Source organism: Acinetobacter sp. ANC 4216, assembly GCF_004331195.1.
GTDB lineage: Bacteria > Pseudomonadota > Gammaproteobacteria > Pseudomonadales > Moraxellaceae > Acinetobacter > Acinetobacter kookii.
In genome coordinates this window covers 172,232-229,902 of the sequence record NZ_SJOC01000001.1, presented here as the reverse complement: position 1 = coordinate 229,902, position 57,671 = coordinate 172,232, and the positions used below count along the sequence as shown (strand labels likewise).

Sequence of the window (57,671 nt, the reverse complement as noted above, 5' to 3'; positions counted from 1 at the left end):
AGTTTGACTCATAATCAGCAAAATGCCGCCCATAAAAATAATGCAGACATAATTTGTAAACGGGTAGGCAATGCTGGGAAATTGGGTTGAAGCATTCATGGCTAGCATGTGTTTTTTGAACTTTAAATGCGTATATGAAATAACCACCCAGTTAATCACAATTGCAGCAACCACCAGCATCATCAGTAAATTAAAAGCTTTTTTGGGAAATAGGTAATTGATGAGTACGCAGATTAAAGTAAAAAAAGCAGAGACCATGACAGCATTGACCGGAATGCCACGGGGATTAATTTTACGCAAAAATCCAGGCGCATTGCCTTGTTGTGCCAGGCCCAACAACATGCGGCTGGTACAATAATTGGTGCTGTTATATACAGAAACAGCCGCAGTCAGAACCACAAAATTTAAAATCGTCGCCACTGTTTGACTGCCCAGGGAATCAAAAATAAGGACAAAAGGGCTGCCGCCTTGTGCCATTTGGTTCCAGGGATACAGCGACAAAATAATCACCAAACTCAGGATATAAAATAACAGAACCCGATAAACAATTTGGTTGATGGCTTTGGGTAAAGTCTTTTGCGGATTATCGGTTTCCGCAGCTGCAATACCGACCAATTCAATACCGCCAAATGCAAACATGATCATCGCCATGGCCATGACCAAACCCATGACACCATTCGGGAAAAAACCGCCCAATTCCCATAGGTTTTGCATGCTGGATTGTGTACCACCGCTGCCGCTTGCGAGTAAGTAACTCCCAAAGGCAATCATGGCGATGATGGCTAATACTTTAATAATGGCTAACCAGAATTCCATTTCACCAAATAATTTAACATGTAAAAGATTAATCACATTAATAAAAATAAAGAAGCCTAGGGCGGAAACCCAGGTCGGAATTTCAGGCCACCAATAATGAATATATAGACCAATTGCACTTAGTTCGGCCATACAGACCAAAATATTCAATACCCAGTAATTCCATCCCGACATAAAACCGGCAAATTTACCCCAGTATTTATAGGCAAAATGACTAAACGAGCCACTCACTGGCTCTTCTACAATCATTTCACCCAATTGGCGCATCATTAAAAAAGCGATCAGTCCGGCTATGGCATACCCTAAAATTACCGATGGACCCGCAAGCTTAATGGTTTGTGCAATACCGAGGAATAATCCGGTGCCAATGGAGCCACCCAGTGCAATCAGCTGGATATGACGGTTACTTAAACCTTTTTTCAGGTTTCCTTGTTCAATTTGCTGCATTTTCTATCTTCATCCATGCTGAGATAGTGCTCTATTGAGATGAATGCAATTATATTTAATTCTTGTTTTATTCAAGCATCAGAGCAGTATCAGAAATATTATTGAAATCATTTAATTGAGAGGTAAATCTACTATGTACACAGCCAGGTATGTACATAGAAAATCATCACAACTTTGATTAAAAGATTGAACTGAGATTAAGCTTTTGAAATATCCAGTACACCACGTTTAATCTGGTCACGCTCAATCGATTCAAACAAGGCCTTGAAGTTACCTTCACCAAAACCGTCATCATCTTTGCGTTGAATAAATTCAAAAAATACCGGACCCAGCATATTTTCAGAGAAGATTTGCAACAACAAACGCTTGTCATCATTTTGTGTATTGCCATCCAGCAGAATGCCACGCTTTTGCAGTTCATCGGTCGGTTCACCATGATTGGGTAAACGATCTTGCAGCATTTCGTAATAAGTGTTGGGTGGCGGCGTCATAAATTTGGCACCCAAAGCTTTTAATTTATCCCAAGTTGCAATCAGGTCATCGGTAATAAAAGCAATATGCTGAATACCTTCACCATTAAAATCACTTAAAAATTCGGCAATTTGACCGTTGCCTTTGTCAGAATCTTCATTCAGCGGGATACGGATTTTCCCATCAGGCGCGGTGAGCGCTTTAGAAGTCAAGCCGGTATATTCACCTTTAATATCGAAATAACGAATTTCCTGAAAATTAAAAATTCTTTCATAAAAATCTGACCAGTATTGCATACGGCCTTTATAGACATTATGGGTTAAATGATCGATTTCTTTTAATCCTGTTCCTACTGGATGTGAATTGACATCATTAAAAAAGATGAAATCGCTTTGGTAAATATCACGATCGACCAGGAAAATAGGCGAGCCACCAATCCCTTTAATGGCCGGAATGTTGAGTTCCATTGGACCAATTTTTGAATAAATAGGCTCTGCACCTAATTCAATTGCCTTATAAAAGGCTTTGGCGGCATCTAGGGTTTTAAAGCCCATTGCACATGCAGAAGGTCCGTGTTCTTTAAAGAAAAATGCTGCATAAGATTCTGGTTGATAATTGAGAATGATATTAATGTTGCCTTGACGCCATAAATACACATTTTTAGATTTATGCTTTGCAATTTTGCTAAAACCGAGCGTTTGAAAAATTCCATCTAGATCGCCATCTTTAGATACGAATTCAATAAACTCAAATCCACAAAGTTCTAAAGGGTTTGCTAGCTTATCCATACAACATCCTCATTTTCTTAAAGCAATCCTATTGCCTGTTTTTTAAGAGATTCACTTTTAAACAAACGAGAAAAATCATATTAATCATTTAAATTTTTATGACAAATCCGTTTGTCTCATCCTTTATTTATCGCTGTGGTTCCCAGGTGAAGTGCAAACCTTATACGATAAATTCGATTTATTTTCACATCATACGGCGGGCTTTTTATTATGCAATACATAAGTAAATTACGTATTACGTAATATTTTGACTTAATGGGTTTATCTTATAACATAAAGTAATGATATATATAAAATATTGTTTTGTATTTTTGGGTTCATTTCCTGGATCAATAATTGTTTTTTTTTGTAACTGTAATTATCACTTAAGCACTAAAATTGCTGTATCAGATTGTTATTTATAAAAATTAAATGTCTATTTTAGAAATGAAGAAATTGAATTTCGATCGAATAAAAATAATTTAGCCCATTGATGCGGTGAGAGCTAAAAAATAATGAGCAGAGGATTTACACGTTTTTTAAAACTGGTCCAACTGCACACCGTTTAAGGGCAGTTTTTACACCAGGTATAAACAAAAGTTTAATGATTGATGTCGTTTTATTTTAAATAAAAGTATTGTCAAATATGGCAATACAGCGTATTTTAATTTCAAGATACATACTTTTTTGAAGCAATAAAGATGTTAAAGCAACCTGTAGTCTCAAACGCAACTTATTACTTTTGGCAATTTAGATAATTGCCTGAACGCGTTCGGGCAAGAAAAGGTTGCCCACCCAGTTTATAACCTGATCGGCAACCCTGATCAGGTTTTTTTATGCTTTATTTTTCTTATACTTTTTGGAGCTTACTCATGAAAACATTAAATTATTCATACTTTAGCAACTTTTATTGGTTTTACTTTAGTCAATTGATGACTCTGCACACCCAATCCATTAGACCCATAACGCTCAAATAAAAGATTGGACTGAATAGTCCCCAGGAAAGACCAATGAATGCCTTAAATACTGCTTTACAACAAACTCAAACAACTGCAAAAGAAACCGCTTTAACTTTGCCTCATCAATTGAAGGCGCAATTGCCTTTATCAAACAAACTGGCGCAACAAATTGCTGAGCAGCGTCAAATCATTGAAAATATCTTGGCAGGCAAAGACCATCGCTTGATGGTGGTGACCGGTCCATGTTCGATTCACGATCCCGTTGCTGCACTTGAATATGCACAAAAATTACAACAATTACAAAGCCAGGTAGCAGACCAGATTTTTCTGGTGATGCGTGCCTATATTGAAAAACCCCGTACCACCATTGGCTGGAAAGGCTTCCTGTATGACCCAGATTTGGATGGCTCATCCAATATGCAGTTGGGCCTGGAAAAATCACGTGCCTTGTATTTACAAATTATTGAAATGGGTTTGCCAATTGCCGCTGAAATTTTAAGTCCAATGGCAACAGCCTATTTCGACGATTTACTGGCTTGGGGCGCCATTGGCGCGCGTACCAGTGAATCCCAGATTCACCGTGAAATTTCAAGCCATATGCCATACAGCATTGGTTTCAAGAATGGCACCGATGGTTCCATTCAAATTGCGCTGGATGCCATTCAGTCTGCATCGAATTCCCATCAATTCCTGGGTCTGGGCCAATCGGGATTACCTTGTATCCTGGAATCGAAAGGCAATCCGAAAGCACATCTGATTTTACGCGGTGCAAATTCGGGTCCTAATTACCAGCTGGCTGAAATTGAAAAGATCAGAGAAAAATGCAAAGGTGAATTGCCTGCTTTGGTCATTGATTGCAGTCATGGCAATAGCCACAAAGATCCGCTTTTACAGCCCCAAGTACTCAAGACGATTATTGAGGAACGTACACAAAGTCAGGTTCGTGGAGTAATGCTGGAAAGCTATCTGGTGGATGGTCAGCAGAAGATTTCCTGTGAGATGACCTATGGCCAATCGGTAACGGATGGCTGCCTGGGCTGGGACAAAACCCAGCAACTTTTGCTGGAGGTGGCAGATTCAGTGCGTCTATCTGAATTAAAACGTAGTGCCTAGTCAAGCTCCAGGACAAGATGAATTGTTGGATAAAACCCCTGGATGAAGGGGTTTTATTTTGCAATTTTTAGACATTTTGCTGAACGTGTAAATTTAGAACAATGCTTTTATGATGCAGTAGACAATATTTTCGAATTTTTATAACCACTTAAAATTTATAAATTTGAGTCATATCGACGATCTATGCACAATAGATAAAACCAATTTTGAAAAAAAATAATTGTTTAAAAATACTAATTTACAGTCAAAACATGATTGGTATGAAAAACAATTTAAAATGGGAAAGATATGTATAGTACGGAATTACTGGAAGAAGCACGCAAAATAATGTTCCACATGCTGACCAAGGTGGTGGAATATGGCGGCTCGGATTTATTTATTTCAGCAGATTTTCCACCGAGCATTAAACATCAGGGCTTAATGAAACCGATTGGCCAGCAGGCATTGACTGCCGACAAGACCAAACTGTTTGCCTATAGTTTAATGAATGAGAAACAGCGGCTTGAATTTGAAAGCGAGCTGGAATGTAATTTTGCCATTAGCGTTCCCAATGTTTCGCGTTTTCGTATCAATGTTTTTCAGCAACAATTACAAGTGGGGATGGTGATACGAACCATTACCGCAGAAATTCCAAATTTTGACCAGTTAAAGCTTCCCGAGTCATTAAAACATGTGATGATGGCAAAACGCGGTCTGGTACTTGTAGTCGGTGCAACTGGCTCGGGTAAATCGACTTCTTTAGCGGCCATGATTGATCATCGTAATGAAAATTCTGCCGGACATATTATTACCGTGGAAGATCCGGTGGAATATGTGCATAAACACAAGAAATCGATGATTACCCACCGTGAAGTCGGCGTAGACAGCCATTCATGGCACAATGCCTTGAAAAACACCCTGCGTCAGGCACCGGATGTCATTTTAATTGGTGAAATCCGGGATACCGAAACCATGGAGCATGCCATTGCCTTTGCCGAAACCGGACATTTATGTTTAGGTACTTTACATGCCAATAACGCCAACCAGGCGCTGGATCGCATCATTAACTTTTTCCCTGAGGAACGTCGCAATCAATTATTGATGGACTTATCTTCAAACATGAAAGCGATTATCTCCCAGCGTTTGGTGCGAACTCAGGATGGGCGTGGTCGTCGTGCAGCCATTGAAATTTTGCTGAATACGCCATTAATTGGCGATCTTATTCTGAAAGGCCATTTTCATGAACTCAAAGAAATCATGAAGAAATCCCGTGAATTGGGCATGCAAACATTCGATCAGGCTTTATACGATTTATACAATGAGGATGCAATCAGTTATGAAGAAGCGCTGCGTAATGCTGACTCCATGAATGAATTGCGCTTGCAGATTAAATTGAAAAGTAACAGACAGGATCAAACGGTTCCAGGCTCAGCGACATCCTTCAGTATGGTGCAAGATAAAGCTCCGGAAGAGAATCAAGCCCAAAGTGACCAGGACGCTTCTTAATTCGGATACTTCTTTTTATAAAATAGGCATTAACCCAAAGCGATTAATGCCTATTTTATTGATTTAAAGCTTTATTTTTGTATTATGCAGACTTGGGTTGATCGATAAAAAACTTATAGAAAACCAGACTCAGTGCGGTGATTGCTGCACAAAGCAGATAGGTAAAACTATAACCTTGATGGGCAATGACAATCCCTAACAAGATTGAACCAATAGCGATACCAATATCGTAAAAGGTAAAAAAGGTGGAGGTGGCATGTCCAATGCGGTCTTTGGGGGAGTGCTGAATGGAAATGGTTTGTAAGCAGGGTTGAGCTGAACCAAATCCCATACCGACAAAAACTGCAGCCAGCATTAATCCAGTCACTGTATTAACTTGGCTTAAAACCATCAGCCCAATAGCAAATAAGGCAATAGCGGGATAAACCACGTAATTTGCACCTTTTCGATCATAAATTTTACCAGTAATAGGACGTAAGCTCATCATCGAAATGGCAAAGATCACAAAGAATAAACTTGCATAAGCCAGTAAATTTTTTGACTCTGCAAAGGTCGAAATGAACGACATAATGCTGGCATAAGAAAAAGAGATGATCATGGCCATAATTGAAACTGGCAAGGCTTTCTTTTCCACAAAATCATGAATGGATAATTTACGCTTAATGGGTTCAGCCTGCATTTTTGGCATTGCTTGAATGGGGATCAGGAAACAAAAGATAAAGCCCAGACAAATAAGGGCAGCCAGAATCGCAGTAACGCTCGGATAAGAAAGTTGCTGAATAAGCGTCAAACCGATTAAAGGCCCCAACACAATCCCTAGATTAATAGACATGACAAAATATCCCATACCTTCACCTTTACGGTTTGCAGGAATAAAGTCATTGGCAATGGGGACGACTACCGTGGTTAAAATACTGAACCAGATCCCATGTAATAGCCGAATGGCCAAAAGTACGTTCAGGTTATCTGCAAAAATATAGGCAAATGAAAACAGACAGAATAGTGTTTCAGAAATATAAAGTGCTTTCTTGCGTCCGATTTTTTCAATAATCAAACCGCTAAAGGGACGAACCGCAATTGAGGATGCCATAAACAGGGTCATGGCTAGACCGGCTTGCGCCAAACTGCCATGCAAGTCTTTTAAAATATAAATAGGTAAGATGGTGGTTTGGGCAAAATAAAAGATAAACAAAAATAAATTGTTAGCCAGACATAGAATAAAGGATTTATTCCATAAATTTTCAGCATTTACAGCAGAGGACATAATTTACCTAGATAATCATCAGTGTTAGACGACGCAGCAGACTTAAGGTAAGAATGAGGGTGACTCAGTTTTTATAGTTATAAAGATAAGGGAGCTGGTCGAATGAATGCTCGAATTTTAGCTAATTTTAATGGAAAAGTATATCTATGTAAGAATTAATCGATAAAAAATATTTATTTTTAAATTTATTTTGTTTTTAATCTCATATTGTGATTTTTTCTCTTTTTATGAGAAATCTATATCTTAAAAGCCATCATTTAAAATAAAAAAATCAGCCACCAAGGCTGATTTTTCTTATTTAAGGCAGTGTTATAAACCTGCTTCGTATTCACTGCTTGAAAGTAATTTTTCAACGTCTGCCATATTATCTGGCTTAATTTTATAAATCCAGCCCTTGCCATAAGGGTCATCATTAACAAAATCAGGATCATCTTCAAGCGCTGAATTCACCTCAACCACTTCCCCTGAAACAGGCGCATGAATATCAGACGCGGTTTTAACCGACTCAACTACACCAGCCTGTTCACCGGCAGTGATTTGCTGACCCACTTCTGGGGCTTCTACATAAACTAGGTCGCCCAATGCATCCTGTGCATGGTCCGAAATACCGGTAATAACCAGATCACCTTCAATTTTGACCCATTCGTGCGTACTGGCGAACTTTAATTCTGAAGGGTGATTCATGGATGACTCCTTTAAAATATTCAAATCATTTTTGCCATGTTTTATACATGTTTTTTGATGAAAACAAAAGTTTATAGATAAGGATCTTTACGCCAGTTGCTTGGGCTGCGACCACTCCAACGCTTAAAGGCCCGGCTGAAATTGGCAACATCGCTATAGCCAATTTCATCGGCAATCTGCTCCAGGGTGTAATCGGTACGTGAAAGCAGGGACGTTGCATGCCGATAACGCACTTCATCCACCAAAGTGGAAAAGGAGGTGCCTTCGGCTGCCAGTTGGCGTTTCAGGGTGCGATCTGACATATGCAGCCGATCCGCCACATTTTCAATACTTAAATAGTGCTGTTCAGAATTGGTCAGAATGTCACGCACCCGCATGGCCAGACGGCGACGTTCACCCAGTGCAGAAAGTTCAGCTTCACACTGGTTAATCGCAATCTGGCTGGCAATCGGGTCTGCATTGACCATCTTTAGGCCCAGATATTTTTTATCAAAACTGGACAACAAATGTGGCTGTTCAAAACGGAACTGATGCGACGGGAATTTTGCCATGTAACGTTCAAAACCGGCAGGTTTGGGAAAATCAAAATCAATTTCCCCGGACAGATCTTCACAACCGGTCAGGGCTTTGGCCATGGTGATAATACCAAAGGTCAGGGCAATGGCAATTTCAGTCCGTAAAGGTTCAATGTCGAAGTCACATTGCAACTGTAAGGTTGCTTTTTCGCCAAAGGTGGAAAAATAAAGCTGTAAAAAGGGCAAACGCAGCTGGATAAACCGGTTCGCCAGAATCAGGGCATCGGTAATATCACGTGCCGTCATAATGGCATAACCAATAAAGCCATGAATCGAGATACGCATCTGGGTGCCCAAATGGAAACCCAGTGTCGGCTCACCGGTTAAACGTAGTGCATGTTTGACCAGTTCATTGGCAACGGGTGTGGGAATACGAAAGTTGGGGTCTGCCAGCTGTTCACTGTTTAAATGAAACGGGGTAAAGAGCGCTTCAGCCGTATAGCCCCAGCGGGAAACTACATCTAAAAGCAGCAGTCCATAAACACCCGGTATGCCTTGATCCTGTCTTGGAGAAATCGTTTTCATGCGCCATCCATTGCATTCATTCGTTTTTCTAGTTGTAAGTGCCATATTGGCACGAATGGGAAGACTATCCTGTTAAAATTGTTGGACAATATTTTTAAAGCCTGAAAATTATTCAGGCTGAACGTCTTTTTTAAAGACCACAATTTTAGTGGTGGAAATAAGTAACATATCATGATTCTGATTGAATGCCTGGGTCACATAACTGACTATAGCGCGGTCATTTTTACTTTTTGATGGCGTAATTGCCACAATTTCGACCTCGACATGAATCTTATCGCCAGGACGGGTCGGACGCGGCCAGCGCAGACTGGACTCTGAACCAATCAGGCCGTAAGCGACCGGAAAACACTCAGTCCATAAACGCATGGTGACTGCACAGGTGTGCCAGCCACTGGCAGCAATGCCCTGAAAAACAGGATGTGTCTGGGCTTCATGTTCATCGGTATGAAAAACTTGAGGATCATAAGCATGTGCAAACTGTTTAATTTCTTCTAAGGTCATTTCATATTCGCGGCTAATGAAACGATCACCCACTTTTATATCTTCTAAATACAGCATCAATGCATATCCTTTTTCTTTAATGCTTGTTGTTCTATCAAAAAACTACCCGTCTGTCTTTGCCACAAATGTGCATAAATACCGCCCAGCGCGACCAGTTCATCATGCGTACCTTGCTCGGCAATGTGACCTTCATCCAGCACAATCAAGCGGTCCATTTGTGCAATGGTAGAGAGTCGGTGCGCGATGGCAATCACGGTTTTGCCTTCCATCAATTCATCCAGACTGGATTGAATTGCCGCTTCCACTTCAGAGTCTAAGGCACTGGTGGCTTCGTCTAAAATCAGGATTGGCGCATCTTTTAAAAACACCCGGGCAATGGCGATACGCTGACGCTGACCCCCAGACAGTTTGACGCCACGTTCACCCACATAGGCTTCATATCCAGTTTTGCCACGTAAGTCTGTGAGCTGTGGAATAAAATCTTCCGCCTTGGCTTTGCGTACGGCTTCAAACATCTCTTCATCTGTTGCATCGGGTCGGCCATATTTAATATTTTCGGCCACGGTACGGTGTAACAAAGAGGTATCCTGAGTGACAAAAGCAATATTTTTTCGCAAACTGTCCTGAGTCACATCTTGAATATTTTGACCATCGATCGAAATACGACCTTGGTTGATATTGTAAAAATGCAATAACAGTTGAATCAGGGTTGATTTTCCTGCACCAGAACGGCCGACAATGCCAATTTTTTCACCCGGTTTAATGGTCAAATTAAAATGATCAATCACATTTTTATTTTGATAAGCAAAACTGACATCTTCAAACTTGATTTCTCCATGCCGTACCTGCAAGGGTTGCGCATCCGGTTTGTCCTGAATATGAATCGGACGTCCCATAGTTTTCATGCCGTCCTGGATGGTACCGACATTTTCAAACAGAGCGGATGACTGCCACATCATAAATTCGGCAATACTGTTGAGTTTTAAGATCATGGCTGTCGTGGCGGCAATAATACCGAGTTCAGCCTGACCGTTAATCCAGAGCCAGATAGCCGTACCTAAGACCCCACCATATAAAACCACACTGAGTAAATTGATGCTGATCTCATACTGTGCACCCAGGCGCATTTGCTTATATACCGTGACCATGAAGTCTTGCATGGACGCTTTGGCATACTTGCTTTCACGGCCGGCATGGGCAAATAATTTCACGGTTTGAATATTAGTATAGGCATCTGTAACACGACCGGTCATGACTGCACGGGCATCGGCCTGCTTACTTGAAATCTGGCTTAGACGTGGAATAAAAAAGCAGGCAGCGCAAATAAACAGCACCAGCCAAAGCAAGAGCGGCACAATCAGCAGGGGAGAAATCGCCGCCAGAACCAGACTAATGGTGGTAAAGTAGATGAGAACATAGGCCACCATATCCCCTAAAATCACCCAGAATTCACGTACTGCCAGCGAGGTCTGCATCACTTTGGCAGATAGACGTCCGGCAAAGTCGTTGTGAAAAAAGTCCAGGCTTTGCTGTAACAGTAAATTATGGAAACGCCAGCGTAAACGCATGGGAAAAGTACTGTATAAAATTTGATGCTTGATAATCGATTGCAGGCTGGCAAATAGAATGTTGGCCAGCAGAATGCAGCTCAGGATTGTAAGATTCTGGCTATGTTGAGCCAAAAAAGTCTCAGGTTGGCTTTTGCTTAGCCAGTTGACCAGATCGCCGATTTTAGAATAAAGAAAGGCTTCAAAACTTGCAGCAGCTGCGGTAAACAGCACCAGCAACAATAAATAAGGCCGCACACCTTGGGCGGCTTGCCAGACAAAAGGGAAAAAACGGGTAGGCAGGGGTTCGTTTAAACCTTTGGATGGATAAGGATCGACGAGTTTTTCAAACCACTGCAACATGCGGATTTCCTTGAGTAAACGTGAATCAGAACGAATTTTTTGCAACTTTGATAGTATAAATAATAATTTAACCAATATCTAAAAGCTTGTTGGAATTGGTGAAACATTTCATTTGAACTGTAAACCTGTTATCTCAGTGAGCACAAATAAAGTGGAGAAAGGCTATCGAGTATAGGACTGGAGATAGAAAGTTCCGTAAGATATCAGAAAGAAAATTCATTTACTGTAACAGTAAAACTCAAGATCTTAATTTTCAGTTTCATAAACTATTGATAATTCATTAAATAAGTCGAGCATTGAAATATTCTAAGGGGCTGATTTTTAAAATTTAAAATGAGGATATTAAGATGTGTTTTGAATTCTGGGTTTACTAAAAAATTGCTGTAATTAAAAATGACTTATAAAAGTCGTTTAATGCATAAAATTAAAATTTCAACATATATCTTTAAGTTTTGATTAAAAAACATATAATATTGCAAGGTATTTTAGAATATTAATCAACATTTTTTATAAAAATAATAAATAGGCTTCTTTTATAATTGTTCACACTCCCCCTTTATTTTCTTCCATAGGGAGAAATAAAGGGATTTATTAAAGAAATCTAATAGCCTCATTAATGATTTTTAAGTTATATGGGGTTTATTTTATCAGTCAATTTTTATTGGTCAATTAAAATTATTTAACCTTAAATATATATTTAAATACATATGTATATATAAATTTAACACCCTTCAGCGGTATTTTTCTATATTTTGTTAAACTTAATCATAATAAGAGCGAAAAAATGCCTAAAATTCTGATTCTAAAAGAAGTGTCTGCAAAGAGTGCATGTGGCACTAAAATAATAGTTGAGCAGGTTTTTGAAAAGATTTTAAATCAGGAAGGTTTAATCTGGTTGCCATTACCTAAAATAGTCATAACTAAAAAGATTATTGATTTGAATGAAGACAATGCTTTTACGCATCCTGCAACAGGAAAGGTTTTTGAGGTGATGAAAGAAAAGGAACTATTCAAGTTTAAAAAGAGAACTCAATCTTTATATTGAGCTTAATTTTTTAAATATTGAAGAAAACAAGCATTTAATCAGACCTAATTACCTCATTCATAGTACTTTATTCTATGAATAAATAGCAATTAATGGTCTTTTCCTCTATAAAAAAAATCCTAAATTTGGTTAATTCTTTGATCAGGCAAATTTTATTTTAAAATACCAGCTGAAACCCTGATTTGGGATTCACCTCGGAAAATTAAAGCAACTTTCAGCCGAAATGAGCTGTAAGTTGCAGTGTTTTCAGCTTTTTTGAGCAGGCTAGCTTTAAATATTTCTACAGTCAGATCGCCTTAAAGACCTCTATGGCACGTTTGCGTGATGAATTTAAATCCACGATTGCACGTGGGTAATTTAATTTTCGCACCTGTGCAAAAGCATAAGGGTCATGAATTTTTTTTGCATCCAGATGCGCCAGTTCTGGTACCCAAGTGCGAATATAATCGCCATCTTTGTCAAACTTTTGCGATTGAGTTATGGGATTGAAAATTCGAAAATAGGGCACGGCATCGGTTCCAGTCGAAGCACACCACTGCCAGCCACCATTATTCGCTGCCAGATTGCCATCAATTAAGTGCTGCATAAACCATTTTTCACCCAGCCGCCAGTCAATCAGCAAGTTCTTGGTCAAAAACATTGCCGTAATCATACGTACCCGATTATGCATCCATCCAGTTTGCAGCAACTGACGCATACCTGCATCTACAATGGGAATTCCGGTCTGACCTTGTTGCCAGGCAAGCAGGTCTTGCTCAGCATTACGCCATTTAATCTTTAAAGTATTGTTTTTAAAAGGTTGATGTTTGGAAACGGCAGGGAATTGATAAAGTATATGTTGATAAAACTCTCGCCACAACAATTCATCTAACCAGGTTTGCTGTCCTGCGTTGTCTATATGGAAATCGCCGTTTTGTTTTCTAAACACGGCTTGTAAGCACTGCCGGATGGAAACCGCACCAATATTTAAATACGGAGACAGTTGACTGGTCGAATTGAGGTGAGGGAAATCACGCTCCTGTTGATAGTGTTCCAGTTTAGCGTCAATAAAATGATCTAAAATATTCAATGCATAGTTTTCCGTCACCGGCCAAAGCTGCTGTAACTGATCTGAGGCAGAACTTTGCATATCTGTTAAGGCATTGATTTTTGTATTTTCGACTTCCAGGTTCAGCCCTATTTTTTGCTGCTTTGCGACCACTGGATAACATTGCGGCAGGCCAATGCTAAGGAGTTCATAGCATCGCTTTTTAAAGGCACTAAAAACTTGATAAGGCTGATTAGATTTATTACAGATTGAACCGACAGGAAAAATTGTCTGATCATGATAAAGCTCAAACGGGATTTGATGATTTTCCAGTTTTTCTTGCGTCTGAGCATCGCGTTTTAATTCATTCACACCAATTTCAATATTGGCATGTACAGCGTCAATACCCAATCGCAGACAAAGCTGCAGCATTTCATGCGGCACATCTTTCCATAAAGGAATATGTTTAATCAGTAAGGGGATGTTCAGCTGATTCAGCTGTGATTTGAGCGTTTCCAGTTGGCGTAAATAAAATATTTGTTTGGCAGGACTGTCATCATGCTGTTGCCATTGCTCCGGTGAGAGAATCACCAGGGCAACACAGTTTCCAGACCGAGTTGCATGCCAAAGCGCAGCATGATCTTGTATACGCAAATCCTGTCTAAACCATATCAATTGCATGAACGGGGGGTGCCTTATTTTCAGTTAAACGCTTCAAGTATAAATAAAAATAACAGCAATATGCTTTAAAGATTGCATCACCCGCCAAGTTTTAAATTTCGGCCTGATCTGCCGAATGTGCCGTAAATTGCCTGAAATCAGCACCGGAGGGCGCCTGATAAACGCTTAAACCGAATTCCGGGACAATAGCAAGCAAATGATCAAAGATATCAGACTGTATCGCTTCATAATCCTTCCATACGGTGGTATTTGCAAAAGCATAAATTTCCAGGGGTAAACCTTCACTGGTCGGTTGTAACTGTCGAATAATCAGCGATTGATTTTGCGCGATGCCGGAATGCTGTTTTAAGTAAAATTCAACATAGGCACGGAAGGTGCCTAAATTGGTTAAACGGCGCTGATTATATAAAGATTGGTTCGAGAGTTGTTGATTAAAGCGTTCCAGCTCATCATGTTTACTATTTAAATATTGATCCAGCAATAAAAATTCTTTCAGCTTTTGCTGTTCAGTCGGGGTCATAAAATGCACGCTGCTCTGATCGATAAAGATTGATCTCTTAATCCGCCGGACTCCCGCATAAGCCATACCGCGCCAGTTTTTAAAAGTATCGGTCACCAGCTTGTTGGTGGGAATAGTGGTTAAGGTCTTGTCAAAATTCTGAACGGTAATGGTATGTAATGACATGTCAATGACATCGCCGTCAGCATTCAGTGACGGCATCTCTATCCAGTCACCAATTCGCACCATGTCATAAGATGAAATTTGTACTGATGCGACCAAAGAAAGAATGGTATTTTGGAAAACCAACATCAATACTGCAGCCATGGCACCAAAACCTGCCAGCAAGGTAAAGACATCTTTTTTAAGGAAAGTACCTAAAATCATCAAGCCACAGACAATAAAGATAATCAGCTTAACCAGCTGTAAATAACCTTTAATCGGCTTGTTTTTTGATTTTGGATTACGTTGATAAACCAGATTGAAAATGCTTAAAAATTCACTGATAGCCAAAGCAAGGGTGAGAAAAATAAACGCCTGTGCCGCCATCTGGATAAAAACAGTTACTTTTTCTGAAAGATGCGGAACAGTGACAATACCGTTCATAATCACAATGGCTGGCACAATGTTGGAAACCCGGCGAATAACATTGTGCTGGGTAAAAATGTCCTGATTGACAAATTTCATCCTGGAAATCAGTTGGCGAATACCGCGAACCACGACCTGCTTGGCAATAAAATTTGCCAGGAGGGCCAGTAAAATTAAAATACTGAGAGAGGTAAGCATTTCTAGCCAGGGATATTGATCTGACCAGTCCCGAATATTTTGTATAAATGCCAATTGTTCCAAAAACTTAACCTTAAATTTTAAAATTATGGAATAGTGTATAGCGTTATTTTTTTATTATTATAAAGATAACGTTTTATATACATGAACTAAAACAAAATTCACCAGCTGGCCTGATGCTGGAATGGCTTAATTTTTTCTTGTTATTCTATTCTTGTAGTCTATGCCAATATGAATACTGGCATAGAGAAGTCCTTCAACTGTTGATGAACCGGGCTTACCACATTAAATCATCAGGAATCACATAAGCTGCGTATGGATCGTCTTCATCTGTAGTCTGTTCATTCTTTTCAGAATTGTTGACAATAATAAAGCCTTCCATTTTTTGATTAATTCGCTCTGCCAGGGCCTTAGGTAAAACAGCATAACCCTCGGTTTCTTTGGCAATAATGAGTGAACCTGCAACCAGGGCATTATAAATCTGCTGATTGAGATAAATCTTTTTGACTTTATTGTCATCAATAAACTGGTAGGCCATTTCGCCATCGGTATCTTTAATTTTGTGCTGGTTGATCATTTGAACAATGGCAGCTTTTAATTCTTTACCCTGTAACAGGCGTTTTTTCTCTAAATCCAGTGCCTGGTCGCGAGCCAGTTTTTCCTGCTGGTCTTGGGCAATTTTGGCCTTTAATTCAGCTTCGTTGCTTTGTCCGGTACGTTGCTCATGTATTGCCTGTTTTGACAGTTTTTTAGCCTTTTTATTATCGACTAAACCCGCTTTTAGCAATTGAGCCTGTAATGCATTTTTGACCATAATAAATTCCGATATTACTCTTGAGTCTGCCGATAACGATAATAAATTACCCAATAAATCGAGCTAAGTGTCCAACTTAATATTGCTGGGACGAGGTAGGCGTTCAATTTTAAATAAGGATAAATCACGCTGGCAAGTAAACCGCCAATGAAAAATCCAAATAAAATGAGCAAGTGCAGAATAATGCGTCTACGTTCTACCTTTAGTCCCCGTAACCTGTAGCCTAAAGCCAAGCCCAAATCGGTCAAAACACCCGATAAGTGCGTGGTCCGAATAATGGTACCTTTATAATGGCTGACCATGGCATTCTGGATACCCATGGCAGCACATGCCCAAAGTAAGGCATAACGCGGGAAATAGGGAAGTAAAAGCCAACACAACAGGATAAAAAAAGCCACCAGGCTTAAAGGCAAACCGTAGCGGCTTCCCAACTTGAACTGGCTATTGCCCAGAATAAATCCACTATAAAATGAACCAATGACATAGCATAGAATAACCAGAATTAAGTAAAGGATGGTTTCAGGTTGCCACTTGAGTAAGGCCATGGCCAACATGCTGACATTTCCGGTCATATGGGAAACGGACTGATGCAGCACGGTCACCAGTCCGAGAACGTTAATCATCCCTGCATTGACTGCAAGAAAAAAAGCCCCTAATTGAACCCACAGCGGTAAAGTTTGAAAAGGCATAACGTCACAAAAAAATACTTAATAATGACTATCTTAATCCAAACCGCGGTCAACGGCAGCAGTAAATAGCACATCTGTTGAAGAATTTAATGCAGTTTCGGTCGAATCCTGCAATACGCTAATCACCATACCAATGGCTACCACTTGCATGGCAATATCCGAACTGATCCCAAACAGGCCACAAGCAACAGGAATCAGCAATAAAGAACCGCCGGCTACACCGGAAGCGCCACAGGCTGAAATGGTCGCAAGTACCGATAAAACCAGCATGGTGGTGAAATCAACAGAAATACCCAACGTATTGACAGTGGCTAGGGTGAGCACGGTAATGGTAACAGCAGCCCCCGCCATATTAATCGTTGCTCCTAAAGGAATGGCAACGCTGGCTGTAGATTCATTCACACCTAAACGTTTGGCCAGATCCAGGTTAACCGGAATATTGGCTGCCGAACTACGGGTAAAGAAGGCGGTAATGCCACTTTCGCGCAGACATTGAAAAACCAGTGGGTACGGGTTGGTGCGAGTAACAAAGGCCACGATCATGGGATTGACCACCAAGGCTACAAAGAACATGGTACCAATCAATACGGCTAACAATTGTGCATAGCTTTCAAGCGTACTTAAACCGGCTTCAGCAAAAGTCACGGCGACCAGGCCAAAAATACCGACAGGGGCGAAGTTAATGACCAGACGAATCACCTGGTTTACTGCAGTGGCCGCATCGGTTAAAAAGGTTTTGGTGCTGTCCGATGCATGACGGAATGCAGCACCCAAGGCAACAGCCCAGGCCAAAATACCAATGAAGTTGGCTTCGCTAATGGCAACCACTGGGTTTGCTACAAAGCTGAGCAGCAGATTTTTTAAAATCTGTACCAGGCTACCCGGTGCTTGCAGGTCAGCTTGTGCAGGGACATCCAAAAATAACGTACTTGGGAACAGCATACTGGCAACCACGGCACTTAATGCGGCCAAAAGCATACCAACTGCATACATCAGCATAATGGGTTTGATGTTCGCGCTATGTCCGACTTTAAAATTAGCAATGGAAGATAAAACCAGGACAAAAACTAAAACGGGTGCAACAGATTTAAGTGCTTTAATAAACAAGTCACCCAGCAGGCTTAAATAAGGAGCCAGATTTGGGAACAAAACAGCAACACCAATACCTAAAATAATGGCGATAATAATTCGGGAGACTAAACTCAAACGCATTAAAGCAGAAAACATAAAGATGCCTTGTTACAAATACGAGGGCTAAAAAAAATTACAGAGATAGGTGGCATTTTATACCTAAAAGTGTCCTTGCTAAAAAATAATTTCCATATAAAAACTAACTGTTTATTTTTAAAATCGATATTCTCTGTTTTTAATCAAATTTGTGCATTTTTTAAATATTCAAATAATACAAATACTTCTGCTCATTCTGCTCAGTTTTATACTGTTAAGCCATTCTTTTTTAGTTTTTAATTCAAATATCACCGGCTATTTTTAAATAGCACCCCCGAAATTGAGGGTGGCCATATTTATCCAATTTATCTTAAAAAAACTTCCGGGGAAAGTTCTTGCATGGCCTGAAAATGGGACAGATAAATCCGGCCACTTAAATGATTCAGCAGTTTTGAATGCCGTAATTTATCCATCACTGGACCCTTAATTTCGGAAAAGTGCAGTTTAATGTCCAGTTTATTGAGCTCGGCATTCAGGTCTTCCAGCATTTCCAGCGCACTCAGATCAATGGCGCTGATACTGGAGCAGTTAATGACCACATGCTCTAAATCCCCGTACTGACTCATGGAATTAATCAGAAAACCTTTAAAAGTATTGGCATTTAAAAAGGTCAGGTTTTCATCTATACGCATGGAAAGGACTTTGTTTGACGTTAGCACATGATGGCGCTGGATGTTTCTAAAATGCTGGGTTCCTTCGACCAGACCAATGACGGCAATATGCGGACGGCTGATCCGCCACAGTAGCAGAATAAAGGTTGAAACAATGCCCAGTAGCAGACCGGTAGAAATATCGATACAGAGCACGCCAAAGAAGGTAATCCACATGGCAATGCCATCTGCTTTGGAATAACGCCAGGTTTCAATAAATGGCTTAAAATCAACCAGTTTCCAGATTGATACAATGATGGTGGCTGCCAAAATGGCCAAAGGCAGGTCACGGAAAAAACCGGTAAAATAAAGGCTGACCACCACAATAAGCAGGGATGAAATGACCCCTGCCAGCGGTGTTTTGGCACCGGCATCTGCATTGACTACCGTGCGCGATAGGCTTCCAGTGACCGGAAAAGCTGAACTTAAGCCCGCACTTAAATTGGATAATCCTAATGCGACCAGTTCCTGGTTACTATTTAAATGACTGCGCTGCTGTAAGGCAGTCGCTTGAGCAATAGATAAAGACTCGACAAAGCTGATCATGGCAATCATGGCTGCACCGGGAAACAGGGTGATGACCAGATCCAGATTCCAGTAGGGCATACTCAGCGGTGGAAAACCGGAAGGGATTTCTCCTACCGTTTTAATGCCTACGGCTTTTAAGTCCAGAAAATACACCGCAGCAATCGAAATCACCACCAAACTTAAAGGCAAGGCTTTCATTAGAAATGCCGTCGAACCTATTCGACTTTGCACTGCATTGGACTGTAAAACTTTAGGAAGATAAATCAGAAAAATGAGCGCAAGCAGGCCAAAGATTAAAGATGCCGAATTGCTATACCTGATATATTGCCAAACGCTGAGTGCAAACTCAGGGATATTATTGGCCTTTAAAGGCACATCAACCAGAAATTTGAATTGGCCCAAAGCAATCAGCAAGGCAGAGGCAATAATAAAACTTTTGATGACCGGATGACTAATCAGCTGAATCAGAAATCCAAATCGAAAGATTCCTAATAAAAGTGAAATAACACCCACCATCACGGCAAGCAGACAGGCAGCCTGGATGTAAACGGGCGAGCCGACCTCAAACAAGGGATTGAGGGTCGCGAAGGTCATCATGGAAATAATTGCGACCGGACCAATAGACAGCGTCGGGCTGCTTCCGGCCATGGCATAAATAATCATGGGCAGAATACTGGCATACAGTCCCATAATGGGCGGTAGTCCGGCCAGCATGGCATAGGCCATGCCTTGCGGAACCAGCATGGCAATGACAATAAGAGCGGAAAGAAGGTCAGATTTAAACTTGTCTGGACTGTAGGTGCGTAACCAGCGCCAAGCGGGTAATAGCGTCGTTAATCGAGAATTTAAATCTGACATATCTAAAGCTAAATCACTATTTTAGATATATTATGCATAAAAAATGCTAAGAAGTCTTATCTGGACGGTGATCTCGACTCAATTTTCTTTTATTTATAGGATTAAATTAAATTTTTAGGACAATACAGTTGATAGAGGGTATTGAGCACCTGAACTAGTTTATCATCTTTAATGGAATAAAAAATCTGTTTGCCTTCGCGGCGTGTGGTCACCACATCGCTTTTACGGAGCATCATCAGTTGCTGTGATAAGGTAGGCTGGCTTATTTGTGTCATCTGTTCTATTTGCGAGACATTTAATTCCTGTTTGGCAAGATGACATAAAATAAGTAAACGATCTGGATTGGCTAATGATTTTAATATTGTGACAACAAGATCAATAGACTCATGCATAGAAGCAATTTCAAGATCGGTATTCATACAGCATTTCCATACTACGCAACAGTAACCTAGGCAGTATACTGCCTGATTAATCTCATATAGGATGAAAATGTAACATTTTCAATGGTTTTTAATGAAGGTAATTATCAGATATTCTTATATCCATTGAAATAAGGCATTTAATCTAAATTAAATGCTTTATAAGGGTACAAAAGATGTCTTTCATAAATCAAAAAATGTTCAATATTAGAATTTTTAAATCAGCACGGCCTCATTTAACTGATTTAATTTTTTTACCTTCTCGTAGGCAATCTCTCTACTTTTGAAAGGTCAAAAGTAGACAAAAACCTTTTGTTTCCCATACACGACATCCTTGTCGTGATGGGAAACGTGTGGCATCCATGCCACACTCATGAATCTAATATCGACTAAAAATCTATTTACAATTTCAGCTTTATGAACAATTTTTAGTTTCTAAAATGATTTATGTAGGAAGTTTAAAATAAAGCCTATTAATTTTTATGGCTTTGTTTAAATCCTTTTAATTCTTTTTCATTAAAATGAACTGCTTCAGTAATGGCTTGGCGTGTTTCAGGATCATACCAGTTAAAAATGGCAGACATTTTTTCTTCAAAATCATCACTAATGACAAAATGATTTTCTTGAGTACTGAGCAGACCATTTTCTTTAAGAATAGCAATAAAGCTTTTCAAGGTGGCGCTGTCAAAATAATAACCGGCCTGAATCTTTTTGGTTTGCGACAGCTTGTTCAGTACTGCCTTACCCATCTTCTCCAGTTCTTTCAGGCTCAGTGCTTGCAGCGGAGCATAGTGCTGAAGTAATGTAGCAATCATGGTCATGTTATTCAGGCTGGAAGCAGACAAATGTGCCAATGTGACAAGCTGGTTTTGCATGTGTTCATCGGCTGGAATAGAAAGGGTTTGATCCTGACGAACAATCCAGCCTAAATGTTCTAAACTGCCTATAATGATGGTGATTTCTTTTTCTAATTCATCCATAGACCATTTTAAGAAAAATTCTTCCTTAAAATAAGGGTAAATATTTTTAAGGGTATCGGTTAAATAATGGATAGAAATTTTTTTATACGAATGCACCAGCATTGCAATGAGTGCCGGCAGAATAAAACAGTGCAGAATATTATTACTAAAATAACTTAACAGAATTTTTTGACTTTCAGCAACGCGCACCCAGTTTTGATCATTTTGGCTAAAGATCTCAACCTGTTTTAATTTTGCAGCATATTGAATAATCTCTGCACTCGATAATTCCGTCATAATCATTTTTGCATCATATTTCGTCGTTTTTAATAAATGACGATATTGATCAATTTTGGCAATTAAATCATGTTCAGTTAAAGTATGATGTTCAGCATTCAATAAGATCAGTGAGATTAAAGAGATCGGATTAATCACCACGGCTTTATTAATATTTTCCAGAATTGAATTGGCCACCTGATTGACAGTTTGAATCACTGGCTGAGGTAATTCATCATGAATATCAAGTTTAATTTGCTTGGCCTGATGTTCAGCTAGAACCTGATCGAGAAAAACCGGTTCACCAAAATTGACATGCACCTGGCCAAAAACTTTTTCAATTTTACGGACTGAACTCAAGATGCCCCAGATCGATTCGGCTTCTTTCGGTTTGCCATTCAGTTCATTTAAATAAGAGGTGCCTTCAATCAGCTTTTCATAACCAAAATAGGTGGGAATAAAGGCAATTGGCTTGGTTGCACCACGCAAATGACTTTGGACCGTCATCGACAGCATGCCTTTTTTCGGGGGCAACAGCAGACCGGTACGTGAACGGCCGCCTTCAATAAAGTATTCCAAAGGGGTATTCCGCGACAATAAACTGTGAAGATATTCTTTAAAAACAGAAGTATAGAGTTCATTTCCGCTAAAAGTACGACGGATGAAATAGGCACCGCCACCACGCATGATCTGACCGACCACAGGCAAGTTGAGGTTAATGCCGGCGGCAATATGCGGAACCATCAAGCCACGGTTAAAAATCACATAGGACAGCAATAAATAGTCAATATGACTGCGATGGCAAGGGGTATAGACAATTTCGTAATCTTTGGCCAGCTCGCGCACGGTATCGAAATTATGTACTTCAATTCCATCATAAAGTTGCGTCCAGAGTTTGGTCAGCGCCAGTTCGGCAAAACGCAGGGTAGAATAGGAAAAGTCCGAAACCACTTCGGTTAAATAGCCTTTAGCGCGGTTTTCCGCTTCAAACATGCTGATTTTGTTGTCAATACTTTCTTTGCGAATAGCATCCTGCACCGTTTCGGTTTTCATTAACTTGTTAATGAGATTACGGCGGTCGGATAAGTCGGGACCTAAAATTGCTTCTTTATATTTATTAAAATTGCTATTGAGTTCCTTGACCACAGAATGGGCCGGAGAAAAGTTTGGATATTCAATTTTAGATTGTTCTATAGCCGTTTTTAGGGATATCGGTTTATGGAATTCAATATAGTTTTCACGGCTATATAAAGAAATATTCAAGGCCTGCTTTAATTTGGACGGTGTTGCCCAGGCATCGGCAAATAAGGCTTTAAACCAGGAATCTTCATATTCTGGGGAGCGGCCCCATAAAACCGTTACTGGAACCAGTTCAATATCGTATTCGGGATATTTTTCCAAAGCTTCAATGAGGCGAATCAATTTTGCTGAATAATGATAGGCCTCATTTTTCGAGTTGGGCACATTTAAAGCCAGAATGGAATCATCTTCCTGATATTCCTGAATGCTTAAAGGCGCAAAAACGGAAGGCAGTTGACGTGCCTTGGCTTCAGTATCAATTAAAACCGTATTACTCAGGGAGGCATCTTGTAATACATAACAAATTATTTTTTTATCTAACTGATTTTTTATATTATTTTCTAATTCTTCAGTATTGCCCAAGACTTGAGGAGTCACGATTTTATCTAAAATTTTCTGTGTAAATTGTCGATAGAACCGGCTATAACTCTTATGAGACATTTGATTCCCTAAATCAGTTTTCATTTGATGGATATTGTGTGCAATTGCATAAATAAATACAAACTTTATTGATGACAATTGCGTCATTTAAGTTGTAACGATTTGGTGGATATTACAAGCTTATGGGTTTAAAAAATATTGTTTTTTAAATTGAAATTGCACCTTAAGTTTTGAATAAGTCTAACAAGAGAAAAACTTATCTTGAAAGTCTAAATGGCTTATGATGAGCGCATGACTTTAAAATCAAAAGACAGCTCAAGGAGTTCAAATGAGTACTGATTCTGCTTTTCCAGCACCGAACAATTTAGGTATAGCGGTTTATGGCAATAATGCTGAAGCAATTGGCAATACCCCATTAATTCGCATCAACCGTGCCATTTCATCCGACGCAACCGTATTGGCAAAAGTTGAAAGCCGTAATCCGGCATTCTCGGTGAAGTGCCGGGTAGGTGCTGCTTTAATTGCAGATGCTGAAGAAAAAGGCTTGCTTAAACCGGGCATGCATATTGTCGAGCCAACCAGCGGCAATACCGGTATTGCTCTGGCATTTGTTGCGGCTGCCAAAGGTTATGACATTACCTTGACCATGCCGGCAAGCATGAGTGTTGAGCGCCGTAAGGTTTTAAAAGCGTTTGGTGCAAATCTGGTGCTGACAGAACCGGCCAAAGGCATGAAAGGTGCGGTAGATGAAGCAGTACGTTTAGCCACTGAACAACCGGATGTTTATTTTTTACCGCAGCAGTTTGAAAACCCGGCCAACCCGAAAATCCATGAACAGACTACTGGTCCTGAAATCTGGGAAGCGACTGGCGGTAAAGTCGATATTCTGGTGTCTGGCGTCGGTACAGGCGGTACCATTTCCGGTATTTCGCGTTATTTTGAGCAGGTAAAAAATCAGCCGCTGTATTCGGTTGCTGTGGAACCTGCGGAATCACCGATTATTGGTCAGGCGAAACGGGGTGAGCCATTGACACCGGGACCGCATAAAATCCAGGGCATTGGCGCCAACTTTATTCCTAAAAACTTGGACCTGGATTTAGTGGATGAAGTGATTGCCATTGAAAGTGCTACGGCTATTGAATGGGCACGCAAAACAGCCACCCATGACGGTATTCTGGTGGGGATTTCAAGTGGTGCAGCCATGGCAGCTGCCGCTCAACTGGCAGCACGTCCTGAAAATGCGGGTAAAAACATTGTGGTGATTTTACCGGATGCGGGTGAGCGTTATTTATCTTCAGTGTTATTTGAAGATATTTCAGCAGACTAATTGTTCATACCTTAAGCTTTGACTTGAATTTGAAGCGTTCAGGTTTAAGTCAAACCGTTTGAGCGATGTGTTTCTTTAGACTTCTTCCATCCATCCCTTTGATTTTTCTTATACAGACTTGAAATACATTTCAAGTCTGCTCAGGTAGAAAAATAAAGAGGGTGCAAACAATAATGAAAGCGGTCTTTTGTGTTATTTTGATTTTTATTGATAGAATTTATTTTATAGGCTTCAGCTGAAGCGTATCCGCATGACAGGCTATTTTCGGTATAAATGGACATTGGAAATAGCCCGTAAAAGGCAGATGATATATTGCCTCTACAAATTGAAGATTTAGGGATTTGAATCGGTGTTTGAGCTCGACTGTAAATTACTCAGTGTTTTTCTTTATATTTATAAATATAAAAGTGTTTCTGTCGCGGCTGAATATCTGGCCATGAGCCAGCCCACGGTCAGCAATATCCTGAATAAAATCCGTCAGCATTATAATGACCCGCTTTTTTTGAGAATCGGCAATGAAATGGTGCCGACTGAACTGTCGAAACAGCTGTTTCCACTGGTCAGTGAAGCCTTAAGCAAAGTTGAAATCATTAATAATTTTACCGTTGATTTTGACCAGACCACCTCACAGCAAAAATTCACCATTGCCATGACCGATGTGTCGCACTTGGTGTTATTGCCGAAGATTTCCCAATATTTAAAACAGCATGCTTCGCATATCCGTTTAAATGTCCGGGCCATTACTTCTGAAACCAGTTATCAAATGGCGAATGGGGAAATTGATCTGGCGATCGGTTTTCTGCCCAATCTGGAAAACGGTTTTTATCAGCAGAAACTGTTTGAGCAATATTATGTGGTGATTGCCGCCAAAAATCATCCGCGGCTCAGTGAAAACAGCTTAAGCACCGAACAATATATCAATGAACCCCATATCGATATTGATGCCGGAATGGGGCATTACCATATTGAAAATGAACTGTTAAATTTAGAACTGAAACGTAATATCTTGATGCGCTTGCCCAGTTATCTGGGCGTTGGACTAGTGGTTCAGGAAACTGATGCGATTGCCACCGTACCTTATTATTTAAGTGAAGTGTTATTGTCGCGCGGCAATTTGCAGATTTTTGACGCACCGATTACTTTTCCCACTTACGCCGTCAAGCAATATTGGCATATGTCCTGCCATCATAAGACCAGCCATCAGTGGCTGCGGCAGATGTGTTACGAGTTGTTCTCGAAAATGAATGATCTGGATGACCCTATGCATAAAATCATTCATCAATAACTGATTTATTGAAACCCGGATATCAAGAAATTTTATCCGGGGTCATTAAGGCCTGGTTGATATACAGCTTGATCAGGCGTTCACGTGAACCAATGGCTTTCTGGTAATGGGTCGAATTGAGCAATAATGAAGCGCCATAAGTGACGGTCCAGATATAAGACAAATAGTCGCGAATCGACATGGCACTATTAAAGGACTTCAGATAATCATCGGTCATGTCTTTAATTTCGATAATCCGTTCTTCACGGACTTTATAGAGTTGTTCAAATAATTCTTTTAGCTTGCGTTCATTATTGGTTAAGCGTTCTTCAATTACATGCAGTAAAATGGTCCGGTTGGAATTTAACATGTTGTAGAGCATGTACTGTGAAACATAGGTTTTAATATTATTTTTATATTTTTTCGAAATTTCCAATAATCTTTTTTCATTCAAGATAATGAGTTCTAAATAGAGCTGATTCTTGCTTTTAAAATGTTTATAAATGGTGCCTTTGGCAATATCCAGTTCAGACGCAAGTTCTGCCAGGGTAATGTCCTGATTATTATCCAGCAACAGTGTTTCTGCCATGGCTAAAATTTTCTCTTTGCGTAATTGAAAATTTTGTTGGCGTACCGTATTCATCGTAAGTCCCAGAAAGACATAAAAAAAGCCAATTCAACATATACCGATCTTATGCATATGACAACTCAACTAATGTCTGATATGAGCCAAAAACAAAGCGCTGCTTTGTTTTTGGCGCAAGAAAATAAAAAAGCACTGCTTTGTTTTTTAGCGCAAGAAAATAAAAAGCACTGTTTTGTTTTTAGTGCAAGAGAATAATAAAAAACACTGCTTTGTTTTTAGCACAAGAGAATAATAAAAAGCGCTGCTTTGTTTTTGGCGCAAGAAAATAAAAAGTACTGTTTTGTTTTAGTACAAGAGAGGCAATATAGACTGAAGGTCAACGAAGCACATTCAATCAGCTTAGATTTGCAATGGCATAGCCAAAAATAAAAGTCAATCTGGGAGAACCTGAGAGGTCAATAATCGTCAATAAAATTCCAATTACCGCATAATTATTTTATTGTCTTTTTACGTTGAAAAAAGGGACTAGCCCATAAAACGCAAAGAGCAGATATGCTGATTTAACCGTATTCCATTCATGTATTTAAGCTTCGGTTTGAGGGTGAATGGTTCAGTTTAAAGTGATTTACAGAAACCATGTTTTATTCATTGCTCATAAGCGTGATGATGAATAGATTCTTAACACTCGAGCTGATGAGTAAAGTATTTAAACCTGATTTTCGCTGCGTTCATTTCTCCTCATGGATGCTGAAAACCACGGAAATACCCGGAATTTGCTTAGAAAGATGTAGGTTGGAATAAATCCGTTATTTCAGTATAGGTTCTTACAACTTTAAAAAGCACTTCACTATTTTTAATGCGAAGTCTTCACATAAGGAAAGCAACATGCCTATTTATAACGCCCCCCTTAAAGACATGGAATTTATTCTCAATGATGTATTTAAGGCAGATGAATTCTGGCAGGGCAATGAAAAACTCGCTCATTTAGATATGGCAACGGCGAATGCGATTTTAGAGGAAATGGCCAAGTTTTCTAAAAACGTCATCCTGGATTTAAACCGCAGCAGTGATGAAGACGGTGGCGCACAGTTCAATAATGGTGTGGTGACTACACCTAAAGGTTTTAAAGAAGCATTTAAACAGTTTGCCGAAGGTGGCTGGGTTGGTCTGGGCGCACCTGAAGAATGGGGCGGTCAGGGCATGCCTAAAATGCTGACGGTACTGGCGGATGAAATGATTTGGAGTACCAATCCGTCATTTATGCTCTACCCATTACTGACTGTGGGTGCAGGCATGGCGATTAATGACCGTGCTTCCCAGGAACAAAAAGAGACGTATCTGCCAAAATTCTACACCGGTGAATGGTCAGGTACCATGTGCCTGACAGAGCCACATTCTGGTACCGATTTGGGCATCATTAAAACTAAGGCTGAACCGAATGAAGATGGTTCTTTTAACATCACCGGGACAAAAATCTTTATTACTAGCGGTGAACATGACCTGTGTGAAAACATCATTCACCTGGTTCTGGCAAAAACACCGAATGCACCGGCTGGCTCACGCGGTATTTCCCTATTCATCGTGCCGAAATTCCATGTCAATGCAGATGGATCGGTGGGTGAGCGCAATGCCGTGTCTGCAGGTTCTATCGAGCACAAGATGGGGATCAAGGGTTCTGCGACTTGCGTAATGAACTTTGACGGTGCCAAAGGTTATATCGTCGGTAAAGAAAACGAAGGCCTGGCCGCCATGTTCGTGATGATGAACTACGAACGTTTATCCATGGGTATTCAAGGCATTGGTGCGGCTGAATTTGCCTACCAGAATGCTGCACAATATGCCACAGACCGTTTGCAAGGCCGTGCCGCAACTGGTGCAAAATCGCCTGAAAAACCGGCAGATTCCATTTTAGTGCATGGTGATGTGCGCCGCATGTTGCTGAATGTCCGCGCCAACAACGAGGCATCGCGTGCCTTTGCGGTCTATGTAGGTCAACAGCTCGACATTACCAAATACTCAACCGATGCTGAAGCAGTACGTAAAGCCAATGACCGTGTGGCATTGTTAACACCAATTGCTAAAGCATACCTTACCGATAAAGCTTTGGATTCGGCTTTAGAAGCCCAAATGTGCTTTGGTGGTCATGGTTATATTCGTGAATGGGGCATGGAACAGTGTATTCGTGACTTGCGTATTTCCCAAATTTACGAAGGCACGAACGGCGTTCAGGCCATTGACCTGATTGGCCGTAAGACCATCAAATGTGGTGGAACATACATAGGTGAATACATTGCAGAAATTCGTGAATTTGCACAAGGTCTGGATGATGGCTTGAGCATTAAAGCCGCTGTACTGGATGTCTGCACACAGGTTGAAGACATTACTGCCTTCATTGTGGATCAGGCAAAAACAGCCCCTGATTTCTCCAATGCCGTGGCAGTGGATTACTTGCATGTGGTGGGATTACTCAGCTTTGTCTATATGTATGCACGTATCAGCCAGGCCGCCCAACCGAAAGCTGAAGCGTTCTTCCAGAACAAACTGGTGTTGGCGCAGTATTATGTAGCCAAGGTTTTACCTGACCTGGCAGCACGTGTACAACGTATTCAAGCCGGTGCCGATGTAGTGATGCAGTTACCCGAGGAATATTTTACTGCCCAATCTTAAGTTTGGCACATAGCTTTAATACAGGTTGAACAAAGATGGAAATGACATGAGCTGAGGGTATAAGTTCATGTCACACAACAAAATTCATAAATTAGGATGAAAAAAATGATTGTTATTGTAAATGGTGTTCGTACCGCAATGGGTGGCTTCCAGGGCTCACTTTCTTCATGTACAGCGCCAGAACTAGGTGCAGCAGCCATTAAAGAAGCTGTAGCGCGTTCAGGTTTGCAACCCACAGATATTGATGAAGTCATTTTTGGCTGCGTTCTTCCAGCCGGCTTAAAACAGGGACCGGCGCGTCAGGCCATGCGTCAGGCAGGTTTACCTGACAGCACGGGTGCAACCACCATTAATAAAATCTGCGGTTCGGGCATGAAAGCAGTGATGCAGGCTGCCGATGCAGTGAAAACAGGCTCAGCAGAGATTGTCGTCGCAGGCGGCATGGAGTCGATGAGTAATGCGCCTTATTTGCTGGATAAAGCACGTGCCGGTCACCGTATGGGACATGGCAAAATCACCGACCATATGTTTCAGGAAGGTCTGGAAGATGCTGAAACCGGTCTTTCCATGGGTATCCTTGCCCAAGAAATGGCCGATAAAAAAGGCTATACCCGCGAACAGCAAGATAACTTTGCAATCAGCTCGTTGAATAAAGCAGTAACAGCCATCAACAATGGCTATTTTAAAGAAGAAATCGTGCCTGTAACCGTGTCTTCACGTAAGGGGGATGTGGTAATTGAGCAAGATGAACAACCACTGAATGCCAAGGTCGACAAAATTGCTACTTTACGTCCGGCTTTTAAAAAAGATGGCACCATTACTGCTGCCAATTCCAGCTCTATTTCAGATGGAGCTTCTGCTTTAGTCATTACTTCAGAGGAAATTGCTGCAGAGCGCGGTTTGGCGCCAGTGGCGAAAATTGTGGCTTATGCATCTCATTCACAGCACCCGACAGAGTTCAGCATTGCGCCAGTCGGAGCGATTGAAAAAGTGTTGAAAAAAGCCGGTTGGGATGCACAAGAGGTTGATCTTTGGGAAATCAATGAAGCCTTTGCCATGGTGGCTATGGCGGCTATGGATGCTTTCAATTTAGATGAAGCAAAAGTGAACATTAACGGTGGTGCTTGTGCACTCGGCCATCCTTTGGGTTCATCAGGCTCACGCATTATTGTGACTTTATTGCATGCTTTAAAACGCACCGGCGGCAAAAAAGGCATTGCCAGCTTATGTATTGGTGGTGGTGAAGCAACTGCGGTTGCAGTTGAACTGATCTAAGACGTTTCCGTATAGCAGAACAATAAGCGACGAATTGGAATTCGACAAGCAATAAAAGCCACCTTTTTAGCAGGCTGGGAGGGTGGCAACCAATAAGTTTATTTTTGAGATTTTTATTATGAATGGTTTAGATCGCATTCGCTTAGTCTCCCTTCGCGACAAAGTTATGTCAGCTGAACAGGCGATTGAATTGATTCAAGACGGTGCTGTAGTGGGTTTAAGTGGTTTTGGCGGTGCAGGTGAAGCAAAAACGGTACCGCTGGCCCTGGCTGAACATGCCAAACAACATCCCTTAAAGATTACCCTGGCGACAGGTGCAAGCCTGGGCAACAAGATTGATGGCCGTCTTAATGAAGCCCATGCGATTGTGCGCCGTTATCCTTATCAGGCTGATCCGGGCCTGCGTAAAGCGATCAATGCGGGTGAGGTGATGTATATCGATCAGCATTTATCGGAAATGGCAGATAATATCCGTCATCACAACTTGCCGCGAATTAATGTTGCCGTGATTGCAGCAACAGCGATTACTGAAGATGGTCAGATTATTCCCACCGGTTCATGTGGTAACTCCGCCAACTTTGTGGAAATGGCAGATCATGTAATTATCGAAATTGACAACACCATCCATCCAATCCTCGAAGGGGTACATGATATTTATGTGCCTAAAGCCCGTCCAAACCGCGCACCGATTCCCTTGATTCATGCAGGAGAACGGATTGGGACACTCGGCATTCAGGTCAGTCCGGAAAAGATTTCTGCCATTGTCCTGAACGACCTTCCCGACACTTCATTCAATATGGATGAACCGGACCAGGATACGTTGGCGATTGCCAAACACCTGATTCAATTTTTTGAAGCTGAAGTGGCAGCAGGGCATTTACCGCAAAATCTGGGTCCCTTGCAGTCTGGAGTCGGTTCAATTGCGAATGCCGTTTTTTCAGGTTTTGAACATTCCAATTTTCATCATCTGGAAATGTATTCCGAAGTTCTACAGGACTGTACGTTTGACTTGATTGATTCGGGTAAAATGACATTTGCTTCGGGTTGTTCCATGACCTTGTCCGATTCTTGTGCACAACGGGTGATGCAGAATTTTGAGCAATACAAAGACAAGATTGTGCTGCGTCCGCAGGAAATTTCCAATAATCCTGAAATCATTCGCCGTCTGGGGATTATTGCCATCAATACCGCACTGGAGTTTGATATTTACGGCAACGTGAATTCTACTCATGTGAGCGGAACCAAAATGATGAACGGAATTGGCGGTTCGGGCGACTTTACCCGCCATGCACATATAGCGATTTTTGTGAGCAAATCGGTGGCTAAAGGTGGAGCCATTTCATCTGTAGTCCCGATGGTCAGTCATACTGACCATACCGAACACGACATTGATGTTTTGGTGACAGAGAACGGTCTGGCAGATTTACGCGGTCTGTCTCCGCGTGAGCGTGCCCGCAAGATTATCGATTTATGTGCGCATCCGAATTATCGCGATGAACTGAATGATTATTTTGAACGCGCTTGCCAGCGTGGCGGGCAAACCCCGCATCTTCTTGAAGAAGCATTGTCCTGGCATGCGAAATTTGAAGAGACCGGAAACATGCATAAAACTGCATAAAAACCGCTGATTATGTAGAACAAAAAACCCATCTCATGATGTAATGCTGATCAGTTAAGGAGTTTAGAAATAAACTCCTTAATTTTTAGTGAGTCATGGCGGAGTCTTCCCATTTTTAATCAAACTCTTGCAGCTCATTTGTTACTTTGGTTTCGCCCAAAGTAACCAAAGGCATTTGTCATCCGCAAAACTCGTCAGCCACTATCAACTAGCAAATTTATCGCAGAAACAATCATTTTTTAATGTAGTCCTGCCTCAAACAGTTGCGGATGACTTTCCCACATATCAAATACAGGCATGAATTTAAAAAAGAAAATGTCAGTCAATTTCTTAACTGACTGGCATTAATCTCATGATGGGTTTTTTAATTGCCAATTTCAGTTTTTATGGAGGCGGATTCAAGCGGCAAGTGCAACAGTATAAAAACCAGCCATAACTTCACTCGGTGTATGCCAACCTAGTGTTTTTCTAGGACGATGGTTGAGTGCAAATTCTATCTGCTCTATTTGTTCGTTTGACACGTCATCAAACGATGACGATTTTGGCAGATATTGCCGGATTAAACCATTCGTATTTTCATTTCTAGCTCGCTGAATAGACTTGTAAGGATCAGCAAAATACGTATCTATGCCAGCATCAGTAATTCTTTTGTGTTCGGAAAATTCCTTGCCATTATCAAATGTCACACTATAAGCATGGCTCATCTGTAAACGATCTAATGCACAAGTAATCGTTTGAGAGGATGCTCTCGTTGGCCCTAAATGAACAATATGTACGTACAGGCTCTTTCGATCAACGAGAGTTAATAAAGCACCTTTATGATGTTTACCAATCACCGTGTCACCTTCGAAATCTCCTAAACGTTGTCGTTGATCAATGACCTGGTCTCTGCAATGAATACTTGTTTTATCAATGATTTGACCCCTACGATCCGTGTTTTTGTAACCTCGTTTTCGATATTTCTTCTGATGCCTTAAGTGTAGATGGAGTTTACCGCCTTTTGATTTATCTTGATAAATGTACTGGTAAATCCACTCATGTGAAGGTACATCCAGCCAACAGCGTTGTGTTAAAGCACCTGAAATTTGTTCTGGTGACCAGTCCAAGCCAATCAAATAATCAATATAAGCGAAGGCAAACGCTGTCATGGGTGATGAAGGACGGTACCGTCTTTGACTTGCAAATTTAGCTGCCTGTTGAGCTCTATATCCACGTTGCCCAGTATTTCTTTTTAATTCACGGTAGATGGTTGATCGTGAACGCCCTAACTCCCGAGCAAGGGTAGCGATTGAACTTTTACTTTTCAAAGTAGCATAAATTTCGTATCTTTCATCTTGAGAAAGTTGGGTGTATTTCTTCATTGTGTGCTTTCCAATTGCGAGTTGAAAAAGTCCAATGATTCTACGAATACACCTAACTTTTTCAACTAACTACAAATGTGTCGCACTTGGGATTTGAATCTGCGGTCTGTTGTTTTAGATAAATTAACTGTCACATTTCCGTCAAACCATAATACTCCAGTAATTTCTGAATTGGCAGTAACTACCCAAGAGTCACTTTGACGAGTCACAGCTACAGGACAAGTAATAACTGTTTCTGCTGTTATCTGTTTATTTTCAGTAGCATCAAAAAAATTATTCTTCATGCATTTTGCATTACCATTTTCTAAAGTAAAAATATAATTGGCATCTTTACGTAAGTCTTCAGGTCTAATAAAGCTTTTAGGGGTATAAGCTACCACTGTAATACCAGCATTACTTAAAGCAGATGCATCATAAGTCTGGTTATTATTTTTATTAATAATCCCTCCTGAAACCTCAAGTGTTACACCAGAAGCAGAAAGGTCTTCTAATTTATTTACGCGCAATCCACCGGCAAAAACTGAACCTGTTTGTGATTTGCTTTCTAATTCTTCAGTAATAACGAATTGGGAACGTAAAATCGAGGTAGTTCCACCACTGATTGTCCCAGTCTCAATCTTTGCAATATTTGCAAAATTAGTATCTGCTTGGTCTTTTAAAAATTTAGACAAAGCCTGATAACCAATCATAGCCTGCATTTGTGCTTGGGTTTGTGCATGAGCTGTCGTTGCACTCGATTGTAGATTACGCATTGAAGACATATAACCTACAGTAAGAACAGTTAAAGACAGTCCAACTAGCACAATAAATAAAAGAGATGAAAAACCTTTCTGTTTAGAACAAAATAGAATTTCTTTAGGGACTTTCATATTTTTAAATATATTATTCATTTTTGGCTCCCCTATTTAAAATTAACTAGGCAGGTCACATTGCTAATGGTCTTAGCACTTGTAGCACTACTCGCCGCATAAGTTTTGGCTGTGAGTAAGACCTGATATTTACCACCACTCGAAGTACTATTTTTAACGCCAAAAGGTAGACAACCGCTTATTTCCTGAACTTGTATATTAATTTCGCCAATATTATTTGTATTATTCGAAATTCCAGAACTACTGAGCGTACTTTCCACTTGAATAAGTAATTCCTTTGCAAGTGTATCTGCAGGTTTTGCCAGACTTGAACAACTATAACCGGTATTTTTCCCATAAAAATACAAACCATTGCTGTGACTTTGTAATGCCTGGCAATCTGTATCGGAAACTTTCCAAACCAAAAATTTTCCAGCTGCTTTTTTGCTTGTTGAATCCAGATTAACCGTATTACCCTCTGAATCCAGTACCTGAAAATTCGTCCCGTACCCTGCATTAGTATTGGTTATTCCAAACCCCATTCCTTGCAAGATACTGTCAGCTGCAATAAAACCCAACGTCATACTGCTATCTACTTTAGCGCCTAAAGAAGATTCAGCGGTCACCTTTCCCGTCGTAATAAATGCACGCAGCATGGCCAAAATAATAATAATGGATAAGGCCATTGCAATTAAAATTTCAAGTAAAGATACACCACGCTGTGAAAAGTTCAGGTTATTCATATGCCCTCTCCTTCACGGCGACATTTGTACTTTGACAGGCACAAAGGTATCACTACTCTTGACCTGAAGCTCAGCATAGGTCACGTCTACATTTGCCTCTGCCACGCCATTATTCGGATTTGTGGTGCCATCCAAAGCCTTAACAGTAAAAGCCTGCTTTTTTACGATACAATCAGCTTGCACATTTGAACCTGCTATCTCTACTTGTATAGAATGAGTTCCTACAGCTTTAGCACCGCATTGGGCAGAATTTTCCAGCTGCTGGCGAAACTGATTAATTGTATGTAAATGGATATTCTGATCATGATGTATGACCGCCGTACGGCCTGCAATAAACGCTGCCCCTAAACCAATAATCGCCATCAATACAATAGAAATTAAAACCTCAATTAAGGTCACACCCTGCTGACATTTCAATGAAGGTGAAGATTTATAATGCACCTGTTGCATTTGTTCCCCATTCGCAGTAATGCTATAGTACAATTTGCTGTCATTACATAAGCATTGTTGTTGAGTGGAATTTTATTATTACATTCATTGGATAAGGTCACTGTAACCGTGGGTTCAATTACAACCTGCAATACTATTGAATCTGTTGTGCTGTCGTCCTTATTCCTCACGATTATTTTTTTATTGGTATTATCCACAATCAGTAGTGCCGCTGGTGCTGTACTATCAATGGGCACTGCATTTGGATTACGAATAGCTTCGTTTTTTGCCCGACTGTAGGCTTCCAGAAATAATTTTTCAGTCTTGGTAATTTGTGCATTTGCCACCCAAGCTCGCCCTAAAGGAAAGATTGCTAAAGCGAGCATGGCCAATAATGCAATTGCAATCATTAGCTCAATAAGCGTAACTCCACGGTGCTGACTTACCATGATGTTAGACCACCGCAGCTGGAGCCACCTGTGATTGTTCTTATATTTTTATTGGTTAAAGATAGACTACAACCTGCAACGTGTACCTGTTTTCCCCGTTGCGGTTAAAGTGTACGATGTAGCAGAATTACATTTGCTGTATATTCAAATGTTTCTGTTTCTGCCGGTTGCCAAGCAGTAGCATATTCCTGAGTTTTGACTGTAGATACAGTCGGATTTGTTGTTGGAATGGGATAAGTTAAATTTCGTTGGTATAAGCTTTCAATGACTAAACTTAATGTTACAAGATCAGCTCCAGCATTACGCGCCTTCGCTTTAGTAATGTAATTGGAGTACATTGGCATCGCAATTCCCGCAAGAATAGCCAAAATTAAGACTGTAACCATAAGCTCTACAAGAGTAAAACCTGATTCAATTTTTTGAGCTAGTAAAGATGACTTTTTGTACATTTTCTTTCCTACACCAGATGGCATATTTACCTACAGAAAAATAACACATCACATTTCTATTATAAGTTGTAAAAAAGATCTATCTTTTTTCATTCACCAATCACTTATTTACATTTTAATAATAATTATTATTATTATCATTTTATTATTAATAAAACTGTCATATATTTTAATAAAATTAAATAATAATAATAAAAATCAATATATTATAAGCATAATTATTTATAAAATTATCTATCTAATTTTTTTAAAAAATTAATTAATGATGATTTACTGATCAACACCCCCAGGGGGTATAATTACAAAGTTATATTTTACTTATTTGACAATAGGCAAAAGTGCTCAAAGAGTAGATATTTATGCAAAAAAATACATAAAAAGCTCACAAAAGATAAACAATTTGCAAAATTAATTTATTACTAAATTCATCCTAATACTTTAAATTAAATTTTATAATTTTATTTTTTTATAAAATTTTCAGGAGTGAGGGTTTTCCCTAACTCACTCCTGAAAAATAATATATTAAGATTTTTGGATAAACTTACTTCTTGAACGGAAAAGCATATTTAGCAATACGTTTAATTACACTGCCATACTGCTTAAACAGGTTGGCATTATTATAATTTAAACCATATTTCTCACATACTGCCTGAACTTTAGGTGCCATTTTACGATAACGGCGTGCCGGAATGTCCGGATATAAATGATGCTCGATTTGATGGCTTAAGTGACCGGTCAAAATATGGAATGCTTCTGAACCTGTCAAATTGGATGAACCACGAATCTGACGCATATACCAATGTCCGCGACTTTCATTTTCCAGTACCGTTTTCGGGAAAACTTCCACATCTTTAGTGAAATGACCACAGAAAATAATACTGAAAGTCCAGATGTTACGGATTCCGTTCGCAACCAGATTGCCGGTAAATACCGGTAAAGCAGCTGGACCCGCAATCAATGGAAAGAAAACGTAATCTTTAAACAATTGTTTACCGATTTTCTTTTGGAGTGGTTTCCACTCTTCTTTGAGTACCTGTTTACTTTTACGCCCAAACCATACTTTACCCAATTCCAGGTTTTGAATGGCTACGCCCCACTGGAATAACAGACAAAATGGAATCGCATAAATCGGCTGTAAAAGATAGCCTGGTTTCCAGCGCTGTTCAGGGAACAAACGCAGCAAGCCATAACCGATATCATCATCCATCCCTTTAATATTGGTATAAGTATGATGCTTGTAGTTATGGGTTTGACGCCAGTTATCTGCTGTGCCGACGATATCCCACTCGTAACTTGGGCCATGGAATTTAGGATCATTCATCCAGTCATATTGACCATGCATAACATTATGACCCAATTCCATATTTTCCATAATTTTGGCAAAACCAAGTAAGCCTGTACCTAATACCCAGGCCGGCGGAAACCAGCCAGCAAATAAACAGGCACGTCCAGCAATTGAAGCATAACGAATGGTTGAGTAAACACGACGGATATATTTCGCGTCTTTTTCGCCAATATCATCAAGCACTTCTTGTTTAATGGCATCCAGCTCACGGGCCAAATCATCTAGTTGAGATTGAGTGAGCTCACCATTTTTCGGATTTTTAAAATATTCTATTTTAACAGGCATATTCATAATATTTTTCTCACTTATAAATCAATGACAAGGTCAGACTGTGCTGAATTGACACATATTTTTAAGACATTACCGGGTTCTGAATTTTGAGCACCGTTCACCAAATTTTTGGTTGAACCTTCAACTTTATTACAGACACATTTATGACAAATGCCCATACGGCAGCCGTGGGTAGGTCTGATATTTTGCTGTTCCAGGCTGGTTAAAATAGACTGCCCTTTAGGAATGGCTACTACTTTCTTTGACTGCAACAAAGTCACATTGACAAAGCCCATGTCAGAACTTTCAACGGCACTCATGCTAAAAGCTTCACTTTTGAAACTTTGGGCATGGGCAAATAACTGTTCAGCCTGTGCAACAAATCCGGATGGGCCGCAGGCATACACCAGACTGTTTTCGATATTGTCCAGCAAAGCCAGATGGTCCTGGTTTAAGCGTTTGCCCGCATCTTGTTCCTGGGTATAAAAAACCTGAAATGAGAAATTCGGATATTGTTCCGCAAGCTTTTCAAAACGCGCTTTAAAAGCTGCATCGGCATATTCTTTGACCCAATACAACAACTGGATAGGTGCTTGAGTCATACGATCCGTTTTAGAAAGCGCTTTAAGCAAGCTTAACATTGGGGTAATACCGCTACCCGCAGCGAGCAAGATCATCGGCTGAGCTTGTTCTGGTAACAGCATGTCCCCATAAGGCTGCCCAAATTCAAGAATATCGCCGACTTGTGCCTGCTCAACCAGCCAGGAACTAACTTTACCCTGATCAACTTTTTTCACTGTTAATAAGACATGTTGCGCATCAAGTTGGGTCAGACTATAGCTACGTTCATAGCGAACACCATTCACTTCCACAAAAACTGGATGATGCTGCCCTGCTTGCCCCATTTGAAAATGACGGTTCACTTGAATAGTCAAACTCATCATATTTTGTGCAGAATTTTCTTTTTGGACAATTTTGCCTAAGGCTTGATTGATTGACCAAAGCGTATTGAATTTCTGCAGCCAGAAATTGGCTGCGTGCTGATCCATAACGCTTTCAGCTAGTGAACTCAGGGGAGATTTTTTCATTTTTTCTACAACATGCATAGTCAGTACCACGCGATTGAATTTTAATTATTATACACATGTATATATATTTGTATATATATTTGTATTATTTCTAATCATTTCCCAAGTTGCACTGCAACCGCTATAATGTTTTTGTGTTTCTAATCCCTTGAAAAATATGAACCAGTCTTCAATCAAAAAAAGTGTTGATGCGCCTGTTGATAAACAGAATTTTGTTCATGAGCCGGTGATCGTCCGTACCGTGGGCCGAAAAGCAACCATTACCAAAGAAGAGCTGTTTCAAGCTGCATTGAATTTAATTGGACCGCAAAAAAGCATCTCCTCCTTAAGCCTACGTGAGGTTGCACGTGAGGCAGGTATTGCTCCAAACAGTTTTTATAGACATTTTAAAGATATAGATGAACTTGCAATTGAATTGATTGATCGTGCAGGGATTGTATTGCGTCAAATTTTGCATCAAGCGCGTTTAAAGGCTTCTAAGGAAAACAGCATTATTCGCAGTTCAGTCGAAATTTTTATTGAACAATTAGATGCAGATGAAGGAAATTTAAGTCTATTATTGCGTGAAGCCTATACCGGTTCTGCGTCTTATAAAGCAGCAGTGCAACGCCAGCTAAATTATTTCCAGCAAGAGTTGCAGGAAGATTTAATTCGTCTGGAACGCCTCAATAACAACAGGCTTTCTCACCCCGACATTGCCGCTAAAGCCATTACCCAGCTGGTATTCAATATGGGTGCAACGGTCATCGATATTTCTGCGAAGGAACGCAATGAAATTGCCGAACAAACCATGATCATGATTCGCATGATTATAGAAGGTGCACGTCATCTGGATGAAGCTCAAATTCGATAATCTATAACGTGATTGCTCGTGAAGGATGCAAAATGAAATCCTTCACTTTTCCTTAAATACTTTGCTGTTTGGCAATCCTCTGTTTCACCCATTCGGCTGTGCTTTCCGGTTGCTCTAAAGGAAACATATGCCCACCTTCGACCACACTAAACTCAATGCCATAGATTTTTTTCATCCCTTGCGGTAAGCCCTGTTTATAAAAGTGGCTCTGTTTTGCGGTAATCAGATGTACCGGAACTTGAGGTGCTTTACGTGGAGTACGCCACCACCACGCAGGTACTGTTCTAAAAATTTCAGCTTCAACCGCTTTAGGAATAGTTAAGGTCGCGCCCCCTCTGCTTTGATCTTCTGTAATAGCATGGGCAAAATAATCATCAAAACACTGCTGATCAAAATTCTTGAACAGGCGGTTATTTCGCAAAGATGTATATGCTTCATCAAAACTGCACCAATGATCATTGCGTTTAAGCGTAATCGCGGCTGGCGTGATTTTATCCACGGCTTTTAATTTCAGCTTTTGCAAACCCTCAAAAATGGCAGATTTAGGTCCGATCACAAAAGGCGGATCCATAATCACCAACTGTGAAAACAGATCAGGACGTTTATAGGCCGCCATTAGAGTAAGCAAAGAACCAAATGAATGCCCCAAACCAATCACCTGCTGTTCTGGAAATTGCCGTTCAATGTCTGCAATTACCTGTTCAACCAGATAATGCCAAGTCAGAGTCACCGGATATCTGGGATCCAGACCAATCATTGGAATGGCCTTAAGATCAAATTCTGGTCCCAAACAGCGGAAAAACTTTTGATAGCTGGCCGAAGGAATCCCATTGGCATGGGTAAAATGAATCGCCTGTTTTCTGAATAATCCATCTGCCATATAAGCTACTCTTATTTTCATTTACATTTATCTGATTAACAGCATCGTAGCTTAAGGAAAAATAGACTGGGATGACATCCATAAATGCATGATTCACTGACTTGCAAGTCAGATGGCTTAAATACAGAATTCTATACAATAAATGATTTGACTGCTGCGGTTTATTTTCGCCAAACCACCAGAAACTGACTGCCTAAAAAAGTTGCTCCGCAAGTCGTCTTGTCCCCTGCAATCACCACCCCACGCCCTTTCACAGTGGTTGACTGTTTCGCCGCAATGGCTGACACAACCATTTGGCATTTTGGACAATAATGTTTCATACCATGCAAATGCACAGCGATTCCATTTATGATAAAAGAAGGATCACATTCCGAGACTATTCCGCCGTGCGACGTGCTAGAACCCATGGTAATTAAAGACTGAGCCATTGTTATTCTTCTTATATTTTATAAAAATTATTTTCTTATTTTAGCATGAGTTGAATTTTAAGCCAGATGAACCACAACTGCCTCATCTTAAACATATAAAGCACCCGTAGGTGCTTTATATTTCAGTTTAAAATTATGGCTTAACCACTACCATCACCTGAATGGCTTCTGGTGTGACTGATAAACCATCCAGCAGGCTCAAACCTTCTTTCTGGAATTTTTGCAAACGTGAAATTTCATCTTCACGGATGCTTGGGTTGAACTGTTTCAGATAAGTCAGGCGATCAATTTCATATTGCCATTTGTTGCCATACACTTCTTTAGCCTGCTGCTTAAAGTTAGGCAATGCAGCTTTGGCAATATCCAAGGCTTGTGCATAACGCTGTTCAATCACTTCACGGCGTGCTTTCACCACCTGACGGCAGCTATTGCCATCCAGGTGATGTAAATAAGGTTTCAGGATTTCCGGTGCAATCTTTTCAGACAGATCCTGACCTTTTTCACTGAGCAATACGCGAATCAGCTGCTGTGGCAAGCTAGATGGCAAGTTCAATGCCTTCGGTGCAACCACATCCACCTTAAACCAGACTTCAATCAACACCGAACCTTGTGGCAAGGCTGCAGATTTTAATACCGCAACGTTGGTACTACCAAAAGCCTGGGTATTAATCATTTCCATCACGCTTTCTGTGAATGGATGTTCCAGCGTCAAGTATTGTGCATCTTCACGAACCTGCGCCTGATCACGATAGAAGGTCGCAGTCATGCCTTCTTCATCTAAAGATAAGCCTTGTACCTGCATTTGATCGGTCGGCTTGATGATCACCGTACCGTTACTTTGCTCATCAAAATCGATATTGGTCGACGCCATAAAGCGTTTCATAAACATCGGCAAAGTGGTGTTGTCGTCATAATCTTCAAGCGCCTGCACAATTTCCTGCGCCACAATTGGACGGCAAGAGTTGTATTCCAGCAGACGGTCACGGCCTTCCTGCAATTCAGCCTCTAAAGCTTCACGCTGTACAGTAACTTCTTCCAGTAAATCTTCAAACTGCTGGCCTAAATCTGCCAATAAACAGTCTTTTAACTTCACAATAAAGTTTTCTTGCAGGGTTTGTGCAGTCGGGGAAATATTGCTGAAGATATTCAGACCTTCGTTGTACCAGCGGAACATACGTTCTTGCGCTGTACCGACCAGATAAGGCACATGAATCTGAATCCGGTTTTCCTGACCAATACGGTCTAAACGGCCAATACGCTGTTCCAACACATCCGGATTCGCCGGCAAGTCAAACAGGATCAGGTCAGAGGCAAACTGGAAGTTACGCCCTTCTGAACCGATTTCAGAACACAACAGAATTTGTGCACCATAAGACTCTTCAGCGAAATACGCTGCTGCCTGGTCACGTTCAAGCAGGCTCATGCCTTCATGGAACATGGCGGTACGGATGCCGGCATGTAAACGCAGCACATTTTCCAGCGCTTCCACCACCGGACCACTACGTGCAATCAGCAAGACTTTTTTGTGCTTTAACTCGGTACGCAGGATTTCCATGAGCCACATCACGCGTGGGTCATGTTCCATCCACGAGCCATCCAGCTGAGCCTCTTCAGGCCACATCTGTTCACGCAACTTGCCGTCTTTCGACCAGTTGGCAGGCGCTGGCAAAGGTGCCGGTTGGCAATCACGGCCCGGAAAGCCCTGAATCGCTTCACGGGTATTACGGAACAAAATACGGCCGGTACCATGACGGTCCAACAATTCATGAATAGCACGGAAACGCTGTTCCGGCTCATCCTGAATGCCATGCCCCAACAAACCCTCGATCGCTTTTAAATGCCCTTCTTCCAAAGGCAGGTCTGACATCAGCACTTCAGCAATTTTTGCAGTCTGATGATACTGCTCTTCTTCATCGAGGAAGCGGTCGAGTGAACTAAAGCGTTGCGGATCGAGCAGACGTAAACGGGCAAAATGGCTTTCCACACCCAGCTGTTCTGGTGTTGCTGTAAGCAGTAACACACCCGGTGTTTTTTCCGCCAATTCTTCAACCAGGTCATAACGGTCATTACCACCTTCTTCTTCACTCCACATCAGATGATGTGCTTCATCCACCACAAGAAGGTCGAAGCCGGCTTCTAAAGCCTGTTCACGCAAATCTTCGTGATCGACCATCAAGTCAACAGAAGCAATGATGCGCTGCTCAGTCAGGAACGGGTTTAAGTCAGGGTCATGTTCTTTAATCGAAGCGGTACGGGTCAAATCGAACAGTGAAAATTCCAGATTGAAACGGCGGCGCATTTCAATCATCCACTGATATTGCAGTGAGTCTGGAACCAAAATCAGGATACGTTCAGAACGGGCAGTTTTGAGTTGCTGATGAATAATCAGGCCTGCTTCAATGGTTTTACCCAAGCCCACTTCGTCAGCAAGCAAGACACGCGGCGCAAAACGCTGGCCCACTTCATGGGCAATATACAGCTGGTGCGGAATCAGGCCTACACGCGCACCGACCATGCCGCGCAGAGGACTGTTCTTCATGTTGGCTTGCATCAGCAAAGCTTCAATACGCAGGTCATACCATTCTTTATAGTCGACCTGGCTGGCCAGCAAACGGTCAAGCGGTTTAGACAGCTGGATGGTCGCACCAATACGGGTTTCGTTGAGTGACTTACGTTCTTCTGAGCCATCTTCCAAATTGCGCACGACGTTATAGCGCACTACGCCATGACGGTCTTCCAGCGACTCAACTGTCCATTGGGTGCCTTCCTGATCCTGCAGTTCATCATTCACATTGAACACAATACGTGATAAAGGTGCATTGCTACGTGCATAGACACGTGTTTCATCACTTTTTGGGAATAAGATGCTAACCGATCTTTCATCTACGTCTATAAGAACCCCTAAACCGAGTTCTGTTTCCGTGTCTGATAACCAACGCTGACCAATAGCAAACTGATGCAATTTTTCCACCTTTATCTAAAAATGAGGACACTAATTTCAAGCCCAAAATCTGGTTGGTATTTGAGCAAAAAACCAGGTCTTTAAGCAATATATTTTGACATAAAGCCCACTAAAAAGTGCGCAAAATCGATGAGGATTAAAAAGTTTTTACTTTAAAAAGGAACCGGAGCATAAAACTCCATCAGCTGCTCTGTTTGCGGATGATAAAAACTTAAGTTTTCAGCATGCAGGCACAGACGCGGCATCAACAGTTGCTGCTCAGGAGTGGCATATAAAGTATCCCCAATGATGGGATGACCCAGATATTGCATATGCACGCGAAGCTGATGGGAACGGCCGGTAATCGGGCTAAGTTTGACCCGCGTCACCGCCTGTCCCTGAATTTCAAAATGTTCGATAGCCTGCCAATGCGTGAGTGCAGGCTTGTTATGCTTGGGATCGGCAATATGTAAAGGAGGATGTTCAGGGTCATAAACAACCGGCACATCAACCGTGCCTTCCCCTTCTAGATGTCCCGCTACTACGGCTTGATAGGTTTTGTCGGTTTGACGTTCCTGAAACTGGCGGGAAATGGTTTTTTGTCCCCATCTGCTCAGGCCAAACACCAGAATGCCGGAAGTATCCCGATCCAGCCGGTGAATAAGTAAGGTTTTGGGTTCTATTTCTAATAACCGGTTGATCACGCAATCTTGTAAATCTTCGGTTTTGCCGGGAACGGTGAGTACACCTGCAGGTTTATGGATGACCATAAAATCTTCATCACGATGTATCAGATGTTCGGTTAGAAAATTACTCAATGTTCAATCCCAGGCTGATCGCGAAAACAAGGCGGCAATAATAGAAAGCTTGGCACAGAATTACAATGCACAATATTCGAATTGGTGACGGTTTTTCCGATTTTGCTCAAAAATTATTTCAATCTCGTGTTATGAACCTACTGATTGCAATACAAAGCTGACCAGTGCATGCAGGGTATTGTGTTTTAGGACATCTTCATACCTAATATTTGCTCCATGCGCCCGCCAAATACCCACCAACGTCACAATGGCTACAGAATCCAAACCGTATTGTTTCAGATCAACCTCAGGATCAATTTCTAGGGCATCCATGTTCAGTTGCTCTGCAACCGCGAGCATAATTCCCCTGGAGGAAAGCACGTAATGGGATGGTGCACTTAAATCCCATAGCCGAGTCAAACTATAGCTGTTCATGTGATGCAAGCCCTGTGCCGAAATGTTGTCAATCCATTGAATATGCTGTTCCTGATTCGACAATAAAATCGCATCATCCACTACACAGATTTGCTCGGTGACACTTTGTAGATGTGGCAATATTTGCTTGAGCATCGGCGTGACCTGCCCCGCAAAAATCAGCTGCGGATGCGATGATGCATATTCACCCAGTTGCTGCATACCCTGCATCAGGTCATCGCCATATAAGTCGACAATTGGAATATCTAAAGCTTTGGCTTTATTAGTGATCTGAACCAGATGAGTCATCAGGTCACTGTCTTGTATGCCTGCCATCATTCTTAAATTTTGCAATCCCACTAAAATGAGTACTGAATCTGTAGTTGATAGTTGCCATTTGGCTTGGGAGGGCGCGAGTTGGATTTTTTTGGGTATTGGGTACAGCATGGGTAACTCTTAGAAATAAAGAAATGGTAAGATAATTCGATGTTTATTGTAGTTTACTATCAATTGGGTTATCTGTTTGATGTGATTTTCCAAACCTTCATCCTCATCATTTCGTATAATGCCCACTATGTTAATTTGATTGAAGATATTTAATGGGATAAAACCTTTTATTTTACTATCTCGCTATTTTTTATACATTAAATATCAACAACCTCTAGTTATTGTAAGCTAATATATTTCATCACTATTTAGAATAGATAAAATACCACTTATGGAGAAAATTGATATGGATGTTCAAAATGACTCCAAAACACATCATCAACTATCCATTCTAAATGCTTATTTAGATTGTATAGCTACTTTAAATAGTCGTACTGTAGCTTATGATTTTTATATAGAGCCCATATATAAAAAAGGTTCACTTCAAAATAGTCTTACAGAATTTTTTATTAAAGAATCAATAAGACACTCTGAATTAAATCACTCTCCATTTTCTAAATTAGATTTTACATATGAACCAATATTAGATTGGAAAACGCAACTTAATAAATCTTTAAATGAATGGTTCTTTGGTGATGATTTCCCAATTTCAGATTATTATGAGATTGTTAAAAAAAATATAATTTCAAAACTTATAGAACTTCTAGAAAGCATTTCAGAATATGAATTAAAGCTATATTCGCTTGATAACAGCTCATTTGATGTTTGCTATCTTGATTATGTAGTTACATATCAAGATGACTATTATTATTTACACTTTTCTTGGAATGATTAGAAAATCTAAAATCAACATAATACACCTTATACGAATTTTTTATTTCCTTTTTAAATCATAGTGTTAACGTAAATGAAAAAGCCCAACACGCCATGCTTGGGCCTTTTTGTCGATTTATCACGTTCCACGATTAATTATCGTACAAAATTCTGAGATTTTATTAAGTTAAGCTTAGAAAACTATATAAAATCAAAATATAAAAATCAGCCAACTTGCGCCAAAAACTTCTCAATCGCCTGCTGCGCAATCTCCGCATCCTGAAAAGATTTAACCCCCGACACACCCATTGCACCAACCAACTGCCCTTGGTACAGAATCGGCTCACCACCTTCCAACATTCCAGAAAAAGTATCCATAGTCAGAAAGCCCATTTGACCGCCTTTAATAATATCTTCAAACAGCTTGGATGGACGGCGACTCATTGCCGAGCATTTAGCTTTTTCTAAACACAGATTGGCTGTCATCGGTGAAGCACCATCCATACGCTTCATCGCTAATAAAGTTCCAGTTTCATCAACCACGGCGATACTGACATTAAAATTGTTCTGAATCGCATATTCATAAGCTGTATTCAATAAAAATTCAGCATCACTTAAAGTCAAATAATGTTTGGTTTGCATGAATAAATATCCCTAATTTTAGAATTTAATCTCCCCTAACCCCTCTTTAAAAAAGAGGGGAACTCCAATATAAAAATTCTTAAAATTCACTCCTTTATCAAAGGAGGGTTAGGGAGGATTTAAAAACTTAAGCTTTCATTTCAGCAAATGTTTCTTTTGCAGCTTGAATGGTAAATTCAATATCTTCATCACTGTGTGCAGCAGAGATAAAACCTGCTTCGAATGCAGAAGGTGCAAGGTTTACACCACGTTTCAACATGCCGTGGAAGAATTTACGGAAAGCATCAACATCACATTTCAGCATGGAATCGAAACTGGTGATGTCTTCCTGATCTGTGAAGTACAGACCGAACATACCGCCCACTTGTTGAGTCTTGAATGGAATGCCTGCTTCATCGGCAGCCGCTTGTAAACCGGCAAGTAATTTTTCGAGTTGCGCGGTTAATTTTTCATAAAAACCTTCAGCCCGAAGATGCTTGAACATCTCAATACCTGCACGCATCGCCAGCGGATTCCCTGACAATGTCCCCGCTTGATATACCTTACCTAAAGGTGCAATGCATTCCATCACTTCATGTTTACCGCCAAACGCACCGACTGGCAGGCCTGCACCAATAATTTTACCCAAAGTGGTCAAATCAGGTGTTACGCCATAATGCGCCTGCGCACCACCCAAACCGACACGGAAACCGGTCATCACTTCATCAATGATGAATACTGAACCGTGTTCGTCACATACATCACGAATCGCTTGCAGGAAGCCATCAATTGGTTTCACCAAGTTCATGTTGCCAGCTACCGGTTCAACAATCACCCCTGCAATTTCAGAACCGAATTTAGCAAAGCATTCTTTCAGGGTGGCAATGTCATTGTACGGCAAGGTTAAAGTATGTTTGGCAAAGTCGGCAGGAACACCAGCAGAAGTCGCTTCACCCTCACCACTGGTTAATAAACCTGAACCGGCTTTAACCAGAAGCGAGTCTGAATGACCATGATAACAGCCTTCAAATTTTACAATCTTGTCACGACCCGTATAACCACGAGCCAAACGGATTGCGGTCATGGTCGCTTCAGTCCCTGAGTTGGTCATACGCACCAACTCAATAGACGGCATGATCTCACAAATAATGTCCGCCAAAGTGGTTTCATGCACAGTTGGCGCACCAAAGCTTAATCCATCTAAAGCAGCATTTTGCACGGCTTGAATAATGTCAGGATGTGCATGACCCAGAATCATCGGCCCCCATGAACCCACATAGTCCACATAGCGTTTTCCATCCACATCATACAGATAGGCACCTTGGGCTTTTTCAATAAATACCGGCGTACCGCCTACGCCATTAAAGGCACGTACCGGTGAATTCACACCGCCTGGAATATGTTTGCTGGCTTGTTTGAACAGTTGTTCTTGCTTTGGAGATAAGCTCATAGAGACACTCAACTAAAAATTAAATCAATAAGCAATAAGGTTTTATGCTAAGGCTGTAGTTTTAAACAATGCAGACCACTCGTCTAAACGCTCTGGAATCGCGTGCATCGGACGACCTAATATATCACTGATTACCGCACAATAATCTGCACCACATTCAATCACCTGCTGGGAATTTTCAACAGTTAAGCCACCAATGGCACAGATCGGCACATTCAGTTTTTCTTTGGCCAGTTTTAAGGTGTCCAGGCCAATATTACCTGCTTCAGGCTTAGACTCGGTCGAATAGATGGCTCCAAAAGCCACATAGTTTGCACCATCGGCAATTGCCTGTTCTGCCAATTCCAGTGAATTGTTGCAGCTGCGACCAATCAGTACACCTTGCGGCAAACGTGCAACTGCTTCCTGAATCGAGCCATCATCCTGCCCCAGATGCACACCTACGCCGTATTTAACCGCAGTTTCAAGGTCATCATTAATCACGAAAGGCACACGATATTCAGCACACATGGCTTTCATGTATTCAATTTCATAAATTTGGTCTTGTTTGGCGACTTTTTTACGACGGTATTGCAATACTGAAATACCGCCATTGGCCATTGCACCTTCAAGTTTAGCCAATAAAAGTTCTAAAGGATCGTCATTGGTAATCAGATATAAACCGCGCATAACATACTGCCAAAATGAAAACTGCCCTATTATAGGCATATCAGGGACAAGATTCAGCGGAACTGGCTTAATTCCTTATAATTACTCTACATAAATATGCAAAAAATCAGAAAACCCAGCCCACGACAACTGTAATGCAAATTTTGTGAAAAAATACCTATTTTCAGGGATGGATCATCTGGATATTAAACGGTTTAATAAATCACAGAATAACAATAAATAATAAAGACACTATAATAATAAAACTTGCAGCTCTGATCAGACTTTCTAATTCTTTGTTATCAAACGCGCTTGGGGAAGCGAATGAAGAATTAGAGAGTCGCCTTATTTTTTATCCGGGTATTCCAGCCAACATTGCATCCTACTTTCAATCCTGATGAATCCTCTTTTAGTCCATGATGAATGTTGATATTTTTTAAGCTGAGATTTTAACGTACCGCCTGCATAAAAAAAGCCTAGAGAAGGTCACTCTAGGCTTGGAAAACTTTAAGATTGGGGACAGGCACGAAGTAAAAATTCAGCTTCTTAAATGTCTGTTCTATTAATAAAATATTCACTCTAGCATTTCAAGACAAAATTAATTTTATTTCTACATTTTTTATGAAAATAATCACAAAATGGTGATTTTTTGTCTGAATGGTATAAATAAGCCGCAATTTATCCTGGCATTTTATCTTTAGAACGGTCTTGCAAACTTAAATTACCGCGCAGTACATCGGCAAACATGCGCCAATCCGAAATAAAACTATACAGCGGTTGTTTAAAACTTGCCGGTTTGTTTTTTTCAAAGACAAAATGCCCCACCCATGCACAGGCATAGCCTGCAACCAAACCATATAACACATATTTGGCCTTTTTATGGCGTATCGCTTTAGTCACACAATATAAGCCGATACTGCTGCCCACCACATGCAAACGGCGACTCATGACATTACGGTGCTCAGTTAAATAAAACCGATAGAATTCATGATAGTTTTGAATCGGCAGCTGAAATTCCGGTTCTGGATGATGTTCAAATTTGAGCTGGATTGTTGTATTCATGGTCATAGCCCTGGATATTTTGATTTAAGTTAGCGCATATTTTGTTCAAATTAAAGTGTCAGCCCTCATCATTTTTTTGATCATTTGCAAAGCAACCAGGCAAGAATCTGTTCGTCAAGTCTTACATCAAAAATCATTTTCGTTACAATCAGGAGCCTAGAATGAACAATACAATTTCCGGCGCTATAAAAGAACAGATTTCATAACGCATTTGTAAGCTATCGATGATGACGAGTTGTATTGCTGACATTGCATCACAAAATTTGGATGAAAGATCATGGTTGAAGTTGAATTAAAATTTCAGATTCCTGAAGCAAGACGCAATGCCCTACTGAAAGCATTGGATCCTAAAAAATCTGAAATTATTCAACTAAAAGCCAAATATTATGACACCGCTGAACGTTTACTGTCACAGCATGGTGTGGCCTTAAGACAACGTCTCGAAGGCACGCGCTGGATTCAGACCCTGAAAGCTGCCGGTAAAAGCCATTTGCACCGTTTTGAGCATAACCATGACTTAGGCGAACTGGAACAGGCACCGCAGCTGGACTTATCCATTTATGCGCAGGATGCCGAAGCGCAACACATCCTCAAAAATGCTTTGGGTGAGGCACAGGATCAGCTTAAATTACAGTTTGAAACCGATATACAGCGGACCTTTCGCGTCATTCATTTTGAAGAAACCGAAATAGAGGTCAGCCTAGATGTCGGCGCAGTGCGTACCGAAACAGCGCAGAGTGAAGTGCATGAAGTTGAGTTTGAACTGAAGTCAGGCTCGGTCCAGTCACTTCTCGCCTTTAGCTTTGAATGGGTAAAGAAATATCATCTTTGGCTGGATGTACGCAGCAAGGCCGAAATTGGCAATCTTTTGGCCATCCAGCAACCCGTCAGTCCGGCAAAATTGGCCAAGGAATTTAACTTAAGTAAAAAAGACCCCGCCAATAAAAACTTGCGTCTGCTGATTGCCCAGCAGTTACAGCATTTACTGCCGAATATTGCGGCCATTTCTGCCGGTGTTGCCGAGAAAACACATATTCAGCAAGCACAAATTGCCCTGGATCATTTGCATTTGACCCTGTCTTTATTTAAAGACTGGAATGAGGCTGTTTCAGACAAATGGGCGACGCAACTGGGCGCATTTAAGCATCAGTTTGATCATTTACAGCATTTGCAGCACATGCAGTCGACTTTAGGCGTATTTTTACAGAATCCAAATACCGCATCAAATTTAGCCAAAGATATTTTGTATGCCAAAGAAAAGTTGGCCAATCTGGTTCGTTCAACGCAAAACGTCCATCATTATCTGGAATTATTGATGTTTGGCTTAGAGCAGGAGGATAAGCCGCAAGCGCATGACTTAAAGTGGTTTGCACAAAATACCCTGCAAAATCAATATAAACAGCTGCAAGAGCATCTTGCGAATGCCGATATTGCCAATTTTGAAAGTCTGGATCAGTTATCCACTAAAATTCATGAACTGAAATTTAGTTTCCCGATTTTAACCTCGATTTATGATGTCAAAAATTTGCAGAAATACAGCAAAGCCTTGAATGACGCTCAACTTGCAGCCAGTGAATATCAGATTCTGGCCTCTTCTGCCGAGTATATTCAGCAAACTGAACTTGAAGCCAGTGACTGGTTTGTTTTGGGCTGGCTGACAGCGAAACAGGAAGTGTATGCACAAAAGCTGTTTGAAGCGACGGAACAATTCCTGGTGAGTCGTAAATTTATTAAGTAACAAATAAAGCAAGAAAATTAAACCAGTCAAATCAAAGCGTATGGCATGATCTTTTAATGTACCCTAAGAGTGGGGTGACATACGCTTGATCTACTTTCTGGCACAACCCTACTCTTGTTTCGATACTGGCTTACCATGATACTGGCTTACAATAATAGCCGTTTACAATAAAAATCATGACCCTATCGGATGATGAAGCATCAGGAGTTTTAACATGCTAGAAGTAGAATTAAAATTTCAGATTCCCGCATCAGATCAGGAAAAGCTCTATCAGCTATTCTTGAACAAGAATGCTCGCTTGATTTCTTTATATGCAAAATACTACGACACGCCCGAACGGCATTTAGCTCAAAAAAACATTTCATTACGGCAACGTCTTGAAGACGGTCACTGGATACAAACTTTAAAAGCGCCCAGCAATCATTCCTTGCAGCGCCTTGAACTGGAAACCGATCTAGGCAAGCTGGAAAATCCGGGTTTGGACCTTGAGATTTACCAGTCGCATGCAAAAGCAAAACAATTGCTGCAAAAGGCTTTGGGCAAACAGGCTAAAAACCTGACGGTGCAATATGAAACGGTCGTGCAGCGTCTGGTGCACGTGGTTCATTTTAACCGTTCAGAAATTGAGGTGAGTCTGGATCGCGGCGAGATTCGCCATAACGATAAAAAATTGGCGATTTATGAAATTGAATTTGAGCTTAAACAAGGTTCTGTTCAAGACCTGCTCAAGTTTATTCACCCTTGGGTACAACGATATCATTTATGGCTGGATGTACGCAGTAAAGCGCAACGTGGAGATTTGCTGGCACAGGATTTAAAAATTCCTCCCGCTCAGTTTGCAAGCCCGCTCAAACTGAATCCACAGGACTCGACAGATCACGTATTGAAGCAGATCATCAATAATACCTTGCAACACCTGTTGCCGAATGCATCTGCGATTGCTTCCGGACAGTACGATAGCGACCATGTTCACCAGACCCGGGTTGCCATTCGCCGTTTAAGAAGTACCTTGCGTGTGTTTGGTGACTGGTCCAAAGATGTTCACCCAGACTGGCAGGAACAACTGACTCAGCTGTTTCGCCAACTGGGGTCAACCCGTGACCGCGATGCCTTGAGTGAAGGACTTTTACCTCAGCTCGAACAGGCCGGTGCCCCTTTTGTTCAGCTTCCTCGTACGCCTGAAGAATCCGGCATTCCGATTGATGAATCTTTGCGTTCTTCAGACTTTGCAGAACTGATTCTGCATCTGCTGCGCTTTGTCGATCAGCCAAGTAAAAAGCAGAAAAAAGCGGGATTAAAAAAAGATATCGCCAAAAAACTGCAAAAACTGCATCAACAGATCTGCAAAGATGCCGATCAATTTTTACAGCTGGATATCGAATCACGGCATCGTACCCGCAAACGGGTCAAACGCTTGCGTTATTGCGTAGAATTCGTTGCCTCGCTTTATCCTGCTCAAGATGTAAAGCGCTATCTCAAAGATTTAAAACCCGCCCAAGAAAGTTTGGGTCAATATAATGATTTGATGGTGGCTGAAGCGCTGTTTCAGGATATGGTGCAACGTAAACAAAAACTCTGGTTTGCCTTAGGCTGGATAGCCAACGAGAAAGAATCCGTGTTGCAACAGGCTCAGCAGCATTTAGAGGATTATTCTAAAACCGCTACTTTCTGGTAAGGGGCAAACGCAAAGCCAAGATTAGCGGTATTTGCCAAATATTTTCCAGGTTCCATTATCTGCCAATGGATCGCTATAACTGTCATTGCGCTGTTTGCGCGGCTTGTCACGGGCATCTACCAGTTCAAAATGCGGCTCTGTACTCAGCACAATGCCATTTACATAAAACCGCGTGCGTGTGTACTCACTTTGTCCATGCTGGAACACATAAGTGCGCAAATCGATGAATTCACGATGAGCCACCAACGCTGCGGTATCATCACTTTCCAGCCAGGCACGCATGGCCTGAATCTGCTCAGGTTCAAATTTCCCGCACTTATCGAGCAGGCTGGCAATCCCCCGAAAGGTTTTGGACTCTTTGGCACGGGTTTTGTTAATCCGGATGCGGTCGACATGAAAATAAAATAAAGGCAGATTTAAATGGCTGGGCAAATGTACGGCATCCAGGGTTTCATCTTGCATAAAAGGCTGAAACAGGTCTTGCGCCCTTTCAATTAAGCCGGTCCATTGCCGATAATATTCGTCCACTTCTTTTTTAGAGCCATAATAAATGGGCAAGCCCTCTACATTGGCCAGATTGGCAGGTGGCCAAATATTTTGACGAAGCAAGGCGATGTCACTTTTTAAACTTTGTACGGCAATGGCATCTTGCATTGGAGTATCCATTTCTATGCTTAGGCTATTTTTAGATTAAGCCAAAGGTTTAGTTTCTGCAAGGCTTTGCCTATAATAAGCGATTAGATCGTTTTTGCAGGAAAAGTTCATGGTTCAAAAGATTGAAGCAACAGATGTAACCGAAGAAGAAGCGTTAAATGCTGCTTTTTTTGAACGTGCTGATGAATTTATTAAACAAGCCAACGAATTTTGCCGTGTCGAAAAAGGTTCAGCCGTGAAACCTGCTGAAATGCGCGGACAAGTCAGCGCTGCCATGCTGTTTGCCACTGCCCGTTTTAATACCTGGGTCGCAGCCAACAATTTTAAAGATGGCAATGAAATGCGTGATGCCAAAGATCAAGTGATGTCTTACATCATGCAGCAGTTCCAGATGATGCTGGAAGACAACTATGATGAATATTGCGAACAGTTTGAAAATTATCTTCGCTTTCGCCGCAATGAAGAATTTCATGCCAACAAACATGACCATGATCATCAGCACTGATCAGAAGTTTAAAAAGCCCTACGGGGCTTTTTTTATGTGCTGAGTTTTTGGATGGAAGGTCATTTAAAGTCAGGGCTCTTTACAGTATGGTTAAATAACAGAGATTTGCTGAATTAGGGACAGAAATGCAAGCGCTGGATTTTGCAATTATTGATGCACATATTCACCAATGGGATCCTTATACCACGCCCCATGCTGCCGCCTTGGGGGTCAAATTGCTGGGTAAACATCCTTACCTGCTCGACAAAGCGGTCCGTATGATGAATGCTGATGATCTGATTGAAACATTAGGCCTGACCCACCATGTGACAGCACCCTATTTGCCTGAACACTATGTCGAAGATATCGGGCACTATGAGGTAGAACAAGTGGTGCATGTCGAAGCCAGCTGGCATAAAAATAAAGGTAAAGGCGTGATTGGTGAAACCCGTTTTATTGAATCACTGCCCTTTAACGCAAAAACAGTCAAACTCGGTGGCATTGTTGCAACTGCCGATCCACGCGACAGCAATTTCAAGAAGATTTTGCAACTGCATAAAAAAGCTTCGCCGCGCTTTAAAGGCATTCGTAAAATGGCGGCAGTACATGAAGATAAAGAAATCCGCGCCTGGGCAGATGAACCGCATTTATACCGCAATAAAAAATTTTTAAAGGGCTTTGAAGCCCTCGCGCAAAACAATTTAAGCTTTGATGCCTGGGTGTATTCCACTCAGTTAAGTGATGTGATTGCATTAGCCCAGCAGTTTCCGGAAACTTCTATTGTGCTGGATCATTTTGGCACACCTGCCGGTCTTTTTGGCCATGTCGGTGCTCTGACCGGCCTAACCAAAGTCGCGCGGGAAAACATTCTGGTACGCTGGCAGGAAGATATTGCCGAGCTGGCCAGCTGTCCGAATGTTTATACCAAGATGTCGGGCCTGTTTATGCCTGTGCTGGGCCATCAGTTCCATAAACAAAACCGTCTGGCCAGCAAACAGGAAGTGTATGATCTGGCCTTTCCAATGATCAGCCATGTATTGCAACACTTTGGCAGTTACCGCGTGATGTTTGCCTCCAATTTTCCGATGGATCGGGTCAGCACTTCACTGGTGAACATTATTGATGCCTTTAGTGATGCAGTTGTGGCCTATAATCCTCATGCATTGGAACAGGTATTCCATCATAATGTGAAGCAGTTTTATCGGCTTTAATCACCTCTCCCTGGCCCTCTCCTGAATGGAGAGGGAAATTGAAAAAAGCGGATTAAGAATCATGACTTGTTTTGTGGCTTTCCATACTGGTCCGCCATGACTTCTACCAGCTGATCCAGTTTGATGTATTTCTTGATCACGGCGTCTACATCGGCTTTGCTGAGTTTTGCAAAAGCCTGATCACGTTTTTCACGGTACAGTAAGTCGCGGTTATGTTCCAGTTGTGGCATCAGCATCGCATGAATATTGCGCTCATCTTCCAAAGCAGTTACCCGTTTTTTCAGAATACTGGCTTTGGCTGCTTCCAGCTCCTGTTCAGTCACCCCTTTAGCAAGTAAATCATTCAGCACTTTATGCACAGCTTGTGATACTTGCGCCGACTTCGCTGCCGTATAATTGGCTTCTATGCTGAGTGCGCCTGAATCAATCCATTCATCCAGATCCAGATTGCTGCCAAAACCGTACACCAGGGCATTTTTCTCACGGAGTTCCTGGGCTAAACGTGAAGACAGTTGCGAATCGCCCATAATATAGCCCAACACTATGAGTGCTGGTGCATCGGCATGATTCGAACCCACTGGCAAGGTCAAAATGGCCTGATAATTCCCAAATTCACGTTGCTCCGATAAGGCATGAATTTTTTGTGCCTGATATGCCTGATAATCAGCACTTAGACGCTGATAAGGCAATTGCGCTTTCCATCCTGAAAATTCTTTTTGCAGCAGTTTTAGCATGGGCTGAGCCTGATAATCACCCGTAATGGCAATTTGCGCATGATGACTGACAAAGAAATCCTGATATAACTTTTTCACTTGCTCAACCGTTGCCGCTTGAAGCTGCTGTTTGGACAGGTTCGGTTCAAAGTGGTAACGCAAATCTCCTGGCTGATAGGTTTCCAATAAGCGGGTCATGGTCAATGCGGCAACCGTTTCAGGTTCGGTATAGGGACGATCCAGGCTCGACAGGCTCTGTGATTTAATCAGGTCAAACTGCGATTGCTCAAACTTCGGTGTTTTCAGAACATCAAGCATAAATTTGAAATAATCGTCAAATTTGTCTTTTTTCGCCACAATCTGAATGATAATGCTATTTGCAGATGCTGTGGCCGTTGCGCCACCACCGGCTTCAATCGACTTGTCGGCAATATCCTGCAAGCTGTATTGATCTGAGCCACGCAGCAGTAAATAGGCCATCAAATCCAGTACTTCACCTTTATTAAACAAAGATTTGTTCGTACCAAA

50 protein-coding genes (2 of these 50 running past the window's edge) are annotated in these 57,671 nt (G+C 41.1%); 15 read left to right on the top strand and 35 right to left on the bottom strand.

Going from position 1 to position 57,671, the window contains the following annotated elements; all coding sequences use genetic code 11:
* Together E0H88_RS01140 and hppD are read right to left on the bottom strand one after the other, a co-directional pair.
* A protein-coding gene (locus E0H88_RS01140; protein WP_131272788.1) for an amino acid permease crosses the window boundary here: on the bottom strand, window positions 1-1,263 show its 5' portion. The gene continues 138 nt to the left of window position 1, outside the view; only the first 1,263 of its 1,401 coding nucleotides appear in the window; its start codon is at window positions 1,261-1,263; its stop codon lies off the left edge, out of view.
* A gap of 197 nt (window positions 1,264-1,460) precedes the next feature.
* Window positions 1,461-2,522 carry a 4-hydroxyphenylpyruvate dioxygenase gene (gene hppD, locus E0H88_RS01135; RefSeq protein ID WP_131272787.1) on the bottom strand — a complete coding sequence of 354 codons (1,062 nt, stop codon included), beginning with the start codon at window positions 2,520-2,522 and terminating at the stop codon, window positions 1,461-1,463.
* Between the two features lie 989 nt (window positions 2,523-3,511).
* Here hppD and E0H88_RS01130 point away from each other — a divergent pair.
* A complete protein-coding gene (locus E0H88_RS01130) occupies window positions 3,512-4,573 on the top strand; it encodes a 3-deoxy-7-phosphoheptulonate synthase (RefSeq protein WP_092819638.1) in 1,062 nt (353 codons plus the stop codon).
* 288 nt (window positions 4,574-4,861) lie between these two features.
* Complete coding sequence (locus E0H88_RS01125; protein ID WP_131272786.1) at window positions 4,862-6,058, top strand: PilT/PilU family type 4a pilus ATPase; 1,197 nt, start codon at window positions 4,862-4,864, stop codon at window positions 6,056-6,058.
* Between the two features lie 82 nt (window positions 6,059-6,140).
* On the opposite strand, the gene E0H88_RS01120 is transcribed toward E0H88_RS01125, so the two are convergent.
* The 5 genes from E0H88_RS01120 to E0H88_RS01100 form a co-directional block, all read right to left on the bottom strand.
* Window positions 6,141-7,322, bottom strand: coding sequence for an MFS transporter (locus E0H88_RS01120; protein ID WP_131272785.1), 1,182 nt, complete (start codon window positions 7,320-7,322; stop codon window positions 6,141-6,143).
* Window positions 7,323-7,631: 309 nt separating this feature from the next.
* Window positions 7,632-8,006, bottom strand: a complete 375-nt coding sequence (gcvH, locus tag E0H88_RS01115) for a glycine cleavage system protein GcvH (RefSeq protein ID WP_131272784.1) — start codon at window positions 8,004-8,006, stop codon at window positions 7,632-7,634.
* Between the two features lie 71 nt (window positions 8,007-8,077).
* Entirely contained in the window at window positions 8,078-9,106 is a 1,029-nt protein-coding gene (locus E0H88_RS01110) for a helix-turn-helix transcriptional regulator (RefSeq protein ID WP_131272783.1), read from the bottom strand.
* A gap of 108 nt (window positions 9,107-9,214) precedes the next feature.
* On the bottom strand, window positions 9,215-9,664 hold the full coding sequence (locus E0H88_RS01105) for a MaoC family dehydratase (RefSeq protein WP_131272782.1): 450 nt from the start codon (window positions 9,662-9,664) through the stop codon (window positions 9,215-9,217).
* Window positions 9,664-11,517, bottom strand: a complete 1,854-nt coding sequence (locus E0H88_RS01100) for an ABC transporter ATP-binding protein (RefSeq protein WP_131272781.1) — start codon at window positions 11,515-11,517, stop codon at window positions 9,664-9,666. Before E0H88_RS01100 ends, E0H88_RS01105 begins: the two co-directional genes overlap by 1 nt.
* A 784-nt stretch (window positions 11,518-12,301) precedes the next feature.
* Here E0H88_RS01100 and E0H88_RS01095 point away from each other — a divergent pair.
* Complete coding sequence (locus E0H88_RS01095) at window positions 12,302-12,562, top strand: hypothetical protein (protein ID WP_131272780.1); 261 nt, start codon at window positions 12,302-12,304, stop codon at window positions 12,560-12,562.
* A 286-nt stretch (window positions 12,563-12,848) separates the two neighbouring features.
* Here the strand turns inward: E0H88_RS01095 and E0H88_RS01090 are convergent, their stop codons facing one another.
* The 8 genes from E0H88_RS01090 to plsB form a co-directional block, all read right to left on the bottom strand.
* Complete coding sequence (locus E0H88_RS01090) at window positions 12,849-14,270, bottom strand: cryptochrome/photolyase family protein (RefSeq protein WP_131272779.1); 1,422 nt, start codon at window positions 14,268-14,270, stop codon at window positions 12,849-12,851.
* 91 nt (window positions 14,271-14,361) lie between these two features.
* Window positions 14,362-15,618: a mechanosensitive ion channel family protein gene (locus E0H88_RS01085; protein ID WP_131272778.1), complete on the bottom strand. Its 1,257-nt coding sequence runs from the start codon at window positions 15,616-15,618 to the stop codon at window positions 14,362-14,364.
* A 214-nt stretch (window positions 15,619-15,832) separates the two neighbouring features.
* Complete coding sequence (locus tag E0H88_RS01080; RefSeq protein ID WP_131272777.1) at window positions 15,833-16,369, bottom strand: DUF2058 domain-containing protein; 537 nt, start codon at window positions 16,367-16,369, stop codon at window positions 15,833-15,835.
* A 14-nt stretch (window positions 16,370-16,383) separates the two neighbouring features.
* Window positions 16,384-17,058, bottom strand: a complete 675-nt coding sequence (locus E0H88_RS01075) for a YoaK family protein (RefSeq protein WP_092819628.1) — start codon at window positions 17,056-17,058, stop codon at window positions 16,384-16,386.
* 33 nt (window positions 17,059-17,091) lie between these two features.
* Entirely contained in the window at window positions 17,092-18,285 is a 1,194-nt protein-coding gene (sstT, locus tag E0H88_RS01070) for a serine/threonine transporter SstT (RefSeq protein ID WP_131272776.1), read from the bottom strand.
* A 305-nt stretch (window positions 18,286-18,590) separates the two neighbouring features.
* Window positions 18,591-20,321, bottom strand: coding sequence for a SulP family inorganic anion transporter (locus tag E0H88_RS01065; protein ID WP_131272775.1), 1,731 nt, complete (start codon window positions 20,319-20,321; stop codon window positions 18,591-18,593).
* A gap of 101 nt (window positions 20,322-20,422) precedes the next feature.
* The gene (locus tag E0H88_RS01060; RefSeq protein WP_131272774.1) at window positions 20,423-20,740 is read right to left on the bottom strand and encodes an ArsR/SmtB family transcription factor; all 318 of its coding nucleotides are present in this window, start codon (window positions 20,738-20,740) and stop codon (window positions 20,423-20,425) included.
* A 473-nt stretch (window positions 20,741-21,213) separates the two neighbouring features.
* Complete coding sequence (gene plsB / locus E0H88_RS01055) at window positions 21,214-23,715, bottom strand: glycerol-3-phosphate 1-O-acyltransferase PlsB (protein WP_131272773.1); 2,502 nt, start codon at window positions 23,713-23,715, stop codon at window positions 21,214-21,216.
* Window positions 23,716-23,983: 268 nt separating this feature from the next.
* On the opposite strand from plsB, the gene cysK reads away from it, so the two are divergent.
* Both cysK and E0H88_RS01045 read left to right on the top strand, forming a co-directional pair.
* The gene (gene cysK / locus E0H88_RS01050; protein ID WP_131272772.1) at window positions 23,984-24,982 is read left to right on the top strand and encodes a cysteine synthase A; all 999 of its coding nucleotides are present in this window, start codon (window positions 23,984-23,986) and stop codon (window positions 24,980-24,982) included.
* A gap of 349 nt (window positions 24,983-25,331) precedes the next feature.
* Window positions 25,332-26,267, top strand: coding sequence for a LysR family transcriptional regulator (locus E0H88_RS01045; RefSeq protein WP_131272771.1), 936 nt, complete (start codon window positions 25,332-25,334; stop codon window positions 26,265-26,267).
* Between the two features lie 22 nt (window positions 26,268-26,289).
* Here the strand turns inward: E0H88_RS01045 and E0H88_RS01040 are convergent, their stop codons facing one another.
* Window positions 26,290-26,889: a TetR/AcrR family transcriptional regulator gene (locus E0H88_RS01040; RefSeq protein WP_092819622.1), complete on the bottom strand. Its 600-nt coding sequence runs from the start codon at window positions 26,887-26,889 to the stop codon at window positions 26,290-26,292.
* 57 nt (window positions 26,890-26,946) lie between these two features.
* Between E0H88_RS01040 and E0H88_RS15830 the strand changes: the two genes are divergently transcribed.
* The 4 genes from E0H88_RS15830 (at window position 26,947) to scpC (ending at window position 32,392) form a co-directional block, all read left to right on the top strand.
* The gene (locus E0H88_RS15830; RefSeq protein WP_165493260.1) at window positions 26,947-27,087 is read left to right on the top strand and encodes a hypothetical protein; all 141 of its coding nucleotides are present in this window, start codon (window positions 26,947-26,949) and stop codon (window positions 27,085-27,087) included.
* Window positions 27,088-27,717: 630 nt separating this feature from the next.
* On the top strand, window positions 27,718-29,499 hold the full coding sequence (locus E0H88_RS01035) for an acyl-CoA dehydrogenase C-terminal domain-containing protein (RefSeq protein WP_131272770.1): 1,782 nt from the start codon (window positions 27,718-27,720) through the stop codon (window positions 29,497-29,499).
* A gap of 105 nt (window positions 29,500-29,604) precedes the next feature.
* Complete coding sequence (locus tag E0H88_RS01030) at window positions 29,605-30,774, top strand: thiolase family protein (RefSeq protein ID WP_131272769.1); 1,170 nt, start codon at window positions 29,605-29,607, stop codon at window positions 30,772-30,774.
* 118 nt (window positions 30,775-30,892) lie between these two features.
* Complete coding sequence (gene scpC / locus E0H88_RS01025) at window positions 30,893-32,392, top strand: succinyl-CoA:acetate CoA-transferase ScpC (protein WP_171458651.1); 1,500 nt, start codon at window positions 30,893-30,895, stop codon at window positions 32,390-32,392.
* A 398-nt stretch (window positions 32,393-32,790) separates the two neighbouring features.
* Here scpC and E0H88_RS01020 read toward each other — a convergent pair whose 3' ends face one another.
* The 8 genes from E0H88_RS01020 to E0H88_RS00985 all read right to left on the bottom strand — a co-directional run bounded on the left by E0H88_RS01020 (window position 32,791) and on the right by E0H88_RS00985 (window position 39,392).
* Entirely contained in the window at window positions 32,791-33,753 is a 963-nt protein-coding gene (locus E0H88_RS01020) for an IS30 family transposase (protein WP_131272768.1), read from the bottom strand.
* 65 nt (window positions 33,754-33,818) lie between these two features.
* Window positions 33,819-34,643, bottom strand: a complete 825-nt coding sequence (locus E0H88_RS01015; RefSeq protein ID WP_131272767.1) for a hypothetical protein — start codon at window positions 34,641-34,643, stop codon at window positions 33,819-33,821.
* 11 nt (window positions 34,644-34,654) lie between these two features.
* Window positions 34,655-35,344: a PilW family protein gene (locus E0H88_RS01010; protein WP_131272766.1), complete on the bottom strand. Its 690-nt coding sequence runs from the start codon at window positions 35,342-35,344 to the stop codon at window positions 34,655-34,657.
* Between the two features lie 12 nt (window positions 35,345-35,356).
* Complete coding sequence (locus E0H88_RS01005) at window positions 35,357-35,794, bottom strand: PulJ/GspJ family protein (protein WP_131272765.1); 438 nt, start codon at window positions 35,792-35,794, stop codon at window positions 35,357-35,359.
* Window positions 35,758-36,222 carry a prepilin-type N-terminal cleavage/methylation domain-containing protein gene (locus E0H88_RS01000; protein ID WP_131272764.1) on the bottom strand — a complete coding sequence of 155 codons (465 nt, stop codon included), beginning with the start codon at window positions 36,220-36,222 and terminating at the stop codon, window positions 35,758-35,760. The genes E0H88_RS01005 and E0H88_RS01000 overlap by 37 nt, the downstream gene beginning before the upstream one ends.
* Before the next feature lie 104 nt (window positions 36,223-36,326).
* Complete coding sequence (locus E0H88_RS00995; RefSeq protein WP_165493259.1) at window positions 36,327-36,671, bottom strand: type IV pilin protein; 345 nt, start codon at window positions 36,669-36,671, stop codon at window positions 36,327-36,329.
* A 541-nt stretch (window positions 36,672-37,212) separates the two neighbouring features.
* A complete protein-coding gene (locus tag E0H88_RS00990; protein WP_092818408.1) occupies window positions 37,213-38,307 on the bottom strand; it encodes a fatty acid desaturase family protein in 1,095 nt (364 codons plus the stop codon).
* A 14-nt stretch (window positions 38,308-38,321) separates the two neighbouring features.
* Window positions 38,322-39,392: a ferredoxin reductase gene (locus E0H88_RS00985; RefSeq protein WP_131272762.1), complete on the bottom strand. Its 1,071-nt coding sequence runs from the start codon at window positions 39,390-39,392 to the stop codon at window positions 38,322-38,324.
* A gap of 139 nt (window positions 39,393-39,531) precedes the next feature.
* Between E0H88_RS00985 and fabR the strand changes: the two genes are divergently transcribed.
* Window positions 39,532-40,227 (top strand): HTH-type transcriptional repressor FabR, encoded by a 696-nt coding sequence (gene fabR, locus E0H88_RS00980; protein ID WP_092818410.1) that lies wholly within the window; start codon window positions 39,532-39,534, stop codon window positions 40,225-40,227.
* 52 nt (window positions 40,228-40,279) lie between these two features.
* On the opposite strand, the gene E0H88_RS00975 is transcribed toward fabR, so the two are convergent.
* The 5 genes from E0H88_RS00975 to E0H88_RS00955 all read right to left on the bottom strand — a co-directional run bounded on the left by E0H88_RS00975 (window position 40,280) and on the right by E0H88_RS00955 (window position 46,134).
* Window positions 40,280-41,107 (bottom strand): alpha/beta fold hydrolase, encoded by an 828-nt coding sequence (locus E0H88_RS00975; RefSeq protein ID WP_131272761.1) that lies wholly within the window; start codon window positions 41,105-41,107, stop codon window positions 40,280-40,282.
* A gap of 161 nt (window positions 41,108-41,268) precedes the next feature.
* Window positions 41,269-41,535: a PAAR domain-containing protein gene (locus E0H88_RS00970; protein WP_092818412.1), complete on the bottom strand. Its 267-nt coding sequence runs from the start codon at window positions 41,533-41,535 to the stop codon at window positions 41,269-41,271.
* 133 nt (window positions 41,536-41,668) lie between these two features.
* On the bottom strand, window positions 41,669-44,506 hold the full coding sequence (gene rapA / locus E0H88_RS00965) for an RNA polymerase-associated protein RapA (protein ID WP_131272760.1): 2,838 nt from the start codon (window positions 44,504-44,506) through the stop codon (window positions 41,669-41,671).
* A gap of 143 nt (window positions 44,507-44,649) precedes the next feature.
* Entirely contained in the window at window positions 44,650-45,294 is a 645-nt protein-coding gene (locus tag E0H88_RS00960; protein WP_092818414.1) for an RluA family pseudouridine synthase, read from the bottom strand.
* Between the two features lie 129 nt (window positions 45,295-45,423).
* On the bottom strand, window positions 45,424-46,134 hold the full coding sequence (locus E0H88_RS00955; RefSeq protein WP_131272759.1) for a phosphopantetheine-binding protein: 711 nt from the start codon (window positions 46,132-46,134) through the stop codon (window positions 45,424-45,426).
* Window positions 46,135-46,420: 286 nt separating this feature from the next.
* Between E0H88_RS00955 and E0H88_RS00950 the strand changes: the two genes are divergently transcribed.
* The gene (locus E0H88_RS00950; protein ID WP_131272758.1) at window positions 46,421-46,909 is read left to right on the top strand and encodes a hypothetical protein; all 489 of its coding nucleotides are present in this window, start codon (window positions 46,421-46,423) and stop codon (window positions 46,907-46,909) included.
* A gap of 203 nt (window positions 46,910-47,112) precedes the next feature.
* Here the strand turns inward: E0H88_RS00950 and E0H88_RS00945 are convergent, their stop codons facing one another.
* From E0H88_RS00945 to E0H88_RS00930, 4 genes are all read right to left on the bottom strand, one after another.
* A complete protein-coding gene (locus E0H88_RS00945) occupies window positions 47,113-47,529 on the bottom strand; it encodes a GlcG/HbpS family heme-binding protein (protein ID WP_131272757.1) in 417 nt (138 codons plus the stop codon).
* A gap of 127 nt (window positions 47,530-47,656) precedes the next feature.
* Window positions 47,657-48,958 (bottom strand): glutamate-1-semialdehyde 2,1-aminomutase, encoded by a 1,302-nt coding sequence (gene hemL, locus E0H88_RS00940; protein ID WP_131272756.1) that lies wholly within the window; start codon window positions 48,956-48,958, stop codon window positions 47,657-47,659.
* 42 nt (window positions 48,959-49,000) lie between these two features.
* Window positions 49,001-49,627, bottom strand: a complete 627-nt coding sequence (thiE, locus tag E0H88_RS00935) for a thiamine phosphate synthase (RefSeq protein WP_131272755.1) — start codon at window positions 49,625-49,627, stop codon at window positions 49,001-49,003.
* Between the two features lie 657 nt (window positions 49,628-50,284).
* Window positions 50,285-50,668: an Mpo1-like protein gene (locus E0H88_RS00930; protein ID WP_131272754.1), complete on the bottom strand. Its 384-nt coding sequence runs from the start codon at window positions 50,666-50,668 to the stop codon at window positions 50,285-50,287.
* A gap of 277 nt (window positions 50,669-50,945) precedes the next feature.
* On the opposite strand from E0H88_RS00930, the gene E0H88_RS00925 reads away from it, so the two are divergent.
* Window positions 50,946-52,406: a CYTH domain-containing protein gene (locus tag E0H88_RS00925; protein WP_131272753.1), complete on the top strand. Its 1,461-nt coding sequence runs from the start codon at window positions 50,946-50,948 to the stop codon at window positions 52,404-52,406.
* Window positions 52,407-52,620: 214 nt separating this feature from the next.
* A complete protein-coding gene (locus E0H88_RS00920; RefSeq protein ID WP_131272752.1) occupies window positions 52,621-54,081 on the top strand; it encodes a CYTH and CHAD domain-containing protein in 1,461 nt (486 codons plus the stop codon).
* Window positions 54,082-54,102: 21 nt separating this feature from the next.
* Here the strand turns inward: E0H88_RS00920 and E0H88_RS00915 are convergent, their stop codons facing one another.
* A complete protein-coding gene (locus E0H88_RS00915) occupies window positions 54,103-54,735 on the bottom strand; it encodes a hypothetical protein (protein ID WP_092818422.1) in 633 nt (210 codons plus the stop codon).
* Window positions 54,736-54,844: 109 nt separating this feature from the next.
* On the opposite strand from E0H88_RS00915, the gene E0H88_RS00910 reads away from it, so the two are divergent.
* Window positions 54,845-55,240, top strand: a complete 396-nt coding sequence (locus E0H88_RS00910) for a DUF3144 domain-containing protein (RefSeq protein ID WP_092818423.1) — start codon at window positions 54,845-54,847, stop codon at window positions 55,238-55,240.
* A 125-nt stretch (window positions 55,241-55,365) separates the two neighbouring features.
* A complete protein-coding gene (locus E0H88_RS00905) occupies window positions 55,366-56,430 on the top strand; it encodes an amidohydrolase family protein (RefSeq protein ID WP_131272751.1) in 1,065 nt (354 codons plus the stop codon).
* 59 nt (window positions 56,431-56,489) lie between these two features.
* On the opposite strand, the gene E0H88_RS00900 is transcribed toward E0H88_RS00905, so the two are convergent.
* Window positions 56,490-57,671, bottom strand: the 3' end of a protein-coding gene (locus E0H88_RS00900; RefSeq protein WP_131272750.1) for a M16 family metallopeptidase. It continues 1,587 nt past the right edge of the window; only the last 1,182 of its 2,769 coding nucleotides appear in the window; its start codon lies beyond the right edge, outside the window; its stop codon occupies window positions 56,490-56,492.

What these genes read in the sequence shown, in the direction of transcription:
- E0H88_RS00995 (WP_165493259.1), bottom strand. Translation starts at nt 36,671, where the DNA reads ATGTACAAAAAGTCATCTTTACTAGCTCAAAAAATTGAATCAGGTTTT.
- E0H88_RS00950 (WP_131272758.1), top strand. Translation starts at nt 46,421, where the DNA reads ATGGATGTTCAAAATGACTCCAAAACACATCATCAACTATCCATTCTA.
- hppD (WP_131272787.1), bottom strand. Translation starts at nt 2,522, where the DNA reads ATGGATAAGCTAGCAAACCCTTTAGAACTTTGTGGATTTGAGTTTATT.
- hemL (WP_131272756.1), bottom strand. Translation starts at nt 48,958, where the DNA reads ATGAGCTTATCTCCAAAGCAAGAACAACTGTTCAAACAAGCCAGCAAA.
- E0H88_RS00920 (WP_131272752.1), top strand. Translation starts at nt 52,621, where the DNA reads ATGCTAGAAGTAGAATTAAAATTTCAGATTCCCGCATCAGATCAGGAA.
- E0H88_RS01000 (WP_131272764.1), bottom strand. Translation starts at nt 36,222, where the DNA reads ATGGTAAGTCAGCACCGTGGAGTTACGCTTATTGAGCTAATGATTGCA.
- E0H88_RS00930 (WP_131272754.1), bottom strand. Translation starts at nt 50,668, where the DNA reads ATGAATACAACAATCCAGCTCAAATTTGAACATCATCCAGAACCGGAA.
- E0H88_RS00945 (WP_131272757.1), bottom strand. Translation starts at nt 47,529, where the DNA reads ATGCAAACCAAACATTATTTGACTTTAAGTGATGCTGAATTTTTATTG.
- cysK (WP_131272772.1), top strand. Translation starts at nt 23,984, where the DNA reads ATGAGTACTGATTCTGCTTTTCCAGCACCGAACAATTTAGGTATAGCG.
- E0H88_RS01075 (WP_092819628.1), bottom strand. Translation starts at nt 17,058, where the DNA reads ATGCCTTTTCAAACTTTACCGCTGTGGGTTCAATTAGGGGCTTTTTTT.
- plsB (WP_131272773.1), bottom strand. Translation starts at nt 23,715, where the DNA reads ATGTCTCATAAGAGTTATAGCCGGTTCTATCGACAATTTACACAGAAA.
- E0H88_RS01110 (WP_131272783.1), bottom strand. Translation starts at nt 9,106, where the DNA reads ATGAAAACGATTTCTCCAAGACAGGATCAAGGCATACCGGGTGTTTAT.
- E0H88_RS01010 (WP_131272766.1), bottom strand. Translation starts at nt 35,344, where the DNA reads ATGAATAACCTGAACTTTTCACAGCGTGGTGTATCTTTACTTGAAATT.
- E0H88_RS01120 (WP_131272785.1), bottom strand. Translation starts at nt 7,322, where the DNA reads ATGTCCTCTGCTGTAAATGCTGAAAATTTATGGAATAAATCCTTTATT.
- E0H88_RS01020 (WP_131272768.1), bottom strand. Translation starts at nt 33,753, where the DNA reads ATGAAGAAATACACCCAACTTTCTCAAGATGAAAGATACGAAATTTAT.
- E0H88_RS01035 (WP_131272770.1), top strand. Translation starts at nt 27,718, where the DNA reads ATGCCTATTTATAACGCCCCCCTTAAAGACATGGAATTTATTCTCAAT.
- E0H88_RS01015 (WP_131272767.1), bottom strand. Translation starts at nt 34,643, where the DNA reads ATGAATAATATATTTAAAAATATGAAAGTCCCTAAAGAAATTCTATTT.
- E0H88_RS15830 (WP_165493260.1), top strand. Translation starts at nt 26,947, where the DNA reads ATGACAACTCAACTAATGTCTGATATGAGCCAAAAACAAAGCGCTGCT.
- E0H88_RS01030 (WP_131272769.1), top strand. Translation starts at nt 29,605, where the DNA reads ATGATTGTTATTGTAAATGGTGTTCGTACCGCAATGGGTGGCTTCCAG.
- E0H88_RS00925 (WP_131272753.1), top strand. Translation starts at nt 50,946, where the DNA reads ATGGTTGAAGTTGAATTAAAATTTCAGATTCCTGAAGCAAGACGCAAT.
- E0H88_RS00905 (WP_131272751.1), top strand. Translation starts at nt 55,366, where the DNA reads ATGCAAGCGCTGGATTTTGCAATTATTGATGCACATATTCACCAATGG.
- E0H88_RS00985 (WP_131272762.1), bottom strand. Translation starts at nt 39,392, where the DNA reads ATGCATGTTGTAGAAAAAATGAAAAAATCTCCCCTGAGTTCACTAGCT.
- fabR (WP_092818410.1), top strand. Translation starts at nt 39,532, where the DNA reads ATGAACCAGTCTTCAATCAAAAAAAGTGTTGATGCGCCTGTTGATAAA.
- E0H88_RS01090 (WP_131272779.1), bottom strand. Translation starts at nt 14,270, where the DNA reads ATGCAATTGATATGGTTTAGACAGGATTTGCGTATACAAGATCATGCT.
- E0H88_RS00915 (WP_092818422.1), bottom strand. Translation starts at nt 54,735, where the DNA reads ATGCAAGATGCCATTGCCGTACAAAGTTTAAAAAGTGACATCGCCTTG.
- E0H88_RS01100 (WP_131272781.1), bottom strand. Translation starts at nt 11,517, where the DNA reads ATGTTGCAGTGGTTTGAAAAACTCGTCGATCCTTATCCATCCAAAGGT.
- E0H88_RS01080 (WP_131272777.1), bottom strand. Translation starts at nt 16,369, where the DNA reads ATGGTCAAAAATGCATTACAGGCTCAATTGCTAAAAGCGGGTTTAGTC.
- E0H88_RS01040 (WP_092819622.1), bottom strand. Translation starts at nt 26,889, where the DNA reads ATGAATACGGTACGCCAACAAAATTTTCAATTACGCAAAGAGAAAATT.
- E0H88_RS00955 (WP_131272759.1), bottom strand. Translation starts at nt 46,134, where the DNA reads ATGCTGTACCCAATACCCAAAAAAATCCAACTCGCGCCCTCCCAAGCC.
- E0H88_RS00970 (WP_092818412.1), bottom strand. Translation starts at nt 41,535, where the DNA reads ATGGCTCAGTCTTTAATTACCATGGGTTCTAGCACGTCGCACGGCGGA.
- E0H88_RS00975 (WP_131272761.1), bottom strand. Translation starts at nt 41,107, where the DNA reads ATGGCAGATGGATTATTCAGAAAACAGGCGATTCATTTTACCCATGCC.
- E0H88_RS00990 (WP_092818408.1), bottom strand. Translation starts at nt 38,307, where the DNA reads ATGAATATGCCTGTTAAAATAGAATATTTTAAAAATCCGAAAAATGGT.
- E0H88_RS01125 (WP_131272786.1), top strand. Translation starts at nt 4,862, where the DNA reads ATGTATAGTACGGAATTACTGGAAGAAGCACGCAAAATAATGTTCCAC.
- scpC (WP_171458651.1), top strand. Translation starts at nt 30,893, where the DNA reads ATGAATGGTTTAGATCGCATTCGCTTAGTCTCCCTTCGCGACAAAGTT.
- sstT (WP_131272776.1), bottom strand. Translation starts at nt 18,285, where the DNA reads ATGTTTTCTGCTTTAATGCGTTTGAGTTTAGTCTCCCGAATTATTATC.
- E0H88_RS01065 (WP_131272775.1), bottom strand. Translation starts at nt 20,321, where the DNA reads ATGTCAGATTTAAATTCTCGATTAACGACGCTATTACCCGCTTGGCGC.
- E0H88_RS01130 (WP_092819638.1), top strand. Translation starts at nt 3,512, where the DNA reads ATGAATGCCTTAAATACTGCTTTACAACAAACTCAAACAACTGCAAAA.
- thiE (WP_131272755.1), bottom strand. Translation starts at nt 49,627, where the DNA reads ATGCGCGGTTTATATCTGATTACCAATGACGATCCTTTAGAACTTTTA.
- E0H88_RS01005 (WP_131272765.1), bottom strand. Translation starts at nt 35,794, where the DNA reads ATGCAACAGGTGCATTATAAATCTTCACCTTCATTGAAATGTCAGCAG.
- E0H88_RS01105 (WP_131272782.1), bottom strand. Translation starts at nt 9,664, where the DNA reads ATGCTGTATTTAGAAGATATAAAAGTGGGTGATCGTTTCATTAGCCGC.
- E0H88_RS01060 (WP_131272774.1), bottom strand. Translation starts at nt 20,740, where the DNA reads ATGAATACCGATCTTGAAATTGCTTCTATGCATGAGTCTATTGATCTT.
- E0H88_RS01095 (WP_131272780.1), top strand. Translation starts at nt 12,302, where the DNA reads ATGCCTAAAATTCTGATTCTAAAAGAAGTGTCTGCAAAGAGTGCATGT.
- gcvH (WP_131272784.1), bottom strand. Translation starts at nt 8,006, where the DNA reads ATGAATCACCCTTCAGAATTAAAGTTCGCCAGTACGCACGAATGGGTC.
- E0H88_RS00910 (WP_092818423.1), top strand. Translation starts at nt 54,845, where the DNA reads ATGGTTCAAAAGATTGAAGCAACAGATGTAACCGAAGAAGAAGCGTTA.